General features: G+C 62.1%; 54 protein-coding genes (2 of these 54 running past the window's edge). 36 read left to right on the plus strand and 18 right to left on the minus strand.

All coding sequences use genetic code 11. The annotated features are described in order from the left end of the window. A protein-coding gene (locus FFI89_RS13065; RefSeq protein ID WP_138837114.1) for a TetR/AcrR family transcriptional regulator crosses the window boundary here: on the minus strand, positions 1-529 show its 5' portion. The gene continues 113 nt to the left of window position 1, outside the view; 529 of the gene's 642 nt are visible here — the first part of the coding sequence; its start codon is at positions 527-529; its stop codon lies beyond the left edge, outside the window. A gap of 226 nt (positions 530-755) precedes the next feature. On the opposite strand from FFI89_RS13065, the gene FFI89_RS13070 reads away from it, so the two are divergent. Genes FFI89_RS13070 through FFI89_RS13080 form a run of 3 tightly spaced genes read left to right on the plus strand, consistent with a single transcriptional unit; the run spans position 756 to position 4,420 of the window. After that, positions 756-1,943: an HlyD family secretion protein gene (locus tag FFI89_RS13070; protein ID WP_246669442.1), complete on the plus strand. Its 1,188-nt coding sequence runs from the start codon at positions 756-758 to the stop codon at positions 1,941-1,943. Further along, a complete protein-coding gene (locus FFI89_RS13075; RefSeq protein ID WP_138837116.1) occupies positions 1,940-3,436 on the plus strand; it encodes an MFS transporter in 1,497 nt (498 codons plus the stop codon). The genes FFI89_RS13070 and FFI89_RS13075 overlap by 4 nt, the downstream gene beginning before the upstream one ends. A 45-nt stretch (positions 3,437-3,481) precedes the next feature. Beyond that, entirely contained in the window at positions 3,482-4,420 is a 939-nt protein-coding gene (locus FFI89_RS13080; RefSeq protein ID WP_138837118.1) for an aldo/keto reductase, read from the plus strand. A 420-nt stretch (positions 4,421-4,840) separates the two neighbouring features. Here the strand turns inward: FFI89_RS13080 and FFI89_RS13085 are convergent, their stop codons facing one another. The 6 genes from FFI89_RS13085 to FFI89_RS13110 all read right to left on the minus strand — a co-directional run bounded on the left by FFI89_RS13085 (position 4,841) and on the right by FFI89_RS13110 (position 10,478). Continuing rightward, the gene (locus FFI89_RS13085) at positions 4,841-5,428 is read right to left on the minus strand and encodes an isochorismatase family protein (protein WP_138837120.1); all 588 of its coding nucleotides are present in this window, start codon (positions 5,426-5,428) and stop codon (positions 4,841-4,843) included. Positions 5,429-5,462: 34 nt separating this feature from the next. Continuing rightward, positions 5,463-6,527: a 2,5-dihydroxypyridine 5,6-dioxygenase gene (locus FFI89_RS13090; RefSeq protein WP_138837122.1), complete on the minus strand. Its 1,065-nt coding sequence runs from the start codon at positions 6,525-6,527 to the stop codon at positions 5,463-5,465. A 25-nt stretch (positions 6,528-6,552) separates the two neighbouring features. Further along, the gene (locus tag FFI89_RS13095) at positions 6,553-7,371 is read right to left on the minus strand and encodes an alpha/beta fold hydrolase (protein WP_371722512.1); all 819 of its coding nucleotides are present in this window, start codon (positions 7,369-7,371) and stop codon (positions 6,553-6,555) included. 37 nt (positions 7,372-7,408) lie between these two features. Then, positions 7,409-8,110 carry an Asp/Glu racemase gene (locus tag FFI89_RS13100; protein WP_210249152.1) on the minus strand — a complete coding sequence of 234 codons (702 nt, stop codon included), beginning with the start codon at positions 8,108-8,110 and terminating at the stop codon, positions 7,409-7,411. A gap of 65 nt (positions 8,111-8,175) precedes the next feature. Beyond that, complete coding sequence (locus tag FFI89_RS13105) at positions 8,176-9,108, minus strand: amidohydrolase family protein (RefSeq protein WP_138837128.1); 933 nt, start codon at positions 9,106-9,108, stop codon at positions 8,176-8,178. 167 nt (positions 9,109-9,275) lie between these two features. Beyond that, entirely contained in the window at positions 9,276-10,478 is a 1,203-nt protein-coding gene (locus FFI89_RS13110) for an ABC transporter substrate-binding protein (protein WP_138837130.1), read from the minus strand. Positions 10,479-10,598: 120 nt separating this feature from the next. On the opposite strand from FFI89_RS13110, the gene FFI89_RS13115 reads away from it, so the two are divergent. From FFI89_RS13115 to dhaK, 21 genes are all read left to right on the plus strand, one after another. Continuing rightward, positions 10,599-11,186, plus strand: coding sequence for a MarR family winged helix-turn-helix transcriptional regulator (locus tag FFI89_RS13115; RefSeq protein ID WP_210249111.1), 588 nt, complete (start codon positions 10,599-10,601; stop codon positions 11,184-11,186). Positions 11,187-11,451: 265 nt separating this feature from the next. Then, on the plus strand, positions 11,452-12,471 hold the full coding sequence (locus tag FFI89_RS13120; RefSeq protein ID WP_138837133.1) for an ABC transporter substrate-binding protein: 1,020 nt from the start codon (positions 11,452-11,454) through the stop codon (positions 12,469-12,471). Further along, complete coding sequence (locus tag FFI89_RS13125) at positions 12,458-13,285, plus strand: ABC transporter ATP-binding protein (protein WP_138837135.1); 828 nt, start codon at positions 12,458-12,460, stop codon at positions 13,283-13,285. The genes FFI89_RS13120 and FFI89_RS13125 overlap by 14 nt, the downstream gene beginning before the upstream one ends. A gap of 87 nt (positions 13,286-13,372) precedes the next feature. Next, entirely contained in the window at positions 13,373-14,152 is a 780-nt protein-coding gene (locus FFI89_RS13130; protein WP_138837137.1) for an ABC transporter permease, read from the plus strand. A gap of 45 nt (positions 14,153-14,197) precedes the next feature. Next, positions 14,198-17,110 (plus strand): FAD-dependent oxidoreductase, encoded by a 2,913-nt coding sequence (locus tag FFI89_RS13135; protein ID WP_138837139.1) that lies wholly within the window; start codon positions 14,198-14,200, stop codon positions 17,108-17,110. Between the two features lie 61 nt (positions 17,111-17,171). Further along, positions 17,172-17,705: an aromatic-ring-hydroxylating dioxygenase subunit beta gene (locus FFI89_RS13140; protein WP_210249112.1), complete on the plus strand. Its 534-nt coding sequence runs from the start codon at positions 17,172-17,174 to the stop codon at positions 17,703-17,705. 64 nt (positions 17,706-17,769) lie between these two features. Beyond that, positions 17,770-20,148, plus strand: coding sequence for a xanthine dehydrogenase family protein molybdopterin-binding subunit (locus FFI89_RS13145; protein WP_246669443.1), 2,379 nt, complete (start codon positions 17,770-17,772; stop codon positions 20,146-20,148). Continuing rightward, positions 20,145-20,984, plus strand: a complete 840-nt coding sequence (locus tag FFI89_RS13150; RefSeq protein ID WP_138837143.1) for a xanthine dehydrogenase family protein subunit M — start codon at positions 20,145-20,147, stop codon at positions 20,982-20,984. The genes FFI89_RS13145 and FFI89_RS13150 overlap by 4 nt, the downstream gene beginning before the upstream one ends. A 2-nt stretch (positions 20,985-20,986) precedes the next feature. Further along, positions 20,987-22,111, plus strand: a complete 1,125-nt coding sequence (locus FFI89_RS13155; RefSeq protein WP_138837145.1) for a 2Fe-2S iron-sulfur cluster-binding protein — start codon at positions 20,987-20,989, stop codon at positions 22,109-22,111. Positions 22,112-22,663: 552 nt separating this feature from the next. Next, positions 22,664-24,001 (plus strand): ABC transporter substrate-binding protein, encoded by a 1,338-nt coding sequence (locus FFI89_RS13160; RefSeq protein WP_138837147.1) that lies wholly within the window; start codon positions 22,664-22,666, stop codon positions 23,999-24,001. A gap of 94 nt (positions 24,002-24,095) precedes the next feature. After that, positions 24,096-25,055, plus strand: coding sequence for a carbohydrate ABC transporter permease (locus FFI89_RS13165; protein WP_168212880.1), 960 nt, complete (start codon positions 24,096-24,098; stop codon positions 25,053-25,055). Continuing rightward, a complete protein-coding gene (locus FFI89_RS13170; RefSeq protein ID WP_138837150.1) occupies positions 25,052-26,005 on the plus strand; it encodes a carbohydrate ABC transporter permease in 954 nt (317 codons plus the stop codon). The genes FFI89_RS13165 and FFI89_RS13170 overlap by 4 nt, the downstream gene beginning before the upstream one ends. Next, complete coding sequence (locus FFI89_RS13175; RefSeq protein ID WP_138837152.1) at positions 26,002-26,217, plus strand: hypothetical protein; 216 nt, start codon at positions 26,002-26,004, stop codon at positions 26,215-26,217. Before FFI89_RS13170 ends, FFI89_RS13175 begins: the two co-directional genes overlap by 4 nt. 5 nt (positions 26,218-26,222) lie before the next feature. Then, positions 26,223-27,320, plus strand: a complete 1,098-nt coding sequence (locus FFI89_RS13180; RefSeq protein ID WP_138837154.1) for an ABC transporter ATP-binding protein — start codon at positions 26,223-26,225, stop codon at positions 27,318-27,320. After that, the gene (locus tag FFI89_RS13185; protein WP_138837156.1) at positions 27,313-28,320 is read left to right on the plus strand and encodes an ABC transporter ATP-binding protein; all 1,008 of its coding nucleotides are present in this window, start codon (positions 27,313-27,315) and stop codon (positions 28,318-28,320) included. The genes FFI89_RS13180 and FFI89_RS13185 overlap by 8 nt, the downstream gene beginning before the upstream one ends. After that, entirely contained in the window at positions 28,317-28,931 is a 615-nt protein-coding gene (gene dhaL / locus FFI89_RS13190) for a dihydroxyacetone kinase subunit DhaL (RefSeq protein ID WP_138837158.1), read from the plus strand. The genes FFI89_RS13185 and dhaL overlap by 4 nt, the downstream gene beginning before the upstream one ends. Further along, positions 28,928-29,329: a dihydroxyacetone kinase phosphoryl donor subunit DhaM gene (gene dhaM, locus FFI89_RS13195; RefSeq protein ID WP_138837160.1), complete on the plus strand. Its 402-nt coding sequence runs from the start codon at positions 28,928-28,930 to the stop codon at positions 29,327-29,329. Before dhaL ends, dhaM begins: the two co-directional genes overlap by 4 nt. Continuing rightward, positions 29,322-29,636: an HPr family phosphocarrier protein gene (locus tag FFI89_RS13200; RefSeq protein WP_138837162.1), complete on the plus strand. Its 315-nt coding sequence runs from the start codon at positions 29,322-29,324 to the stop codon at positions 29,634-29,636. The genes dhaM and FFI89_RS13200 overlap by 8 nt, the downstream gene beginning before the upstream one ends. Before the next feature lie 4 nt (positions 29,637-29,640). Further along, complete coding sequence (gene ptsP / locus FFI89_RS13205) at positions 29,641-31,236, plus strand: phosphoenolpyruvate--protein phosphotransferase (RefSeq protein WP_138837165.1); 1,596 nt, start codon at positions 29,641-29,643, stop codon at positions 31,234-31,236. Continuing rightward, entirely contained in the window at positions 31,233-31,664 is a 432-nt protein-coding gene (locus tag FFI89_RS13210; RefSeq protein WP_138837167.1) for a hypothetical protein, read from the plus strand. The genes ptsP and FFI89_RS13210 overlap by 4 nt, the downstream gene beginning before the upstream one ends. 41 nt (positions 31,665-31,705) lie before the next feature. Continuing rightward, positions 31,706-32,695: a dihydroxyacetone kinase subunit DhaK gene (gene dhaK, locus FFI89_RS13215; RefSeq protein WP_138837169.1), complete on the plus strand. Its 990-nt coding sequence runs from the start codon at positions 31,706-31,708 to the stop codon at positions 32,693-32,695. 601 nt (positions 32,696-33,296) lie between these two features. On the opposite strand, the gene FFI89_RS13220 is transcribed toward dhaK, so the two are convergent. Continuing rightward, positions 33,297-34,199 (minus strand): GlxA family transcriptional regulator, encoded by a 903-nt coding sequence (locus tag FFI89_RS13220; RefSeq protein ID WP_138837171.1) that lies wholly within the window; start codon positions 34,197-34,199, stop codon positions 33,297-33,299. A 367-nt stretch (positions 34,200-34,566) separates the two neighbouring features. Between FFI89_RS13220 and FFI89_RS13225 the strand changes: the two genes are divergently transcribed. Next, positions 34,567-35,580, plus strand: coding sequence for an NADP-dependent oxidoreductase (locus tag FFI89_RS13225; protein WP_138837173.1), 1,014 nt, complete (start codon positions 34,567-34,569; stop codon positions 35,578-35,580). Between the two features lie 6 nt (positions 35,581-35,586). Here the strand turns inward: FFI89_RS13225 and FFI89_RS13230 are convergent, their stop codons facing one another. Then, entirely contained in the window at positions 35,587-36,192 is a 606-nt protein-coding gene (locus tag FFI89_RS13230; protein WP_246669444.1) for an alpha/beta hydrolase, read from the minus strand. Between the two features lie 417 nt (positions 36,193-36,609). On the opposite strand from FFI89_RS13230, the gene FFI89_RS13235 reads away from it, so the two are divergent. Together FFI89_RS13235 and FFI89_RS13240 are read left to right on the plus strand one after the other, a co-directional pair. Then, the gene (locus FFI89_RS13235; RefSeq protein ID WP_138837177.1) at positions 36,610-37,443 is read left to right on the plus strand and encodes an enoyl-CoA hydratase/isomerase family protein; all 834 of its coding nucleotides are present in this window, start codon (positions 36,610-36,612) and stop codon (positions 37,441-37,443) included. A 70-nt stretch (positions 37,444-37,513) separates the two neighbouring features. After that, a complete protein-coding gene (locus FFI89_RS13240) occupies positions 37,514-38,656 on the plus strand; it encodes a zinc-binding dehydrogenase (protein ID WP_138837179.1) in 1,143 nt (380 codons plus the stop codon). Between the two features lie 224 nt (positions 38,657-38,880). Here FFI89_RS13240 and FFI89_RS13245 read toward each other — a convergent pair whose 3' ends face one another. Both FFI89_RS13245 and FFI89_RS13250 read right to left on the minus strand, forming a co-directional pair. Continuing rightward, on the minus strand, positions 38,881-40,026 hold the full coding sequence (locus tag FFI89_RS13245; RefSeq protein ID WP_138837181.1) for an epoxide hydrolase family protein: 1,146 nt from the start codon (positions 40,024-40,026) through the stop codon (positions 38,881-38,883). Positions 40,027-40,050: 24 nt separating this feature from the next. Next, the gene (locus FFI89_RS13250; protein WP_138837184.1) at positions 40,051-40,659 is read right to left on the minus strand and encodes an NADPH-dependent F420 reductase; all 609 of its coding nucleotides are present in this window, start codon (positions 40,657-40,659) and stop codon (positions 40,051-40,053) included. A gap of 205 nt (positions 40,660-40,864) precedes the next feature. Here FFI89_RS13250 and FFI89_RS13255 point away from each other — a divergent pair, with 205 nt between their 5' ends. From FFI89_RS13255 to dusA, 5 genes are all read left to right on the plus strand, one after another. Then, the gene (locus FFI89_RS13255; RefSeq protein WP_138837186.1) at positions 40,865-41,584 is read left to right on the plus strand and encodes a hypothetical protein; all 720 of its coding nucleotides are present in this window, start codon (positions 40,865-40,867) and stop codon (positions 41,582-41,584) included. Positions 41,585-41,773: 189 nt separating this feature from the next. Beyond that, positions 41,774-42,703: an enoyl-CoA hydratase/isomerase family protein gene (locus tag FFI89_RS13260; protein WP_168212882.1), complete on the plus strand. Its 930-nt coding sequence runs from the start codon at positions 41,774-41,776 to the stop codon at positions 42,701-42,703. A 9-nt stretch (positions 42,704-42,712) separates the two neighbouring features. Next, on the plus strand, positions 42,713-43,621 hold the full coding sequence (locus FFI89_RS13265) for an SDR family NAD(P)-dependent oxidoreductase (protein WP_246669445.1): 909 nt from the start codon (positions 42,713-42,715) through the stop codon (positions 43,619-43,621). A gap of 65 nt (positions 43,622-43,686) precedes the next feature. Then, complete coding sequence (locus FFI89_RS13270; RefSeq protein ID WP_138837190.1) at positions 43,687-44,388, plus strand: NAD(P)-dependent oxidoreductase; 702 nt, start codon at positions 43,687-43,689, stop codon at positions 44,386-44,388. 714 nt (positions 44,389-45,102) lie between these two features. Then, positions 45,103-46,062 (plus strand): tRNA dihydrouridine(20/20a) synthase DusA, encoded by a 960-nt coding sequence (dusA, locus tag FFI89_RS13275; protein ID WP_246669446.1) that lies wholly within the window; start codon positions 45,103-45,105, stop codon positions 46,060-46,062. Here the strand turns inward: dusA and FFI89_RS13280 are convergent. The 4 genes from FFI89_RS13280 to FFI89_RS13295 all read right to left on the minus strand — a co-directional run bounded on the left by FFI89_RS13280 (position 46,024) and on the right by FFI89_RS13295 (position 49,626). Next, a complete protein-coding gene (locus FFI89_RS13280) occupies positions 46,024-46,596 on the minus strand; it encodes a TIGR02281 family clan AA aspartic protease (RefSeq protein ID WP_138837194.1) in 573 nt (190 codons plus the stop codon). The two genes, dusA and FFI89_RS13280, sit on opposite strands and share 39 nt — an antisense overlap. A 28-nt stretch (positions 46,597-46,624) precedes the next feature. Then, positions 46,625-46,828 carry a DUF1289 domain-containing protein gene (locus tag FFI89_RS13285; RefSeq protein ID WP_138837196.1) on the minus strand — a complete coding sequence of 68 codons (204 nt, stop codon included), beginning with the start codon at positions 46,826-46,828 and terminating at the stop codon, positions 46,625-46,627. A 44-nt stretch (positions 46,829-46,872) separates the two neighbouring features. Next, complete coding sequence (locus FFI89_RS13290) at positions 46,873-48,474, minus strand: HAMP domain-containing sensor histidine kinase (RefSeq protein WP_138837198.1); 1,602 nt, start codon at positions 48,472-48,474, stop codon at positions 46,873-46,875. 282 nt (positions 48,475-48,756) lie between these two features. After that, complete coding sequence (locus FFI89_RS13295; protein WP_138837200.1) at positions 48,757-49,626, minus strand: NAD(P)-dependent oxidoreductase; 870 nt, start codon at positions 49,624-49,626, stop codon at positions 48,757-48,759. A gap of 231 nt (positions 49,627-49,857) precedes the next feature. On the opposite strand from FFI89_RS13295, the gene FFI89_RS13300 reads away from it, so the two are divergent. The 4 genes from FFI89_RS13300 to FFI89_RS13315 all read left to right on the plus strand — a co-directional run bounded on the left by FFI89_RS13300 (position 49,858) and on the right by FFI89_RS13315 (position 54,306). Beyond that, on the plus strand, positions 49,858-50,295 hold the full coding sequence (locus tag FFI89_RS13300; protein WP_138837203.1) for a VOC family protein: 438 nt from the start codon (positions 49,858-49,860) through the stop codon (positions 50,293-50,295). Between the two features lie 216 nt (positions 50,296-50,511). After that, a complete protein-coding gene (locus tag FFI89_RS13305) occupies positions 50,512-51,663 on the plus strand; it encodes an Mrp/NBP35 family ATP-binding protein (RefSeq protein ID WP_138837205.1) in 1,152 nt (383 codons plus the stop codon). Between the two features lie 207 nt (positions 51,664-51,870). Then, complete coding sequence (locus FFI89_RS13310; RefSeq protein ID WP_074827997.1) at positions 51,871-52,959, plus strand: TRAP transporter substrate-binding protein; 1,089 nt, start codon at positions 51,871-51,873, stop codon at positions 52,957-52,959. 258 nt (positions 52,960-53,217) lie between these two features. Beyond that, positions 53,218-54,306 carry a TRAP transporter substrate-binding protein gene (locus FFI89_RS13315; RefSeq protein WP_138837207.1) on the plus strand — a complete coding sequence of 363 codons (1,089 nt, stop codon included), beginning with the start codon at positions 53,218-53,220 and terminating at the stop codon, positions 54,304-54,306. A 135-nt stretch (positions 54,307-54,441) separates the two neighbouring features. Here the strand turns inward: FFI89_RS13315 and FFI89_RS13320 are convergent, their stop codons facing one another. The 3 genes from FFI89_RS13320 to moaA all read right to left on the minus strand — a co-directional run. Further along, on the minus strand, positions 54,442-56,043 hold the full coding sequence (locus FFI89_RS13320; RefSeq protein ID WP_138837209.1) for a TRAP transporter large permease subunit: 1,602 nt from the start codon (positions 56,041-56,043) through the stop codon (positions 54,442-54,444). Beyond that, a complete protein-coding gene (locus tag FFI89_RS13325) occupies positions 56,040-56,579 on the minus strand; it encodes a TRAP transporter small permease subunit (RefSeq protein ID WP_138837211.1) in 540 nt (179 codons plus the stop codon). Before FFI89_RS13325 ends, FFI89_RS13320 begins: the two co-directional genes overlap by 4 nt. Positions 56,580-56,943: 364 nt before the next feature. Further along, positions 56,944-57,396: the final stretch of a GTP 3',8-cyclase MoaA gene (gene moaA / locus FFI89_RS13330; RefSeq protein WP_210249113.1), read on the minus strand. The gene runs 582 nt beyond the window's last position; 453 of the gene's 1,035 nt are visible here — the last part of the coding sequence; its start codon lies beyond the right edge, outside the window — the gene reads right to left on this strand; the stop codon is at positions 56,944-56,946.

Consider the following 57,396-nt stretch of genomic DNA (forward strand, 5'->3'; position numbering starts at 1 on the left):
TGGCTGACGCGAGGACCGCTAGTGCCGCGGGATCGGCATCGTGCTTTATCTCGCCTCTCTCGTGTGCCGTGCGGAAGCGGACTTCAAAATCCGCGTCAATCATCCGCAGCCCCGCCGCAACACTGTTCCGGATCGCGGCATCGTCGACGGCTTCTGCTACGGCGGTCCCGATCACGAAGCAGCCGCGCGGGCTTCCTTTACCTGAAAAATAGATGGACAACGCCGCTTCGTAGGCAAGCATCAGACTTTCGCCCAAGGGACGGTCCTCTGCAAGTGCCTCACGTGTGGCGGCCAGGCTGATCTCCCAATAGCGTGCGAGTGCCTCCAGATACAGCGCGTGCTTGTTGCCGAACGCCGCATAGAGGCTCGGCGGATTCATGCCGGTCGCAGCAGCAATGCTGTCGAGGGAAGTGCCGGAGTAGCCGGTCTTCCAGAAGGTCTCCGTTGCCTGCTTGAGGGCCGCCTGTGTGTCGTAGGCGCGGGGCCGCCCCCTGCGCGCTGGTGCCGCTTCGCTCTTTTTGCGTGCCATATCGGAAAATACCTCTGGTCGCTACGTGTTCGCATCTTATTTGTATGAAACGTTACAAAATACAAGAGGGAACATCTTGACGGCTTCGTGCTCGCGTCATATTTGTAGTGATCGTTATAAAATAAAACCGAGGTGAGTGCTTTCGATGCGGTGCAGTCTTTCGCCAGTCGCCGGTTGGATAGGCGACAGCAGGGAGTTCCGCGAGAGCGGAACGGCGGTGCAATTGGTGACCGCCAAGGCATCGGCTGGCGATGATTCGCCTGGAATCGGGCCGCTCGGTGCCGAAGCCGCTGGCGGAGTTGCGGAAATCGTCCACCCCCGCCTTGGCACCGCTCCCGCGGTAGCGATGTCCGGAAGGAGCATCAGGGAGCGGCTGCGGCGGCCGCTGATGCTCGTCGTTCCGATCGTAGTGGCCGCAATCGGAGCCGCGCTGTACCTCGCTACCGAGCCTTATGTCTCAACCGACAACGCGTTCGTTCGCGCGGCGAAGGTGACCGTCAACGCCCGGGTTGCCGGACAGGCGGTTGAAATCGCCGTTGAGGACAATCAGCGGGTCCAGCAGGGCGAAGTCCTGTTCCGGATCGATCCGGAGCCATACCAGATTGCGGTGGATCAGGCGGACGCGCGTCTCGGCAGCGCGCGCCTCCAAGTCGAAGCGCTAAAGGCGACCTATCGCCAGCAACAGGCTGAACTACAGTCGGCCAGGGATTCGGCGGTTTTTGACGAACGCGAATATGACCGCAAGAAAGCGCTGGTCGCCTCCGATTTCACCCCGCGCGCTGTCTATGAGCGAGCAGAGACAAATCTCAAGGTCGCCCGTCAGCATATCACATCCATCGAACAGCAGATCGCCAGCACCGTCGTTGCGTTGAACGGCGATTCCGACATCGATATTGATCGCCACCCCACGGTTCGCGCAGCCAAGGCCCAGCTCGATCGCGCCCGGCTCGATCTGTCCTACGCGACGGTGAGGGCGCCCGACGACGGCGTCGTGACGAAGGTCGACGAGTTGCAGGTCGGCGGCTTCGTCAATGCGGGCGCACCCGTGTTCTCGCTGCTGTCAAGCCGGCGCATCTGGATCGAGGCGAATTTCCGCGAAACCGGCCTCACTCACATGCGTCCGGGTCAGGAGGCGACGATCGACGTCGACGCTTATCCGGATCGCACGTTCAAGGCGCATATCGTCAGCATGAGTCCGGGCACTGGATCGGATTTCGCGGTCTTGCCGCCCGAGAATGCGACCGGCAATTGGGTCAAGGTCGTCCAGCGCCTGCCGGTGCGCCTCGAACTTGATGAGGTCGATCCTGGCCGGCCCCTGTTCTCCGGCATCAGCGTGACTGCGCGGGTCGACACTGGCCATCGCCGCACCTGGCGCCATCCGTTCCAGCTTGTGCTCGCGTCGGAGGACAAATGAGTATCGCCCAACCATCGAACACCGCGGCCGGCGGCCATCGCGCAATCACCGTGGCGGCCCTGATGGCGACCTACATGGAGGCGGTGAACATCTCGCTGCCGAATGCGGCGCTGCCGCATATCCAGGGCACGCTGTCGATGGGCAACGACGAGGTCGGCTGGGTGTTTACCGCCTATATCGCGGCGGGCGCCGCTGTCATGCCGATGGCGCGGTGGCTCGCGGGGCGCTACGGCCGGAAGACGATCTATCAGGCGTCTCTCGCTGTCTTCTCGCTCGGCTTGATGCTCGACACGCTTGCAACGACTTCCCTTCACTTGGTATTCGCCCGGATCGTCCAGGGCGCCGCGAGCGGCGCGCTCGCTCTTCTGTCGCTGGCGGTCCTGCTTGATATGCTGCCGCCGGCGCGCCACGGCCGGATCAGTTTGGCGTGGTCGGTGTGCCTCGTGCTCGGTATCAGCAGCGGCGCAAGCATCGGCGGCTGGCTCAGCGAATATCACGGCTGGCGCTCGATCTTCTATTTCAGCCTGCCGATGACGGGCTTCATCTTCCTGACCATGGCGCTGTCACTCCCCGAGAAGAGGGCGGAACAGAACCCGCCCTTCGACTTCTTCGGCCTGGCGACCTTCTCGCTCGGCATGATCGGCCTGCAGATGGTGCTCGATCGCGGTGAGCGCCTGGAATGGTTCGCCTCGGCGGAAATCTGGACTGAGGCGATTGCCTCGGTCCTGGGATTCTATCTTTTCATCGTGCACGTCATGACGACGGATGTGCATTTTTTCAACAAGGCGCTGTTCAAGGACCGCAATTTTGTTCTTTCGGCGATCATGTTCTTCGCCGTCGGCTTCGTGCTGCTGCCGACCCTGGCGTTGACCTCGCCGATGCTGGAGGAATTGCTCGATTATCCGGTTGATACCACCGGCTACATGACCCTCGCACGCGGTGTCACGCTCGTGGGGGCCGTGGTGTTGATGAGCTTCGCTCCGGCACGGATCGATAACCGGCTGTTCATATTCGGCGGCATGGCGGCGGTGGTTTACGCCAATTCGCTGATGCTTGGCTATTCACCGGCGATGGATTGGCGGTTGGTGGTCGCGGCGACCTTGCTCCAGGGGGCGGGTCTCGGCACGTTGCTTCCGTCGCTCTCCAAGGCGGCGTTCGGCACGCTCGATCCAAAATTCCGTCCGGAAGGCACCGCGCTCTTCAACCTGTCACGCGTCTATGGAAGCACGATCGGCATCGCGGTCGTCCAGATCTTCTTCTACAACAACACCCAGGCCATGCACCTGGCGCTCGCCAAGAACCTCACGCCGTACCGCGCGGCCGCGCATGTCGCTGGTTCAATCGCCAAACCGGGTCTCGCCGCGCTCAACGGCATGATCACCCAGCAGGCGGCCGTTATAGCAGTCATCGACCAATTCAAGATCTTGATGTTCGCCATGCTGATCGTGAGCCCGCTTGTGTTTTTTCTACGTAAGCCACGGCCGGCCAATTGATGCCGTCGAGCCCAGCGACTGGGCTTAATACAAGGGAGTAAGAGCATGACAACATCCGATATGCTTCGTTATACGAGGATTCCCACCCACGGATCTGGGCCGATTCCCGCTGTCGGGTTTGGTACGCTCATTCCGGATCCTCTCGTAACCAAACAGGCGACCAAGGCTGCACTGGAAGAAGGATTTCGACACCTCGATTGTGCGGAACGCTACCGCAATGAAGCGGCGGTTGGTGAGGCGATTCAGGAAGCGTTCAAGGCGGGGACGCTTCAGCGCGAGGACCTGTTCGTTACCACGAAGCTATGGAACACCAATCATCGTCCAGAGCGGGTCAAGCCTGCCTTCGACGCGTGTCGCCGGCGACTGCAACTCGACCGTATCGATTGCTATATCATCCATACGCCCTTTGCCTTTCGACCCGGCGACGAACAGGACCCGAGAGATGAGCGCGGTCGGGTGATCTACGATTCAGGGGTTACGTTGGTGGAGACATGGCGGGCGCTGGAGCGCCTCGTCGACGATGGCCACTGCGGCTCGATCGGTCTATCGGACATCACATTGGAGAAGCTGAGAGAGATCGTCGCGGTCGCGCGGATCCGGCCTGCCATGGTGCAGGTCGAATCGCATCCGTATCTTCCCGAATGGGACCTGCTCGAGTTCTGCCGCGAGCATGGGATTGTACTGCAGGCGTTTGCCGCGTTGGGACACGCCATGGAGCCAAACGTACTCGCCGACCCAGTGATTACATCCATCGCACAGCGTGTGAACAAGACACCAGCTCAGGTGGCCCTGGCCTGGGCCGTGCAGCGCGGCACCGCTTTCCTGACCACCTCGACCAAGCCTCGGCGCATCCAGGAAAGCTTTGACCTTTCGAGCCTCCCTGAAGAGGCCATGCGGGAGATTCGAGACCGTATCACCACGAGCGTCAGGTTCAACGCAGTGGTGCAGACCGGCGTGCCCGGATTTATTCCCGGGACCCGATGACTTTAGCGGCGCGGGGCCGAGCCGCGCCGGGGAAAGTTGTGACCTCCCACCGCAGTAGGCGACTTTCCGGCCGAAGTGGATGGAACGGATCGATACCGCAGGGGTTTGAGGGCGTCTGGAGTGTCTCCGGGCATCCAAGTCCCTAATCTTCCTGTAAAATTTCCTGTTTTCAGGGAATGCGCGGAGACCGGTGCGAGAAGCACTGCCTCGCCAGTGTGAGAGTCTTGTTCAAACTGCGACAGTTCCATTCACTAGGACACTCCTTCGTTAGAAGGCGGCGTGTGCACGACGTGTGCACCGAGAGATCAAAGAAAATCCAAAATGCTCCGGAACTGAACTGCCTCGATCTGAGTCACGCGTTTTCTTGATCTTGCTGATCGTGTCATCGAGCTGATGGGATTTGAATTCCGACAGAGGCCATTATCGCGGGCTTTGTCTTGTCGCACTGAGTGTTTCGCGTAACGTCGCAACCGTCGCATATTTTTGTTCCATATCGAACAGGTTGGCGTTGTGTGGGCCAATCGCGCGATCTCCGACGCAATCGGACACGACAAGTGGGCGAAACCCGAGCGACATGGCGTCGACAACGCTGGCGCGCACGCAGCCGCTGGTGACGGCCCCCGCCACAACCAGCGTCTGCACGCCGCGCTGCGTCAGCCAGGATCCAAGGCCAGTGCCGAAGAAGGCCGACGGCACCTGCTTGCGCACCACCAGTTCGCCGGGCACGGGTGCAAGGTCGGGTACGATGGCGCTGGCCGGCGCATTCTCCTTCAGCGTCAGCATGCCCGGGACCTTGAGCGAAAAGATATTATGATCCGCACCATCGTCGGCGAAAACGATGCGTGTATGGGCAATCGTCCATTGTTGCTGCCGCGCATGCGCCAGCAATCCCTTCGTGGTCTCAATCGCCGCGGCAATATTGCCGCCGCCGAAGATGGCGGGATCGGCAAACCCGTTGACAAAATCGACGATCAGCAGTCCGTATGGCGGGCACACATCGAGCGCCATGCCAAACCCCTGCCGCTGATAAGTCTCGGCCTCCTTATGCACGGCGCACGACCGGCTTGGGGCCGTAGCCGTCGAGCACCTTGCCGCGTCGGACCATTTCGACGCCGTCGAGCGCGACCGTGCAATTGCGCATCGGAATGTCGATGTGACAGGCTGTGGTCCGGCTGCCGCCGGCTTCGTTGTTGGGCCCGAACGAGAACAGAAAGTTGCCTTCGAACGCACGCGGGTCCATGCCGATGGTGGCCTCGCGATCATACATCGCCATGGTCGACCAGTGGGCGCGCGGCTGCAGACCCCAGCCGATATGCGACATGGCGTAGGCGTCCGGATCGTTGTAGGTGGCCATGTATTCCGAAAGGATTTCCGCATCGAGACCGCCTTCAATGCTGGTGCAGAAGCCCTTTTCGATTTTGAAATGCACGCGGTCCTGAACGTAGGATTTCATCGGCAGCAGGATATCGCCGCGCTCGAGAACGATCTTGCCTTCCGCTTCGCCTTCATTGGCCCAGGTCAGCGCAAAGCCGCTCGGCCAATGGTCCCAGCGGCCAGGCTCGTCGACAAATCCATATTCGCTGATCGCCGGAAACTGTCCGAGCGAGAAGCGCACGTCGGTGCCGGCCTCGGACGTGACATGCATTTCCTTCGCCTTGCCGATCTTCTCGGCCGCAGCCATGACGCGCGTCTTGTCGTCCATGGTGGGAACCATGCGTGCCAGCACTTCCGGCGGCTCGACCGCGAGCAGGATTTTGGTGCCGGACGACAGAATCTCATGCTGCTCGGGCGAGAACAGCAGCGTCATCAGATCGAGCACGAGATCGCTGGCCTTGAGCGCGGCAATGGCGGCGTGATTTCCGGTGAGCGGCGTGGTGCCGAGATAGGCGAGGGCGTCGCGGCTGATCGCCTTTTCGCCATTGACCGGAGGAAGGTCGAGACGGTTGACGATCGCGCCCATGTCGGTGGCGGCCAGAATGGCGCACGACAGGGTTTGCGGATGCGTCGACGCGCTGGTCAGCACGGTGACGAACTGGCCGCGCTGCAGTTTCGACAGGGAGAGAACCTGTTTCCAGGCTTGGATGAGATCGTAATCGCTGACAGCCATTGTCGTCTCCTTTTGAAAAACTGCGTTAATCGACCCGCGCGCCGAGGAACGCCTCGAACGCACGATAGAAGCCAGGCTCATTGTCCCAGGGGATCATGTGGCCGGCGTCCGGAACGCGCTCGACCTCGATGCCGGGGCGCAGCGTTGTGATCTCGACGACATCGGCGTCAGTGACCACATCGCCGCGCGCGGCCAGAATCAGGCGCGCCGGGATGGCCACATGCGGTAGGTCGCCGTGAATATCGTCGGTGTGAAACCCTTCGAAGCTTTCCAGCACCGCGCGCTCATCGCAAGTGTGCAGCCATTCCGCCCGCAGGCGCAGTTGCTCGTCCGTCCAGGTCGGACAGAAGCCGCGCATGGCATCGATGCTGGCGCCGTTGCGCGCCGCGGCCATCGAGTCGACATACCATGCGAGATTTGCGGGATAGGGGCGTCGTCCCGGACCCGACACCGGCGGGTCGATCAGAACGAGGCGCGTCAGTCCGGCAGGATGGCTGCGTGCGGCGCGGATGGCGATGCGCGCGCCCATGGAATGCCCGACAATGGCATAGGTCGACAGGCTGAGCGCTTCCGCAAACGCGATGACATCCTTGGCCTGCGCATCAAGACTGTAATCGAGGTCAGTGGAGGCCTCCGACAGGCCGCGCCCACGGACATCGAGAATATACACATCGAAAGCGTGTCCGAGTTGCTCGCCGACAAAGCCCCAGGTGATCGCCGGGCTTGTGATGCCGGGCAGAAGAATGATCGGATCGCGATCCGTGCGGGCGCCGCCGTAACGCAAATAGTGCTGGCGTACTCCGTTGGCGTGGACGTTCGCGCCATGCAGAAAATTGCTCATGATGGTCTCCGTAACCAACCGACGACGCGTCTGGTGTGGCTCAATAAGCCCCGGACAACAGTGCGCCCGCACCGGGTACGACCGGCTCGAGCTTCAGCGCTTTCAGCATGGCGTAAGTGGTCGCGATCGCTGCGGTGACGACGGGCTTGCCCGTGATCGCTTCGACCTTCGGCACAGCCGCCAGCGACGGCATCTGCACACAGGCGGACAGCACGACGGCGTCCACATCGCGGGTGTTCATTTCGGCGACGATGGCCGGGAGCCGCGCGGGATCATGACGGCCGACTTCGAGGTTGTCGGGAATTTCCAGCGCGCGCCACTCCGCCACGTCGTAACCTTCGTTGCGGATGTAATCGACCACCATTTCGGTCAACGGCTTCATGTAAGGCGCAACAAGGCAGATCCGCTTGGCGCCGATCACCTTGAGCGCGTCGACCAGCGCGCCCGCGCTGGTGACGACGGGCGCCTCGGCCGCGTTGTCCCTGGTGCGCGCGCGCAGACGGGTCTCGGAGGCGCGGTGATAGCCGTGCCCCATCGACATGATGGCGACGAGGCAGGCGTAACCCAGCACATCGACCCGGGCATCGCTGAGCTCCAGCGCGCAGCGGTCGGATTCGGCGTCCATCGCCGCCAGTTCGTCCTTCTTCACGGTTTTCATGCGCATGCGGCTGGAATGGAACGTGAAGCGCTCAGGCCGAATCAACTGGCGCGCCGTCAGCATCGCCGGAATTTCCGTTTCCATCGTCGTGTTGGAGCTCGGGACGATCTGTCCGATACGATATGGCTTTTGCATCATCTCTCTCGCAATCAGTGATGGTTGATCTTCAGCAGGCGCGCGGCGTTGCCGGAACAAACCAGCTGCCGGACCGCGTCGGAAAGCGGTGCCGTTTCGATAAAGTCCGCGGCGATTGCGCTGGATTCATAGGGGTAATCGACCGAGAACATGACAGCCTGTTCACCCATCTCGGCGAGCGAGCAGGCCAGCGCCGCATGCGAGCAAACGCCCGACGTGGTGATGACGACATTGCGGCCGAAATATTCGGACGGCCGCAACTGCAAGGACACGCCTTGCGAGTAGACGGCAAAGCGGCTGTCGAACCGCCACAGCAACATCGGCAGCCCTTCGCCCATATGGCCGAGGATAATCTTGAGCCTGGGAAAGCGGTCGAACACGCCGCTGAACAACAGACGCAGCGCGTGTGAGGCGGTTTCCACGCCCCAGCCCCAGACTGCACCAGCCAATTCCGGACGGTCGGCGTAGGCGAGCGGGACCTGAAAGTGATCGATGGGGTGGAGATACAGCGGGACGTCGAGGTCCTGCATCGCCTCCCAAAAGGCGTCGTAGGCGGGGAGATCATAATAGGTGCCGTGGGTATGACCGTTCACCAGCGCGCCCTTGAAGCCGAGGGTTTTGACGGTGCGCTCGAGTTCGCGCGCCGCCACCTTCGGATCGTGCATGGCCAGCGAGGCGAACCCCGCAAGCCGCTTGGGATTGCGCGCGATCTGGCCGGCGAGATAGTCGTTGGCATTGATCGCCCGGCTAGCGGCAAGTGCCGCGTCGGTCTCACCCTGGACGCTCGGACCGGTTGGCGACAGCACGGAAATATCGATGCCGGCGCGATCCATGTCCGCGATGCGGATTTCGTGGAAGTCGTCAAGCTTCGCGGCCAGTTCTGCCTGCGCGGCATCGCCCATCAATCGCGTGAACGCTTTTGAATAACTCTGAAACCCCGGCGCCATGAAATGCTCCTCAAGCGCTATTTTTCGAATACGGTCGGCCAATGTGTGTGCTCCAAGTGCGGTTTGATCAGATGTCGGCCGGCCTCGAACAGAACAGGGACCATCTGCCTGCTGTGACCCGTTTCGGCTCCCAAACGACGTCAGGTTTGTCGGATGGAGGGTTCGCGCTATTTCTTGACGAGAGGGCAGGTGCTGTCGGCGAGTGGCCGGAAGGCGACATCGGCGGGCACGGTGGCGAGCACTTTGTAGTAGTCCCACGGCGCCTTTGATTCAGACGGCTTCTTCACCTGAACGAGATACATGTCGTGGACCATCCGTCCGTCGGCGCGAACCGTGCCTGCTTGCGTGAAGGCGTCGTGCACCGGCAGCTCACGCATTTTCGCGGCGACGGCGTCCGCGTTGTCCGTTCCCGCGGCCGCGATTGCCTTCAGGTAATGCAGCACTCCGGAATACACGCCAGCCTGCGCCATGGTCGGCATCGCCTTGCGGCGCTCGTAGAATTTCTTGGCGAAGGCCCGGGTGTCGTCGTTGAGATCCCAGTAATATCCGGTGATAAAGGTCAGTCCCTGCGCGACCGACAGACCAAGCGCATGAACGTCGGTGATGAAGGTGACCGGAGCGACGAGCGTCTGGCCGCCCTGACCGATCCCGAACTCGCCGGCCTGTTTGACGGCGTTGATGACGTCGCCACCAGCGCTCGCCAGAGCTATGACTTTGGCCTTGGAGGCCTGTGCGGTAAGAAGAAAGGAGGAAAAGTCCGCGGTATTGAGCGGGTGACGCGCAGAGCCGACCATTTTGCCACCGGCCGCGGTCAACGCTTTCGAGGCTTCGTTTTCCAGGGAGATGCCGAAAGCGTAATCGACTGTCAGAAAATACCAGGAGTCGAAGCCGTTTTTGACCATTGCCTGCGCCAGGCCGGCGGAGTTCGAATAGTTGTCGTAAGTCCATTGAAAGCCGGTCGGAGAGCAGGCCTTGCCGGTTAGATCGGTCGAGCCCGCCGTTGAAAAGATCGCGACCTTCTTCTTTTCTCGGGCCACTTCCTGCACCGCCAAGGCGACACCCGAATTTGGAAAGTCGATCACCATGTCGACATTGTCGACATCGAACCATCTCCGCGCGAGCTGGGAGCCGATATCGGGTTTGTTCTGGTGATCGCCGGACATGATCTTGATCGGCTTGCCAAGAACCTTCGGTCCGAATTCGTCAACCGCGATCTGTGCGGCCACGACGGAGCCCTGGCCGCCAAGATCGGCATAGACGCCGCTGAGGTCGTTGATGACGCCGACTGTGATCGCATCAGGACCCGCAAGGGCAGCGCTGGCCATCGGGATGGTGAGCAGAGGAAGCATCCAGGATGTGAATTTACGCATACCGACCTCGCTTTTGGAACAGATGTCATTCTCAAAATAGGATGTATACTGAGTTTATAAATTTGTTTCGGTCGTCCGTCAATCCGGGCTGTACTGATTTTTGGACGAGAGGTTGAGGGCGTGGTCAGTTCGTTTTATAAATATGCCATGAGCGAAATCGAGGAGCTGGCGCAGGCTGGGGCGGACGACGCGGGTCGCCACGGACAGTTGCCGCTGTGGTCGCGGGTGGGCTATCTGATCCGCCGCCTGCACCAGATTCACTCGGCCATTTTCGTGGAAGAATGTCGCGAGTTCGGCATCACTCCGGTCCAGTATGGCCTGCTGACGGCCCTGCATTACTTCCCCGGCAGCGATCAGGTGAGCCTCGGCCGCGAGGTCGGGATCGACCGCACCAACGTCGCGGATGTGCTTGAGCGGCTTTCGGAAAGAGGCCTGGTGCGGCGCGAGCGCAGCGCACACGATAAGCGCTCAAAAATAGCCTTTCTCACGCCCGCCGGCGAAACCATCCTCGAGCAGGGCCGGGCCAGCATGATGCGTGCGCAGGACCGCATCCTGGCCCCGCTGGCGCCGCCGTTTCGCCCGGCATTTCTAGCGGTGCTGACCCAGTTGATCGACGGAAACAGCCAGTCCGTTCCCTCGGAGTCGGGGTTCGATGTCGAGCGTCGGCGGCGAAAAAGGTCGCACGCCCCGGGCGACGCCGAAGACTGATCTCCATCCGCCGCAGCGGTCGTTTATCCTGTCGGTTCCGTCCGCTCGATCGGCCGGGCATTGGCGCGCGCCAAGTTCTCCGGGTCTTCATTTCCATAGACTGGCTTCGGGCGGGTTAGGCGGCTGGCCGCATAAACCGCAGTCACATGCCTATTGATTTTTAGAAATTTGCGCGATAATTAGTCAGTATATATCCTATTTTTCTTGAAGCCTTCAGAAATAAGAAGGTAGTCTACCCCCAATTATTCACGGACGGAGACCCCCCATGCGAGCAAGCGCCACCTTTGTTCTCAGCGCACTGACGACGGTCGCTGCGATGATTTCCACCTTCGCGAACGCAGCCGAGACGCTGCGTGTGCGCCTTGACTGGACCCCCTGGGGTGACCAGGCGCCGTTTCACCTGGCCATGAAAAAGGGCTGGTTCGCCAAACACGGCCTCGATGTCCAGATCGAAGACGGCAACGGCTCGGTCTCGACCGTGCAGATCGTCGGCAATGGCGCCTATGATCTTGGCCATGCATCGCTCGCCACCATGGCGATCGCGCGCGCCAAAGGCTTGCCGGTCAAGGCGGTCGCGGGCTTTATCCGTCAGAACGACATCGGTCTGATGGTTGGCAAGGACAGCGGCATCAATTCTCCGAAGGATTTGCGGGGCAAGAAGCTCACCTTCACGGCCGGTTCGCTCGAAACTCCGTTTCTGGATCGCTTCATCGCCGCCGGCGGTTTGACGCGCGGCGAAGTGGAATTGACCAACGTCGACGCCGCCAACAAAGGCAGCCTTTATATGTCCGGCAGCGTCGATGGCGCGTTTTCGTCGGCGCCTTTCATGCAGCCGATCTTCGATCGCCAGCGCCCGACCAAGACCATCCGGTTCGCCGATTACGGCCTGGAGTTTCCAAGCTTCGGTCTGTTCACGACCGAGGCGACGATCGCCGCGAAACCAAATCAGATTCGCAGGTTTGCAAGCGTCGTCGCGGGCGCGTGGCAATACATACTGGATGGTCACGAGGCCGAAGGCGTTCAGGCCATCATCGATGCGCGTCCCCAGGCAAAATTGAACGCCGACGTTTTGCGCGAGCAGATCGAAATTCTGCGCGGCCTGGTTTCAACGCCGGCAACCGCCGGCAAGCCCATCGGCATCATGGCGGATGCCGATTGGGCCAAGGCGCTCGACACCCTGCAGCAGGGCAAGTTGGTCGAGCGTGTCGAGGCGCCGGGCGCCTATTACACCAATAGTTTTATTGACGAAGCGCTGGTCAGGGAGATCGCACATGGCGGCGAGTGAGCAGCGTGTGTCGACACTGCCGTTCGTCCCCCATGCGGTGGCGCCGCGGGCGATGATTTCCGCACAGGGCGTGCAGAAGCGCTATGGCGGCGCCAACGGCCTGCTTGCGCTCGAAAGCGTCACGCTCGATATCGCCGAAGGCGAATTCGTCAGCCTGCTCGGCCCGAGCGGCTGCGGCAAAAGCACGTTTCTGCGGTGTCTGGCCGGACTGGAACGCCCTACCGGTGGTTCGTTGCTACTCGACGGTGCGCCGATCGATGGGCCGCCGGAAAAGCTCGGTATCGCCTTTCAGCGCGACGCACTGCTCGACTGGTTCTCGATTCTGGAGAACGCGTTGCTGCCGGCCGACTTCGGCGGCTACGACAAGAAGGTCTGCGAGCCGCGTGCGCGTGAACTGCTGGCGATGGTCGGGTTGAAGGATTTCGTCGATGTCTATCCCAGCGCCTTGTCGGGCGGAATGCGGCAGCGCGCTGCGATCTGCCGCTCGCTGCTACTGAAGCCACGTCTTTTGCTGATGGACGAGCCGTTCGGCGCGCTCGACGCCCTGACGCGCGACCAGTTGAATGTGGATCTGCACCACCTCTGGCAACAGCAGCGCATGACCGTCGGCTTCGTGACGCATTCGATTTCGGAAGCCGTATTTCTGTCGACGCGTATCGTGGTTTTCAGTGGCCGCCCCGGCAAGATCGCCGAAGACATTCGCGTCGACCTTCCCGACGATCGCAAGCTCGCGGTGCGCGATACGCCGGATTTCATTCGCTACACCCATCACATTCGCGGCCTGTTCGAAAAAATGGGCCTGATTCATGACTGAGGCGGGCGCAAGGCCGTTTCGAACGGTGATCCTGGATTCCTGCGTTCTGCATCCACAGCAGCCGTCGTCTTGCGGCGAGGAGTTTACATGCAATCGACAAATCGCTTGGCCCGTTTTGGTGTTCCGCTGCTGGGCGCAGTCGCCTTTCTGCTGATCTGGGAAGTTGCCTCGCGGCTGGGGGCCATCAAGCCGGTTATTCTTCCGGCACCCTCGGCGATTGCCCGCGAGCTCGCCGATGCGCCGATGTGGTTCGCGGAGCAGGCTTTCTTCACGATCGGCGTCGCGTTGCTGGGATTTGCGGTGGCGATTGTTCTTGGCGTTGCGTTCGCCGTCGCGATCGTCGAATGGCCGCTGCTCGACCAGTTGCTTTTTCCGCTGTTCGTCGCGCTGAATAGTGTCCCCAAGGTCGCGATCGCGCCGTTGTTCATCATCTGGTTCGGCACCGGTGCCGAACCAAAAATCGCCATTGCATCCCTGATCGCGATTTTCGCGATCGTGATCGATACCGCGCTCGGCCTTCGCTCGGTGCCGCCGGATCAGCTCGATCTGGCGAAGGCGTTGCGGGGGTCGCGGTTGAAGGTGCTTCTGCGCATCAAGATGTATTGTGCGCTGCCGCACATGTTCGCCGGCTTCAAAGTCGCGCTGTCGTTGTCGCTGGTGGGTGCGATCGTCGGTGAATTCGTCTCGTCGCAAAAAGGCCTGGGTTTTGCGATTTTGACAGCGCAGGGCTCGTTCGATACGCCGCGCGTGTTTGCTGCGATTTTCATTCTGTCGGTGCTCGGCGTCGGACTGATCGGCGCGCTCGATTTTGTCGAGCGGCTTGCGTTGCCTTGGCACTACAAGAATCGGCAGGCGAGCGGTCATTGAGGGCAGCGTCGGTCCTCACTAAACAGGTTCACGAAGGAGAGCACAATGACATGGCGTTCCGCCATTTTGCTGGAGTCATTACGCCACGACGGTGTGACCGGCGTCGAAGTCGACGGCATTCCAGTCGCTCTTTATAAGCTTGGCGATCAGGTCTACGCGACCCATGGGATTTGCACCCATGCGCTGGCCTTCCTCTCCGATGGATTTGTCGAAGGCGGCAGGATCGAATGTCCGCTGCATCAGGGACTGTTTGATATTCGCTCCGGCAAGGCGCTTTGCGCGCCGCTGACGGAAGATGTCAAAACCTATGCAGTGAAGGTCGAGGACGGCACGGTATTTGTCGACCTGGATTCGCCGGCGATAGCAGCGCAAACGACGTTGCCCACGGATGACACAGCGCTGCCGAGCGCGACCGCTGAAAGGGCAGGCGGCATTGCTGCACACGCGCGCACTGGCGAACGGTGTCTCATTGTGGGGGCGGGGCAGGCGGCTGCCGCGGCCATCCGCGCCATGCGTGCGGCCGGTTATGAAGGGGCTGTCGATCTCGTCGGCGCCGAGCGTCATCTTCCCTACGAGCGCCCGCCTTTGTCCAAAGGCGTGTTGCTTGGGCACACCCGTCCGGATGCTTGTGCGCGTCTGCGTTCCGCGGATCTGGAAGATCTTCGCGTGACCGCGCATCTGGACAGGCGCGTGTCGGCTATCGATGCGCAGGCGCGTATTGCCACGCTCGACGATGGGCGGACGCTCGCCTACAGCGCATTGCTGATCGCGACAGGTGGCCAGCCCCGCCGCCTGACCATTCCGGGGGCGGAACTGCCGGGCGTCATGTACCTGCGCACGCTTGAGGACGCCGCCGCGATCGGCGATGTCATCCGCAAGGCAAAAGCGGTCGCCATCATTGGTGGCGGCTTTATCGGCATGGAATTGGCCTCGGTGGCGGCCGAACTGGGTCTGTCCGCAATCGTGCTGGAGCGCGAAGCCGAACTGATGGCCCGGGTGATGCCGGCGCCGCTGGGCCGCGCGTTCCGGCGGCTGGCGGAAACACATGGCGTCACCGTTCGCACCTCGACGTCGGTTGAGGCGATTGAACGGATCGATGGGCGGCTTGTCGTCAAAACTTCCGGTGAATCGGTTGCTGCCGACATCGCGCTCGTCGGCATCGGACTGGAACCGGACACCGCGCTGGCGGCCGCCGCCGGTTGCGATGTGCAGGGCGGCATTGTCGTCGATGCGCAAGGCCGCACCGGCGTGCCCGGCATCTGGGCGGCGGGCGATTGCGCGCTCCACCACGCTGAGATCAACGGCCGGCGCGGGCGTCTGGAAAGCTGGCACAATGCCGAGCAGCAGGGCGCCGCCGCCGGACGCGCCATAGCTGGCGCATCGACCGATACGGAAGCTCCGGCGCAGCCCTGGTTCTGGACGGATCAGTTCGGCCTCAACGTTCAAATCCTGGGTGTCGCTGCCCCGCATCATTCCGTTGCCCGCAGCGGCGAGGATGGCGTGGCGGGCACGGTCTACCGAACGTTCGATCCGGCATCGGGCCGACTGACATCGGTCGTCGCCTTTTCGTCGCCGCAGGCCATCCGCTCGGCGCGAATCGAACTGGAATGTTTGACGCCGTTTGATCCGGCCGCTGCGGCTGCCGTCGTTCTCGATCAGCCGCATGACAACAAGGGAGATATCATGAACGCGCAGGCCAAGCTCTCGGCGCATGCTTCACCCGAAGACAAGGCCAAGACGTATGTCTGGCCTCCGGAGGGGCTGACGCGGATCCCCGACTGGGTCTACACCGACGAGTTCATTTATCAACGCGAAGTCGAGCGGATCTTTCACGGCCGTTCATGGAATTTTGTCGCGCTGGAAGACGAAGTGCGCAATCCCGGCGACTTCATTCGCTCGCATGTCGGGCCGACGCCGGTCGTTGTATCGCGCGCCGAAGACGGCACCATCCACGTCTTTGAAAACCGTTGCCTGCATCGCGCCGCCGAATTCTGCCGCGAACTGCATGGCAACGCCAAGGAGTTCGTCTGCCCCTATCACCAGTGGTCCTACGATCTGAAGGGCAATCTGGCCGGAGTGCCGTTCCGGCGCGGCGTCAACGGCGCGGGCGGCATGCCGGCGGATTTCAAGACCTCGGAACATGGCTTGAAGCGGCTGACGGTCACCACCCATCGTGGCGTGGTGTTCGCATCATACTGCGCCGATATGGAGCCGCTCGCCGACTATCTCGGGCCCGAGATTCTCGCAGAATTCGAGGCGACCTTCGACGGCCGCATTCCGCGCGTGCTCGGTCATTATCGCCACAGCCTGCCGGGCAACTGGAAACTGTATCACGAGAATCTCAAGGACCCCTATCACGCCACCCTGTTGCATACCTTTCTGGTGACGTTCGGCCTTCTCGTCGCCGGCAACAAATCCCTGATGCTGGCGGACGCGACCGGGCGTCATGGCGTGATGGCATCGGCAAAATCCGACGCCAGCAAGATTGCCGCCGACACCAAAAAGGAAATGCGCGCCTACAAGGAAGGGATGTCGCTGTCCGATCCGCGCTTCATGGATTTCGTCGACGAGTTCAAGAGCCCGTGGTCGGTGACCATGATGACGCTGTGGCCGAACATGATCATCCAGCGCGAGATGAACACGCTCGGCATTCGCCAGATCGTGCCGACCGGCCCGAACGAATTCATCATGAAATGGACGATGTTCGGCTTCGAGGGCGACGACGAGGAGATGACGCGTCATCGGCTGCGGCAGGGCAATCTGATGGGGCCTGCCGGCTTCCTTGGTCTGGAAGACAACGAAGCCATCAAGTTCGTGCAGGACGGCATGATTTCCGTGCCGAACGGCGAGCATATGGTCGAGCTCGATCCCGGCAACATGGGAACCGCCGATACGCTGATTTCGGAGGCCGCCATCCGCGGCATGTATCGATATTGGCGCGAGGTGATGGCGCTGTGATATTTTCGCTCTCGCAAGAGAGTGAGGCCGCGTCAGCAGTCAACTCGAGGAAACGAAAACAATGTCGCTTGCAATTGACATGAAATCACGACAACCGGACACCAGAGACGCGCGTATCGAGCGCATCTTGCTCCGTGCAGAGATCGAGCAATTCAACGCGGTCTACGGGATGGCGCTGGACGATCAGCGGCTGTCCGATTGGAGCGAGATGTTCACCGAGGACGCCAGCTATGTCGTTCTCTCGCGCGAAAATCACGATCGCGGCATGCCGGTCGGGCTGATTTACTGCGAAAACCGGGCGATGATCCGCGATCGCGCCTTCGCGCTGGAAAAAACCGCGATGTTCGCGCCGCGTTACCTGCGACATTTCGTCAGCAATACGCAGGTGATCGGTATCGACCCGGACGGGTCGATTCGTGCGAGCGCGAATTATCTGCTGTTGCAGGTGTTGTTCGACCGCCCGGACGCGACGCTGCATCAGGTCGGGGTCTATCACGATATTTTTCGTAGCGGTTCGGACGGATTGAAGCTGGCCAAACGCCATTGCGTCTACGACAATCTGCTGGTCCCGAACGCGCTGTGCCTGCCGGTTTGAACCGGGCCGGACAGAGCACCCTCAGATAGTGCGGCGCGCAGCGTCGGTGGTCATGGAGCAAGAAGTGAGCGAAACCACATCTTCCGCGGAAGGCATCGGCGCCCGCGTTCTGCGCAAGGAAGATGCGCGGCATTTGCGCGGCCGCGGCCAGTTTGTCGGTGATCTGTTCATGGCGGGATTGCAGGAGGTGGCGTTTCTTCGCAGTCCGCTCGCGCATGCGCGTATTGTGTCGCGGACGCGCCCCCCCGACCATGACCATGCGATCTTCTTTCTTGACGATCTGAAGGGCGTTGCTCCCATTGTCACCCGCTCGTCCATTCCCGGTTATAAGGTTTCGGAATATCCGGTTTTAGCCCGGGAAAAGGTAAGATTCGTCGGCGAGCCCGTCGCCATGTGCGTGAGCAAAAATCGCGCGGCGGCTGAGGATCTGACGGAACTCGTCGAGGTCGACTATGACGAACTGCCGACTATCGTCTCCTGCGACAGCGGGCGCAAGGCCGACGCGGTGCAATTGCACGACAGTTGGGGCGACAATCTCTTTCTCGAAACGTCTTTCGACAGTGGCATCGATGCGATCGCAGCAACGGCACCGGTCGTCGTCGACCTCGACGTCTCTTGCGCACGCCAGACCATGCATCCGCTGGAAGGCAAGGGTGTCCTTGCGTTCTGGGACTATCGGGCCGGGCAACTCGTCGTTCACACCTCGACCCAGGTGCCGCATCTCATTCGCGCCGGCCTTTCGGAATGTCTGGGGCTGCCACAGGCCGTGATTCGCGTGATCGCGCCCGATGTCGGCGGCGGTTTCGGATACAAATGCCTGTTGCAGCCGGAAGAAATCGCGGTGGCGTGGCTGGCCGTGACCTACAAGACGCCGTTTCGCTGGACCGAGGATCGCCGCGAGCATCTGGTCGCCGGCGCCAATGCGCGCCAGCATCACTACAAGATCAAGGCCTACGCCGATAAGCGCGGCAAATTGCTGGGGCTCGATGCTGAAATTTCGGTCGACACCGGCGCCTATTCGGTCTGGCCGTTCACCGCCTGTCTCGAGGCGGCGCAGGCCGGCGGCAATTTGCCGGGGCCATACCATCTGGCCGCCTATCGGGCCAAAGTGTTCTCCGTCGCCACCAACAAGCCGCCATTTGCGCCGTATCGCGGCGTTGCACGGCCGGGCGTTTGCTTCGCCATGGAGCAAACGATCGATGCCATCGCCAAAGCCGTCGGCCGCGAGGCGTGGGAAGTGCGCGCCGAAAACCTGGTGGCCGCCAGCGCCATGCCCTACACCAACATCACCAACAAGCATTACGATTCCGGCGACTATCCGGGCGCGCTGCTTGAAGCAAAGGAGATGATCGGCCTGGATGCATTTCGCGCCGGTGCGCGCCGCGACGCGCTCGGTCGATATCTTGGCGTCGGCTTCGCCAGCTACACCGAGCAGTCCGCGCACGGCACGAAAGTGTTCGCCGCGTGGGGGCTTCCCCTGGTGCCGGGCTTTGATCAGGCCTTCGTCAAGCTGACGCCCGATGGCGCGCTCGAAGTGCGCTCGGGCATTCACACTATCGGTCAGGGGCTGGAGACGACGCTGGCGCAGATCGCGGGCGAAGTGACCGGCGTACCCTACAAGGACATTCGCGTGACGCTGGGCGATACTGCGACGACGCCGTTTTCAACCGGGGCCTATGCGTCGCGCGGCATCGTGATGACGGGTGGCGCAGTTGGCCGCGCGGCCGAAGTTGTCGCCCTGCGCATCAAGGCCATCGCCGCGCATTTGCTGCAGGTCGAGCCGGCCGCCGTGGCATTCAAGGACGGACGCATCTCTGCCGGCCAGGCCAGCGTGTCCTACGAAGACGTCGGCCGCGCCTGGTATATCCGCCCGGATCAGTTGCCGGATAATGTCGATCGCGGTGGGCTGGAGGCAACCGAGGGCTATAAGCCGCTGGTGGATGGCGGGGTGTTTTCCTACGCCAGTCACGCGGCCCGTGTTGCCGTCGATCCGGAAACCGGTCTCGTGGAGATCCTCGACTACGCCATCGTCGAAGATTGCGGAAAGATGGTTAATCCAATGATCGTCGAGGGCCAGACCTATGGCGGCGCGGCGCAGGGGGTCGGCACCGCCCTGTTCGAAGAAAGCCCCTACGACGATAACGGTCAGCCGCTGGCATCCACACTGCTTGACTACATTTTACCCGGTCCGGTGGAGTTGCCGAAATTCCGCATCGCGCATCGGGAGACGCTGTCGCCTTATTCCAAGTTCGGCATCAAGGGGGTCGGCGAGGGCGGTGCCATCGCGCCGCCGGCCGCGATCATCAACGCCATCAACGATGCGCTGGCGCCGCTGAATGCGATCTTGCGCGATGCGCCGGCATCGCCGACGCGGATTCTCGCGGCGATCGCAGCCGCCAAGGCCGCAGCCGCGCCACAGGTTGGCGGCAGGGTCGGCGCATGAAGTCCGCAGCATTCGACTACAAGCGTGCCCGCACGTTGCTGGAGGCTGCGGAATTTCTCGCAGCTGGCAACGGCGACGCGAAAATTCTTGCAGGGGGCCAGTCCCTGGCACCGATGCTTAATCTGCGGCTTGCGCGCCCGCGCATCCTGATCGATATCAAGCGCGCCGAAGGTTTGCGCGAACTCACCGGCGACGATAAGGTCATGTCTATCGGCGCGGGCTGGACCCATGCCGAGATCGAGGACGGGGTATTTGAAGACCCGACGCGTGGATTGATGTCGTATGTCGCGCGCGGCATCGCCTACCGCGCTGTGCGCAATCGGGGTACGATCGGCGGCAGCCTCGCTCATGCCGATCCCGCGGCCGACTGGATTTCGACTATGGCGGCGCTGGGGGCGACCATGGTGTCGCGGGGCGCCGACGGCGGCAGACGCCGCTTCTCTGCCGATACGTTTCTGGCGGGCGCTTTCCAAACCAGGCTGGGCGCAAACGATGTGCTGATTGCCATTGAGGCGCCGCGGCTCTCGGAAAAGGCCGGATGGGGTTATTACAAGATCTGTCGCAAGAGCGGCGAGTTCGCCAACGCGATCGGCGTTGCCATTTTTGATCCGAAAAGTGGATTGAGCCGCGTTCTCGCAGGTGCGACGGACGGTCCGCCGGTGCTGCTCCCGAAGACGGCGAAAGTGCTGGCGGACAAAGGCGCATCCGCCGCCGTCGACATCGTTGACGCTGAGATCGCAACGGTGCTGTTCGGCCACGATGCCGCCGGCCGGCAGTTGCATGCCACCGCGGTGCGCCGCGCTCTCGGTGCGCTCGCCGTCAAATCGGATCATTGAACATGGCGACAGTCACGCTTTCCATCAACGGCGCCACGGTCACAGCCGATGTCGAGCCACGATTGCATCTGGCCGATTTCTTGCGCGGAGACCGGCATCTCACCGGCACGCATCTCGGTTGCGAGCAGGGCGTTTGCGGCGCTTGCACAGTGCTGATCGATGGGAAGCCGCAGCGCTCGTGTCTGGCCTTTGCCGTCGACTGCGACGGTGCGGATGTCCGAAGCATTGAAGATTTCGACGACGACCCGTTGATGGGCGAGTTGCGCGACGCGTTCAGCGCCTCGCACGCGTTGCAATGTGGATTTTGTACGCCCGGCATGCTGGCCACCGCGCGCGATATCGTTAGCCGGTTGGGCGAGGTGTCAGAGCATAGAATCCGCGAGGAGTTGTCCGGCAACATCTGTCGTTGCACCGGTTATGTCGGGATTGTCGAGGCGATCCGCACGGTCTCGCTCGGCAAGCAACCCGTGATCGTTGGCGCCGTTGCCGTGCAAGCGCCGAAGATAACCGAACGAGGTGGCCCGACCGAAGTGCCGGTCGTTATCCCGGTTGCTCGCCCGGCGGCGTTGGCATTACCCACAAACGTTGGCGCCGGGACATCAATCGAAGAGCGCATCACGATCAAGGCGGCGCCGGACAAGGTTTGGGAAGCGCTGTCGGATTTGCGGCGTGTGGCGTCGTGTCTGCCGGGCGCTGAAATCACCGAGATCGATGGCGACACAGTCAAGGGAAGGGTTCGTATTGCTCTCGGACCGATCAAACCGGCGTTCAGCGGCGAAGCGCATGTGACCATGGACGCAGCAAGGCGCGAGGGCAAAATGGCCGGACGCGGCCGCGATTCCGGCATGGGCTCGTCCGCCGAAGGCGAGGCTCGCTGGCAAGTAATCGAGGGCGCTACGAATGGTTCCGTTATCCTCGTGAATCTGACGTGGCGACTGACCGGCCCACTCGCGCAATTCAATCGCTCGGGCTTGGTTCAGGATATTGTGCGCCGCCTCGCCGCGACATTTGCCACCAATCTCGAAGCTTCGATCGACAACAGAGCGGCGCCTCTGGCCGCTTCCCAGGCCATCAGCGCTTTTGGGTTGTTCTGGTCGGTTATCAAGGCCCGATTGTTTGGGAGGTGATGAAACCGATGCGATACGGCCACCGAACCTACGATCGAAGCATGGCGGGCCTAGGCAAGGCGCAGCGCTACTTTGCACCGAGAGATCAAAGAAAGTCCGAAGACAGCCGGCGCGAGCAGCCCTTGAACTGAAGCGCGCGGCGTGTCGGTACGGGGCCGACCGCTTCGAGAGCGCTCACACGATCTGATCCGGCGAGTTTGGCGGTTATCGAAAAGCTCAACGGCAAAGATTGGCTTTGTCGGAGATGCACAGGGCTGTTTCCAAGGCCGATCATCCACGACAGCATCGATGATGCTGCGTGCGGCATCACAGTATCTGCGGCAGAAGCGCGGGACTTTTTCCATTCCTGCCGACAGTCCACTTGCAATGTTTAGTAAGTCGTGATTTACTAAACAAATCGAGCTCAACGGATCCCAAGAATCCGCGAGCGCGAGGGAACGTCGATTCAAGTCATTCAACTCGTCAAGGACTGTGTCGCACTGCTCGAAGCTTTCGAGCGGGCAGGAACGCCGCGCCATGTCGATGGCCGGCTCAACAGGGAGGGAAATGCGCATGAAGAATACATTGAAGGCGCTTCTGGCTGCGGGCGGGGTCGCCGCGCTCAGCATCGGAACCGCGACAACGCCTGCGCACGCGCAGGGCAAGACGATCACTCTGTGCTGGGCGGCTTGGGATCCCGCCAACGCGCTGGTCGAACTGTCGAAGGACTTCACCGCCAAGACGGGTATTGGTATGAAGTTCGAATTCGTGCCGTGGCCCAACTATGCCGATCGCTTCCTGAACGAACTCAATTCGCGGGGGTCGCTGTGCGATCTCATCATCGGCGATTCACAATGGATCGGCGGCGCCGCGGAGAACGGCCAGTACGTCAAGCTCAACGATTTCTTCAAGAAGGAAGGGATCAGCATGGACGACTATATGCCGGCGACCGTCGTCGGCTATTCACAGTGGCCGAAGAACACGCCGAACTATTGGGCGCTGCCCGCCATGGGCGACGCAGTGGGCTGGACCTATCGCAAGGACTGGTTTGCGCGCCCGGAGGTGCAGAAGGATTTCAAGGCCAAATATGGCCGCGATCTCGCTGCGCCGAAGACGCTCGATGAACTTCGCGACATCGCGCAGTTCTTCCAGGGCCGCGACATCGACGGCAAGAAGGTCTATGGCGCTTCGATCTATACCGAGCGCGGCTCGGAAGGTATCACCATGGGCGTTTCGAACTATCTCTACGACTACGGCTTCAAATACCAGGATCCCAACAAGCCCTATGCGATGGACGGGTTCGTCAACTCGCCCGGCGCCGTCAAGGGGCTCGAGGCCTACAAGGAACTCTACAAGTGCTGCACGCCTCCCGGCGCTTCCAACTCCTACATGTCGGAAGGTCTCGATGCGTTCAAGTCCGGTCAGGTCGCGCTGCAGATGAACTTCTTCGCCTTCTTCCCGGGCCTCTACAAGGACCCGAATGTCGGCGGCGACAAAATCGGTTTCTTTTCCAATCCTGCCGCCACGACGCAGGCGACGCAACTCGGCGGACAGGGAATCTCGGTTGTTTCCTATTCCAAAAACCAGGGCGAAGCGCTGCAATACATCAAATGGTTCTCCGGCGGGGATGTGCAGAAGAAGTGGTGGGCGCTCGGCGGCTATTCCTGCGCCAAGTCCGTGCTGAATGACCCGAGCTTCCCGGACAGCGCGCCTTTCGCCAAGGAGTTCCTGAAGTCCATGGGAATGGTCGTCGACTTCTGGGCCGAGCCCTCCTATGCCCAGCTTCTGCAGGCCGAACAGAAGCGCGTGCATGACTATGTGGTGGCCGACAAGGGCACCGCACAGGAAGCGCTCGACAGTCTGGTGAAGGACTGGAAAGCCATCTTCAAGGAAGAGGGCAAGAAGTTCTAGGATAACCGTCTGGAGCGCGTTCGACGGCGCTCCGGACGATTCCCTTCGGAAGTACTTCTAGTTCTGCAACCGCCGGCCTCGTTGGGCGAACGCCATGAATGATTTGAGTGTCTCATCGCAAATCGCATACCAGGCCGCGCGGATGCAGCCGCGTGTGGTGCGTCGGATTCGGGGTCTGTCGGACAAGGCGCTGGCCTGGCTCTTCATCACACCGACCATTGTCCTGCTTCTCGCGATCAATATCTTCCCGCTGATCTGGACGATCTATCTGTCGTTCACCAACTACCGCGCCAACCGGCCGAATGTGCCGATGCGGTGGATGGGGATCGATTGGTACCAGTCGATCCTGACCGATCCGGACATCTGGTCAGCGATGCAGGTGACGGCACACTTCGTTCTTTGGACCGTCGTCATTGAGACCGTGCTCGGGTTCGGCCTTGCCTTCCTGATCGACAAGAAGTTCCGCGGCCACGGCGCGTGGACCACAATCATCCTGCTGCCGATGATGCTGTCGCCCGCCGTCGTCGGCAATTTCTGGACCTTCCTGTACCAGCCGCAGATCGGGCTCTTCAATTACGTCGTCGCATTCTGCACCGGCAGCGCCGCCTCCTCGTTCCAGATGCTCGGTGACGTCAGGCTCAGTCCCTGGGCCATCGTCATCGTCGATGCCTGGATGTGGACGCCCTATGTGATGCTGATCTGCCTTGCCGGCCTGCGCTCGATCCCGGATTACATTTACGAAGCGGCGGAGGTCGACCGCGCATCGAAATGGCGGCAGTTCTGGTCGATTACGCTGCCGATGGCCTTGCCGTTCATCATGCTCGCCGTGCTCTTCCGTGGCATCGAGAACTTCAAGATGTTCGACATGGTCAACCTCCTCACCGGGGGCGGGCCGGGCTCTACCACGGAGGTCGCTTCGATCACGCTCAAGCGCGCGGCCTTCGAGAGCTGGCGGACCGGTTATTCTTCGGCCTTCGCGATCATCCTGTTCGTGACGGTATTCGGCCTCGCCAACATCTATGTGAAAGCACTGAACCGGGTGAAAAGCCGATGAGCATTGCCAACGCCGCCCATTCCGTCGTTGAACCGACCGCTGGCACGCGGCGTTTTGCAGGCTCGCTCGTGATACTTTATGCTGTCGTCACCATGATCCCCTTGGTCTGGATCGTGCTCACCTCGTTCAAATCACCGGACGACGCAATTTCCTATCCACCCAAGGTCATCTTCCAGCCGTCGCTGGAGGGATATTGCAACCTTGTTACCACTCGCTCGCGCCAGACGCCGGAATTCATCCAGACGCTCGGACCGGCGCAGGGTCTTTGCGACGGCATCGCACGCGACCGCAACATGGTGGTCGCCGGACCATCGAACTACGTGCCGCGGTTCGTCAATTCGCTGATCGTCGCCTTCGGCTCGACCGTGCTGGCCGTCGCGCTCGGCACGCTGTCGGCCTACGGCTTTTCACGATTCCGCGTGCCGCTGAAGGACGATCTGCTTTTCTTCATCCTCTCGACCAGGATGATGCCACCGATCGCGGTCGCGATCCCGATCTATCTGATGTACCGCACCATCGGGCTGTCGGACACACGGCTCGGAATGATTCTGCTCTACACCTCTGTCAACGTCTCACTTGCCGTCTGGCTCCTGAAAGGGTTCATCGACGAGATTCCGCGCGAATACGAGGAGGCGGCAATGATTGACGGCTATACGCGCTTCCAGGCCTTCGTGAAGGTGGTGCTGCCGCAGGCGACGACCGGAATCGCCGCAACGGCGATCTTCTGCCTGATCTTTGCCTGGAACGAATACGCCTTCGCCGTGCTGCTGACCTCCGGCAACGCCCAGACGGCACCGCCCTTCATCCCGATCATCATCGGCGAGGGCGGGCAGGACTGGCCTGCGGTCGCCGCCGGCACCACGCTTTTCCTGGTGCCGATCGTCGTATTCACCGTGCTTCTGCGCAAGCATCTGCTGCGCGGCATCACCTTCGGAGCGGTTCGCAAATGAGTGCCGATTCGACCAATTTCAAGTCGCCGCGGCGCGGGTTCGCGGAAAGAATTCTGCGGCGCGGGCCGCTGGAAGCTGTTGCGACGACGGTCATCGCCGTGGGCGTCGTCATGCTGATGCAGCCGTTTTTCCTGGCGTTGTATTCCTGGTCGTTTGCGACCACGCTATCCGGCACGGTGATGTTCATCATCGTCTCGAAGGTCAGGGAGTAGGGCGGATGGCACAGATCAGGGTCGAAGCGCTCGACAAATCCTTCGGCGCGTTTCACGCGGTCAAGGCTGCGAGCTTCACGGTGGAGGACGGCCAATTCCTCTGCCTTCTTGGCCCCTCCGGTTGCGGTAAAACGACAACGCTGCGAATGATCGCAGGGCTGGAGCTGCCGACGGCCGGCACGATTTCTCTCGACGGCGAGGAGGTGACGATGAACCGCGCCTCGGCACGCGACATCGCCTTCGTGTTCCAACTGTTCGCGCTCTATCCGCACATGAATGTCCGGCGAAACATCGGCTTTCCTTTGAAGTGCGAAGGCATCGGTGCGGCGGAAACCGACCGGCGGGTCGTTGAGGCCGCGCGCATCCTGCGCATCTCCCATCTGCTCGACCGGCCGGTGTCGGGCCTTGCCGGCGGTGACCGGCAGCGTGTCGCACTCGGGCGGGCGATCGTGCGCAAGCCGAAATGTTTTCTGATGGACGAGCCCTTGGGTGCGCTCGACACCGAAATGCGCGAGGCGATGATCCGCGAATTGCGGGCGCTGCACGACCGGCTCGGGGCGACGACGGTCTACGTTACGCATGACCAGCTCGAGGCGATGGCAATGGCCGACACCATCGCCGTGATGAACAATGGCGTCGTCGAACAGGTCGCGAGCCCGCGCGACATCTATGACCGGCCGGCTTCGCTTTTTGTCGCCGACTTCATCGGTTCGCCGCCGATGAACTTCCTGCCTTTCCGCGACAGCGTGGCAACGGGCGCACAGGCAATCCGGCTCGGCGAGGGCGAAATTGCCGTTCCCGCCGCACGCGAGACGCTGGCGGAGCGCGATCTCGTCCTCGGCGTCAGGCCCGAGCACGTCCGTTTCACCGATCGTGGCATGGTGCGGGGCGAGGTCTATGGTGCGGAGTATCTCGGCACCACGCAGATCGTCACTGTGACGACCCGCTACGGCGCGCTCAAGGCCCGGACCCCCGCCAGTGTGGGCTTCCGGACCGGAGAGAGCGTCGGGCTCGACTTCCGGCCCGACACACTGTCGATCTTCGACAAGGCATCCGGCCGGGCGATCCGCACCGCGTTGCATGAGGGAGGCGCACATGGCTGAAGTCGAGATCAGGGCCGTCTCCAAGGCGTTCAAGGGAACACAGGCGATCAGCGATCTCTCGCTGAAGGTCGGGGACGGCGAATTCGTTGCGCTGCTCGGTCCGACCGGCGCAGGCAAGACGACGACGCTGCGTCTGGTCGCGGGCCTGGAGATGCCCGACAGCGGGTCGATCCGGATCGACGGGCGCGACGTCACCGGCGATGCGCCGGCCGACCGCGACGTTGCCTTCGTCTTCCAGCAATATTCGCTGTACCCGCATCTCACCGTATTCGAGAACATGGCCTTTGCGTTGCGTGCGCCGATTCGCCGGGTGTCGGAGGCCGATATCCGCAGCAAGGTCGAGGAAGTTGCCCGTCTCCTCCATATCGAAACCAAGCTCCAGAACAAGGCGACGCAGTTGTCGGGCGGCCAGATGCAGCGCGTCGCGATCGGCCGGGCTCTGGTGCGCTCACCATCGATCTATCTCATGGACGAGCCGCTCTCTTCGCTGGACGCCAAGCTGCGTGGTGAAATGCGCCTGGAACTCAAGCGCATCCAGACCGATCTTGGCGCGACGATCCTCTACGTGACCCACGATCAGACGGAGGCGATGACCATGGCATCTCGCATCGGCGTGATCGAGGCCGGACGATTGATGCAGATCGGCACGCCGCGCGAAATCTATGAGAACCCCGTCAACGCGCATGTTGCCGCACGACTTGGCCAGCCGGCGATCAACCTGCTGCCGGCGGACATCTTTGCGGGCACGCCGCGAGGCGCGACGACCGTTGGCGCACGGACCGAGCACCTGACGATCGCGCAAGGCCGCGGAGACGCGTCGGCAACGGTCACGCGGATCGAACATCTCGGCGACCAGAGCCATCTCCACCTCGACCTTGGCGGCCATCCTGTCGTGACGCTCTCGGACCCGGAGGCGAAACTCGGCGCCGGCGATGTTGTGTCGCTCTGTCTCAACAATCCGCTGTTCTTCGATGCGGACGGCCGGAGGATCGCGGCATGAGCCTCAATCGGAGCGCGAAGGAGAAGCTGGTGCGGGCGCTGGCCGTGGCGGTGATCGAGCACGCCGACGAATTGACCAGCCTCGATCAGGCGATCGGCGACGGCGACCACGGGCTGAACATGAAGCGTGGTTTCGAGGCGGTGCTCGCGACCCTGCCGGCACTGGCAGATAAATCGACGCCGGAGATGCTGAAGGCGATCGGCATGACGCTGGTGATGAAGGTCGGTGGTGCCTCCGGGCCGCTCGTCGGCACTTTCTTCATGGAACTCGGCAAGGCGCTTCCGGAGGAGGCTGCCCGTGCCGATCTCGTCGCAGCAACGGGTAAGGCGATCAACGCTGTAAAGGCGCGCGGACGCTCGGAAGCCGGGCAGAAGACCCTGCTTGATGTCCTCGTGCCGGTGCAGGCGATACTTGCGGCTGGCGGCGACGCCGCGGCGATCGCCGCGGAAGCGACCGAGGCCGCCGAGCGTACGACGCCGATGCTGGCGACGCGCGGCCGAGCGTCTTTTCTCGGCGAGCGTTCTATCGGTCATATGGATCCGGGTTCACGCTCGGCGTCCCTCCTGATCGGCGCAGCAGTCGTAACACTGGAATTCGAGGCAGATTTATGAGCAATTCAAGTTCTGGCAACGTCGGAATCGTCATCGTTTCGCATTCCGCCAAAATCGCGGAGGGTGCCGCCGATATGGTGCGTCAAATGGTCGGCAATGCCGTGCCGCTTGCCTGGACGGGTGGCGACCTCGAGGGCGGGCTCGGCACCAATGTTGCCGGCATCCTCGAGGCGATCGAGGTCGCCTGGTCGCCGGCCGGTGTGGCAATCCTCGTCGATCTCGGGGGAGCAGAGACGAATTCGGAGATGGCGGTGGAGATGTTGCCCGAAGACCGGCGTGCACGCGTCGTGGTCTGCAATGCTCCGGTAGTCGAGGGGGCCGTGATCGCGGCGACCGAGTCCTCCGGCGGCTCGCCGCTAACCGCGGTCCAGCGCAGCGCGGAGGAGTTCTATGCATGATGTCAACGCCGGCCGGGCGTCCAAAACGTTTGCACCGCTAACGGCCTCGGCGGTTCTCGTTAATCCGGTCGGCCTTCATGCGCGGCCATCGGTCAAGCTTACGCAATGCGCCAAGGGTTTTGTCGCGTCGATCGAGATCGCCCTCGCACCGGACGGGCCATGGACGGATGCCAAGAGTCCCGTGAAGGTGATGCGGGTGAAGGCCCCGCAGGGGGCGATGCTCTATTTCCGTGTGGCCGGCCCCGACGGCGATGCGGCACTGGCCGCCGTGCTCGCGCTGGTGCATGACGGCTTCGGCGAGGCCTGAAGCCGTGCCCGAAATCCATCGCACCGGTCGTGCCGCGTCGCCGGGTCTCGCCATCGGACCAGTCACCGTTCTGACGGTCGCTTTGGAGCGCCGTAGGACACCGGGCGATCCCGCACAGGAATCCGCCGCGCTGAAGGCAGCGATCGAAGGCGCGACGGCCGAGCTGGCCGAATTGATCGAGGCGGAGCAGGGCGAGGCGGCGGACATTCTGGAATTCCAGGTCGCGATGCTGGAAGACGACGCGCTGGCGGAGGGCGCATTTCGCGCCATCTCGACCGGTACTCCTGCCGACCAGGCCTGGCGCTCGGTGCTCGATGCAGAGATCGCGGGCTATCGCTCGGCGGAAGACGAATATTTCCGCGCCCGCGTCGCGGATCTCGTCGACATCCGCGACCGCGTGCTGGTGTGCCTGAATGGCGCGGAAAAGTCCGCGATCACCGGCGGCTCTATCGTCGCAGGCGACGACATCTCGCCCTCCGCTTTCCTCGCGGCGGACTGGAGGCATGGTGGTGCGATTGTGCTTGCCGCGGGCTCATCATCCTCCCATGTTGCGATGCTGGCGCGCGCGCGTGGCACTCCCATGGTCGTGGGACTTGGCTCCCTGTCATGGGAAGAGCGGCCGCCGGCCGTGGCACTCGTCGATGGTGATGCCGGCACCGTCATTTTCGACCCCGAGCCGGAGACGCGTCGCCTCTTCGAGCACCGCATGAGCGCCGCCAATGCTGCACGCGACATCGCTGACGCCGGTCGCGCCAAGCCTGCCATCACGGCAGATGGCCGGCGCATCACGGTGCTTCTCAACATTGCCTCACCCGAGGATCTTGCCGACCTGGATTCGGCGATCTGCGACGGCATTGGCCTTGTGCGAACGGAATTCCTGTTCGAAGCCTCCCAAGGCCTGCCGGACGAGGAAACCCAATACGCGGTCTATCGGCGCATTCTCGATTGGGCGGAAGGAAGGCCCGTTACAATCCGCACGCTCGATGCCGGCGGCGACAAACCCATCTCAGGGTTGACGATCGATGGTGAGAGCAATCCGTTCCTCGGGCTTCGCGGCATCCGCCTATCGCTTTCGCGGCCGGAGGTATTCCGCCTACAACTCAGGGCGCTGGCGCGTGCGGCTGTGCATGGGACGCTGAAGGTGATGCTGCCGATGGTCGCCGTTCCCTCGGAACTCGACCGCGCGCGCAGGCTTCTTGACGACGAGATCGAGGCGCTGAGAGCGCAAGGGATCGCCTGCGCCCGGCCGCTGCTCGGTATCATGGTCGAGATACCGGCGGCAGCGCTCTGCGCCGGGGATTTCGAGGCCGGATTCTATTCAATCGGCTCGAACGACCTGACGCAATACACGATGGCCGCGGCGCGCGACATCGGCGCGGTCGCCGACCTCAACGATACCGGTAATCCAGCCGTGCTGGCACTCATCGCCCTTACGGTTGAGGCTGCACGCGCGCGCGGAGTCGAGGTCTCGCTCTGCGGCGACGCGGCTGCCGATACCCGCCTGACGAAGGCGCTACTCGCGACTGGGCTCACAACGCTCTCGGTATCGCCAGTTGCCGTTGCCCGGCTCAAGGCCACGATTGCTACGGTGAATCCATGACTAACGATGAAAGCGAACAAGCCCACCGGCCGGGCGATAGCAATGTCGCGGACTACAAGGCCATCCTGCGGCGGGTGCTCGACAACCGGCCGTCCGGGACACGCCTGAAGCTCGCGGCGGCGTTGGGCAAGAATCGTTCGTTCGTAACCCAGATCACCAATCCGGCCTATCTGGTGCCGATACCGGCAAAGCACGTCGCAATCATCTTCGAGGTCTGCCACCTTTCCGGAGCCGAGCGCGCGGCATTCATCGAGGCCTATGGACGGGCGCATCCCGGGCGCCTGCGCGCGCCCCATCGCGAAGCGCGCACCCGCAACATCACCGTGACCGTGCCCGACCTCGGCGACGAAAAGAAAAACCGTTCGCTCGAACAACTCGTCGTCGATTTCGCGGCGCAACTTGCGCGTTACGCCGAGAGCGTCGGCTGACGGGTTCATCCGAACCGCAAGTAACAATCGGGAGGACGTTCATGAAAAAGCTGATCAACGACGCCGATGCGGTACTCGAAGAGAGTCTTGATGGCTTCGCGGCCGCCCATGCCGATATCCTGCTTCTTGGTGCGGAGCGCAAATTTGTCCGTCGCCGCACCCTGAAGCAGGGCAAGGTCGCGCTGATTTCGGGAGGCGGCTCGGGACACGAGCCGCTCCATGCGGGCTATGTCGGCCTTGGCATGCTCGACGCAGCTTGCCCGGGTCAAGTCTTCACCTCGCCGACACCGGACCAGATGATCGAGGCCGCGGAGGCCGTCGACACCGGCGCAGGTGTGCTTTTCATCGTCAAGAATTACGAAGGCGATGTGATGAATTTCACCATGGCTGCAGAGATGGTCGGGCGAGAAGTTGCGAGCGTGGTGACGAACGACGACGTGGCGGTCGAGAGCTCGACCTACACGACCGGTCGTCGCGGGGTCGCGGGTACGCTGATCGTGGAAAAGATGGTCGGTGCCGCGGCCGAGACCGGAAAGCCGCTTGCCGCGCTCAAATCGCTCGGCGACGAGGTCAACCGGCGCACGCGCTCGATGGGGGTCGCGCTATTACCATGCACCGTACCGGCGGCGGGGCGGCCGAATTTCACATTGGCCGACAATGAAATGGAAATGGGCGTCGGAATTCACGGCGAGCCTGGCCGGCGCAGGGTACCGCTGGCGTCTGCCGATGCGATTGCCGAGGAACTCGTTGGCGCGATCCTCAAGGACCTTGCGCCGAAGCAGGGGAGCGAAGTGCTGCTTCTCGTCAACGGGTTTGGCGCAACGCCACTGATCGAACTCTATTTAATGGTCAACAGCGCAAAACGAATTCTAGACGGTGCGGGGATCACGACGACGCGTTTCCTGACTGGTTCCTATGTTACAGCCCTCGATATGGCCGGCGCCTCGGTCACCGTATCGGTGCTCGATGCCCAGTCGAAGTCTCTGTGGGATGCGCCCGTGCACACGGCGGCGCTGCGCTGGGGCACTTGATCTCGGCGTTCTCGCGCTCACCCTGGCCCTTGGAGTGGGAGTTCTCGTACGAGGCTAACGCACTCAAGGCCAGCACATGCGTGTGCAGTCGGGTCTCCGTGTGCACTATGTGTGCACTGAGAACGCATTCGGGTGATTTTCGCTTCCAATCTGGTCATGTATGATCCTAGAAAACCAAATCTGCGGAAGTTTAGTCGCGCTTAAGTTCTCAGTCGGTCCAATCACTTGCAGGATCGAGTGGAAACAAAATAGATAAATGAAATGAACGGCTTACGCTGGAAATTCTCCGTCGCACCCATGATGGACTGGACCGGGACATCTCGAAAAGCGAACTACAATCAGCTCTTAAGCGCGGTCTCGATCGTCTGTGCAGTACCAAATGCAGTACCGATCTGGTTTTGAGGTGCGCGCAGGCGATTGATGTCGCAATTTGGTGCGCATTGGGTCACTCGCGCGTAGCGCAGCGTACTACGCCAATCTGCGCGATTGTGCTCCCGGACCAAGGCGGCGTTTGGTCTCGCTTATCGTTCTGGTGGAGCTGCGAATATCGCGCCCGTCGTTGTCACCGCTCGCTGCTTGGGCTCGGCAGAATTTGAAAAGCTCAGATGGTCGCCAACGGGTGCGCCGCGTTGCGAAGGGCTTGGGGCGTGGCACTGAAGGTACGAAGGAAACTGCGCCGCATTCGCTCGCGATCGCCGAATCCCGTCTCGCGAGCAATTTCCTCGATTGGCAGCCGGCCTTGCTCGAGCATGAACCTGGCGGCCTCGAGGCGCAGGTTTTCAATTGCCTTTGCCGGCGAAAGGCCGGTCTCTGTCCGGAACACTCGACTAAATTGTCGAGGGCTTAGTCGGGCAGCGTCGGCCAACAGCTCAACCGTCAGCGGTTCGCGAAGGTTCTGCTTTGCGAAGGCCAGCGCTATTTGAACGCGATCGGATTTGGCATCGAGCTGCAGCATTGCGGAATGCTGCGATTGACCGCCAGCGCGGCGATGATGGACGACAAGCACCCTCGCGGTGCGTTGCGCTGCCTGCTGGCCCAAGTCGCGTTCGATGAGACCGAGCGCGAGATCAATCCCGGCCGTCATCCCAGCCGACGTCCACACGGGTCCGTCGGCAATGAAGATCCGATCCATTTCGACGGTGACCTTGGGGAATCGCCTGCCAAGTTCCTCGGCACGCAACCAGTGCGTGGTCGCGCGCCGGCCGTCCAGAATTCCCGCTTCCGCCAGCGTGAACGCTGCAATGCAGACTGAGGTGATACGCCTTGTCGTTGATACGGCTTCGCGCAAATAGGCAACCGTGCGTGGCGATGGCGGCACCAAATCCGGCGCCGAGCCCACCATGAGCGTGTCAAAACTGCTTTCGCCCAGCGGTTCGGTATTCATCGTCCAGCCGAGCGAGTTTGTAAGTGGTCCACCTGTCTCCGACAGAATTCGGAGATCATAGAAGCGCTCGCCGGCCACGAGATTGGCTGCTTCAAATGCCGAGATCGGCGCGAAGCTCATTACGCTGAAGCCTGTCGGCAAGAGGAGCCCGAGTCGCAAAATAGTGGCCTCCCAATCGGCGGACGAGGTAGCTGCCGGCGATCCGTTAGGACATGGGGTCAAACGCCCCGACGTTCAACCCAAACGAGGAACCCTAGTCAAATCTGGGCGCCGCCGCAGGACATATTTGCCTCCATTCGGGACATTTCGCCGCTGGGCGGTTCGAACGTTTCGCGCACGAGGGCCGCCACGTCTGAACGCCATGTCTTGAATCGCGGCATCTCCGACCTTCGTGGAACCGATGGTGCCATATAGAAGTCACTTGGGAAATTGCCGTGGAGTGTTTGAACCTTCCCGTTGTCCAGGGGGCGTGCTCCGGGAGCTTACGATGGATCCCTACAGACAGGTGGTTTTGGCGGCGCGGCCGAGGGGCTTGCCCCGGGCGGCTGATTTTTGTCTGCAAACCGGTCCAATGCCCGATCCGCTTGAGGGACAGGTCCTCGTGGCGACGAAGTTTCTTTCGCTGGATCCCTACATGCGCGGACGCATGAACGACGCCGAGTCCAATGCCCCGCCAGTCAACGTCGGCGGTGTTATGGAGGGGGAGGTCGTCGCCGAGGTCGTCCGTTCGCGGCATCCATCCTTTAGCCGAGGAGAGCTTGTCCAGGGGCGGATCGGCTGGCGCACACACGCGGCGGTCGCAGCGCGAGACCTCCAAAGGGTGGACACCGGGCTTAGCCCCCCTGAGACCTCACTGGGCGTCCTGGGAATGCCCGGGTTCACTGCCTACGCAGGCCTTCGAGCCATCGGGCAACCCAAACCGGGAGAAACAGTCGTCGTCTCGTCCGCGGCAGGCGCAGTCGGATCCGTGGTCGGCCAACTGGCCCAATTGGCGGGCGCTCGCGCCGTCGGCATCGCCGGAGGCGCGGCAAAGTGCGCGTACGTGCGCGACGAGCTTCGATTCGACGCCGTCGTTGACCACAAGGCCCGCGGCCTCTCGAAGGCGCTCGCGGCTGCATGCCCCGACGGGATCGATGTCTACTTCGAGAACGTTGGCGGGCCGATCTGGAAGGCGGTCTTGCCGCTCCTAAACCGCTACGCCCGCGTTCCCGTCTGTGGCTTGATCGCACATTACAACGGGGACGCACCCGCCGAGCCGAATTCTGTCGCTGAGACGATGTTGGCGATCCTTCGGCGAAGCCTACTGATCAGGGGCTTCATCAACACGGAGTTCGCACCAGAACTCTACCGAGCCTTCCGCTCGGAGATTACGCCGTTGGTCCACTCCGGACGCATTCGCTATCGGGAGCATGTTGTCGAGGGCTTGGAAGCGGCCCCACAGGCATTCATCGGCATGCTCGAGGGACACAACTTTGGGAAAACGCTTGTGCGGGTTTCCTGACGGGTCTTATCCAGCTATCAGCGACGCCACTTCTTGCGGATGTGACAGCATCGCAACATGGCTGGCGGCAACCTCAACAACCGCCGCGCTCAGGCGCTTGGCCATGCTCCGCTGCAGGGCGGGCCGGATGGCACGGTCGTTCGTTGCGACAAGATAACGACACGTCTTGCCGCGCCATGCCGGCGCGGACACTGTTCCACCCAACGCAGCACCTGCTGTTGGCGACTGGGCGGAGTAGAGGACCAGCTTTTCCGTGTCGGTCAGATCCTGCGCAAAGGACTCGCTCACGCCCGATTGAGTGAGCTTAAGATACCCCTCTGCGTCAGGGCGGATTTCCGCACCCAGCGGTGCGGGCTCGACGCTCGCACCGAGAGACCCTGCCGACTCACCCGCGTCCGGGGCGAAGGCCGCGATGTACACGAGCGCCTCGACCTTCGGGTCGTTTCCCGCCGCGGAGATGACGGCGCCGCCGTAGGAGTGGCCGGCAAGGATGATTGGACCCGCCGCAAGCGCGATAGCCCGCTTAACCGTCGCCACGTCGTCACCGAGTGACGTCAGGGGAAGCTGCACGGCGGTGATTGAGTGACCTCTGGCGGCAAGCAGCGGGATCACCTTCGCCCAGCTCGACCCGTCTGCCCAAGCCCCGTGCACTAGAATTACATCTGATGGCTTCGCCATACCGTTCTCATCCCAGTGGGTTCGATTGCCTCGCCTCGGGGCTGCTCTGCCGCCAAGGTTACTGGCTTTCAGCACCCGGACATATGTCGGAATTGCCGCTTATTCGGCCATCCGAGGCACGCGACGGAGCTCGATAAGGCTGCCACGTGGCGTGGAGGATTCACTCGTAGCCCGAAGCGCCTCCTCACGGTGATGCAAGCAGTGGCCGAAAAGGAGGCATCAACGACATGGCGCGATGAACCAGCGTCCGCCTAGGTTCCCCCGGCGCGGTCGCATCGATGCGGTCCTACGAGGCAGCGAACGTCACATCGGCGGCCCGCTTTATTGAGGTCGACGAGAGGGAGGTGAACCGTGGCTGAGGACGCTGGACCGCTGCGGGTTATTGAGGAGTCGCCCGCATATTGGCGCATTGTGTTCGACTATCCGCCTTTCAACATCGTCGACGCCACATTGTACCATGCCTTGCAGGGCTTGCTGGCGCGCATGGACGCGAGCCCGTGCCTACGCGTCGTCGTCTTCGAAAGCGCGAATCCTGAGTTCTTCCTCGCCCACTTCGACCTGACCGGAAAGACCGGCAATATCACGACCGCGGTCGGACTTTCCGGCCTGCCGATCCTAATAGACACGTTCGTGCGCATCACCAGATCTCCGGTGGCGAGCATCGCGAAGATTCGAGGTTGCGTCCGTGGAGTCAGCAGCGAATTCGTGCTCGCCTGCGATATGCGCTTTGCGTCGCGCGAGAACACGTTGCTGGGCCAACCGGAAGTCGGAGTCGGGGTGCATCCCGGCGGCGGCGGCACCGAGCGCCTCCCGCCGCTGGTCGGCCGCGGCCGCGCGCTCGAAATCGTTCTTGGTGCCAACGACTTCGACGGCGATACCGCGGCACAATACGGGTACGTCAACCGCGCGCTTCCAGACGAGGAGCTGGACGGCTTTGTTGATGCACTTGCCCGACGGATCGCCACCTTCGATGGGCGCGCGATCGCGGCGGCAAAGCGTCTCATCAACCAGGTGTCGTTGCCGTCCGCCGACAATCTTCTCAGCGCCCTCAACTCGTTTCAAACGGCATTACGCTGGCCTGAGACGCTGCAGAGAGTCGAAGCTTTGCTTGAGCAGGGTCTCCAGCAGGACAGAAGCTTCGAACGCCAATGGCCTGCCATGCTCGGCTCGCTCGGCGAGAAATAGTTTCAACCGAGTTGCCGGTGGAAAAGAGACGCGTGACACGCGTCGATCGTAACAATCAGGGAGTACGGGAATGACCGATCAAACAAGTCTGGGGCTGCGTTCGCTAGTGAAGCAGGACGGAGCACTCGAACTATCGCTCGCTCAGGTGGCCGTGTCGCCGCCAAAGGACGACGAGGTGATCGTTCGCGTCGAGGCCACGCCGATCAATCCCTCCGACCTTGGGCTCTTGCTCGCTGCGGCCGACATAAGCTCCGCGAAGACCTCGGGCAAAGGTGCGGAAACGGTGGTGACGGCGTCGATTGCGCCTGTGGTGATGCGCGCGCTGGCCGGGCGAATCGGCAAGTCGATGCCTGTCGGTCTCGAAGGAGCGGGCGTGGTGACAAGCGCCGGCGCGTCGCCGGAAGCCCAAGCGCTGATCGGGAAGACCGTGTCGACCTTCGTCGGAGGGATGTACGGGCAACTTCGGAAAGTCAGGGCCGCCGACTGCCTGGTTTTGCCCGCCGGAATCAAGCCGGAAGAGGCAGCGTCGGCCTTCGTCAATCCGCTAACCGCTCTTGGTATGGTCGAGACCGCCAGACGGGAGGGACACAAGGGCCTGGTGCATACGGCCGCGGCGTCGAACCTTGGCCAAATGCTAAACCGGCTCTGCCAGGCGGATGGGATTCCCCTGGTGAACATCGTCCGCAATGAAGAGCAGGTCCAAATTCTGAAGGGCCTGGGGGCGAAGCATATCGTCAACTCGGCTCAGGCAAGTTTCAGAGATGATTTGATCTCGGCTCTCAAGGCGACGGGCGCAACACTCGCCTTTGACGCCATCGGCGGAGGCAAGCTCGCTGGCCAGATCCTCAACGCCATGGAGGCGGTCGCTGCCGGGGCGTCCGCAGAGACGTACAACATGTACGGTTCTTCCGTTCACAAGCAGGTCTACGTCTATGGTACCCTCGATCCCTCACCGATTGAGCTGACGCGTGGCTCCGGCATGACGTGGGGTATCGGCGGCTGGCTGCTCTTTCACTTCTTGACCAAGGTCGGTCCAGAGGTCGAGGCCCGGTTGAAAGCACGGGTTGCCAGTGAAATCAGGACGACCTTCGCGAGCCGCTACGCCCGCACCATCTCCCTGCTTGAGGCACTCGATCCCGACGTCATCGCGGCCTACGGCCGCCGAGCGACGGGTGAGAAATTCCTGATCAACCCGAACCTGGCTGTCGAGTAGGCGGTCGATCCCCGCGCTCATGATGGGCAGGCGCGCGGCGTAGCTGTCTTGGCGCGTGCGCGCCCGTCCCGCCGAACCGTCGATAGGCGTGGCGCGCACCGCCGGCTTCAGCGCACTCGGTTGTCACGTCTCATGGGTGATTATGGTGCGCGCACTTGACGCGATCCTCGCGCATTTTCGTTGCGACTAGGCTTCGGCCTGGCAACCACCGCAACAGTTCGTGCTCACGACTGGCGAAGTGGCCGGAAGAACGTCCGTACGTCCTCGACCAGAAGTTCGGGCTGCTCGAACGCGGCAAAGTGACCGCCCTTGGGCATGTCGCTCCAGTGCCGGATGTCAGTGAAGCGGCTTTCCATCCATTTACGCACCGGCATGATGATCTCCTTCGGGAAAACGGCGACTCCGGTCGGTACAGCGACCGGGGGCGCCGTGATACGCTTCCAGCCGAAACTCTCCCAATAGAGCCGCGCCGATGACGCGGCGGTCGCCGTCACCCAGTAAAGCATCACGTTGTCGAGCAGTTCGTCGCGGCTCAGGATGTTCTCGGGATGGCCGTTGCAATCGGTCCAGGCCCAGAACTTCTCCAGAATCCACGCCGCCTGGCCCGCGGGTGAATCGGTGAGGCCGTAAGCCAATGTCTGCGGCCGTGTCGACTGCTGCGTGGCATAGCCGGAATCCCACTCGCGGTAGAACTCGATGCCGGCGAGGGCCCGCGCCTCCTCGGGCGTGGGTTGTCCGGTGACGTTGGGCCGCGAATTCATTGCCAGCGTGACGTGGATACCCGCGCAATGCTGCGGATCGAGCGAACCGAGCGAGGCGGTAATCGTCGAGCCCCAGTCGCCACCCTGCGCACCGTATCGCGTGTAGCCAAGGCGGGCCATCAAAGTCGCCCACGCCGACGCGATCCGATCGACACCCCAACCCGTGGTCGGCGGCTTCGCGGAGAAGCCGAATCCGGGGATGGACGGACAGACCACGTGAAACGCATCCGCGGCCTCACCGCCGTGCGCGGTGGGATCGGCCAGCGGTTCGATCACCTTATGAAACTCGACCACCGAGCCTGGCCAGCCATGCGTGATGACCAGCGGCATCGCCCCTGGATGGCGAGAGCGCATGTGAATGAAGTGAGTGTTCAGTCCGTCAAGCTCGGTTGTGAACTGGGGAAAGCGGTTGAGCCTCGCCTCGCGGCGTCGCCAATCGTACTCCTCGGCCCAGTATTGGCAGATCTCCTGGATCCATTTGAGCGGCGCGCCCTGGCTCAAATCGTTGACGAGTTCGGCGTCCGGCCAACGGGTGTTGCGAAGTCTCGCCTTAAGGTCGGCGAGCACGGCGTCGGTGACGGAGATGCGATAGGGCGTGATCGTGGTCATGGGATTGCGGCTTCCTTCTTCAGATCAGTGGTATCCGAAGTCGACAAGGTCGCGCCCGGCGAGCGGACCGCCCGCTTGCTGCATGCGGCCGCCGACCGCGAGGCTGCCAAGATGAATGGGCGCGAAGCCGAAGCTCGCGATCAGCTCCTTCACGAATTCGACGGGCTCCGCGTGATCTCCGGATACGAAGATGACGCGGCGGCCGCCGTTCTTTGCAGGCCCTTCGTTGAAGCGTTCAACGATAATCGAATTGAACGCCTTTACGACTCGGGCGCCGGATGCCAGCGCAGCCACAACTTCGCTCGCGCCCTTGTCACCGAGATCCGCCAATACGAGTTCGGGGCTGTACGCACTGAACGGGTTCGTCGCGTCGATGAGGACCCTTCCGCTCCACGACGGCAGGCCCCGAAGTGCGCCTTCGACATTCGGCCAGGGGACGGCGAACAGGACATACTCGAGGCTCGCCGCTTCCGCGATCGTGGCGGCAGATGCACCGTTCCCGAGTCCGGCGACCACGCCGGCAAGGGAGGCCGGGCCGTGTCTGTTGCTCAATACTACTTGATGGCCAGCCCGCAGGGCCTCTCGTGCGAATCCAAGCGCTACCGCGCCGGCACCGATCGTTCCGAACCTCACGATGCCGCTCCATGCACGCTAGTGGAGCCAACAGATAACTTTCGTCCGGCAACGCCTTCCATGTCATTGTTGCCTCCATTCCGGCCATGCGGCTGGTCGCGGAAACTCCTCCGCAGATCTGTCTCGAAAGGAGGCATCTATGTCATCACCCGAGCCTGGACATCGCGGGTAGGGTTGGCTCGGTCGCTACAGGGGGCCAGACAAGATGTCATCCCTTCTCGATAAGGTATTGGAGGCCCATGGCGGCTTCGACAGATGGCAACGCTTTTCACGAGTTGAAGCGGACGCTGTCACCGGCGGCGGCCTCTTCCCGTTGAAAGGGCTCATGCCCGATCCCAGCACACGCCGGATGACCGTCTGGTTGAAGGAGGAGCGCGCTTCAGTGACGCCCTTCGGAGCGGCCGACCAGCGCACGTCGTTTACGCCGGAACATCTGTCGATCGAGAAGTTGGACGGGGCGGTCGTTGCGGAATGGGCCTTTCCACGCAACGCCTTTATAGGACACGGCTTGAGTACCGCTTGGCGGGCTGAGCATCGCGCATACTTCAACGGCTACGCCATGTGGACCTATCTCAACACTCCATTTCTCCTAAAATGGGATGGCGTCGTGGTCGAGGAAGAAGAACCGTGGCATGAAGGCAATGAAGTTTGGCGGGTCCTGCGCGCGTATCTGCCAGGTCGACTGGCCAGCCATGGTCCGCTTCAGCGTTTCTATTTTGGACCTGATCGTCTGCTTCGGCGACACGACTACAACGTTGAAGTCGCCGGAAACTTTGCCGCAGCGCAGCTGACAACCGAATATATCGAAGCAAACGGAGTAAAGCTCCCTTCACGTCGAAGAGCATTTGCCATGGGGCCTGATCGCCGACCGATCCCTGAATTACTGATGGTGGCGATCGACTTCAGCAACGTTGTTTTTAGTTGAATCGAAAGGGGGCAGGCCGACTGGCCCGCTCTCACTGTTCCGACCGCGCAAGAGCGGAGCGGTGTGAACAAATAGGTCGCGTGCGTGGCCTCGGCCATGGCCCGTAGAGAGGCAATTACGACCTTTGGGCACCGGCAGAACCGCCATACGGTCCTCGCGCCCGGCAAAAATCCAGGCAGAGAGTCGCCAATGACCGAGATTGATCGACGGACCTTCATTGCCGTTACCGGGGCTGTGGCCGCCACTCTGGCGTCCCCCGGATCTGCAAAAGCCTGGCAGGCCAATGCAGCAACGGACAACGCGAAAGGAAACAAAATGAGCAACGTGACGACCAGGATCACCACCGACAAGCAGGTGCCGGGCCATTGGCGGGTGACGCTCAATCATCCACCGATCAACACAATCGACGATCAGATGTACGACGAGATCTTCGACCTGGTCGAAGCAATCGAGGCCGAGCCGTCCCTCAAGGTCGTGACCTTCGAGAGCGCCAATCCGGATTTCTTCCTCGCCCATTATGGCGTGGGGGAATCGACCAGCCGCTTCGGCAAGCCGCGTTGGATCGAGGCGGCGAGCCGGCTCGCCCACAGCAACGTTGTCAGCATCGCAATCGTACGCGGCCGGGCTCGTGCGGGTGGCGCCGAGTTCGCCTTGGCCTGCGATCTTCGCTTCGCCAGTCGAGAGAAAGCTATCTTTGGTCAACCAGAGGTCGGATTCGGCCTGATTGCGGGCGGGGGCGCGCTCGACCGGCTGCCCCTCATGGTCGGGCGCTCGCGGGCAATCGAGATCGCGCTCGGCGGAGATGATTTCGATGCCGAGACGGCAGAGAGATATGGCTGGATCACTCGCGCCATCCCGGACGCGAAGCTCGATGGCTTCGTCGCCAATTTCGTGCGCCGCATTCTGTCGTTCGATAGCCAGGCGCTGAATGCCACCAAGGCGATCCTCAATCGAAGCGGCATTCCCCGCCAGGCTGAGCTTCAATCGACGCAAGTGATCTTCGGCGGGACCCTGAGGTCTCAGGTAGCACTCCAAAAGATGACCAAATCCCGTGAACGCGGCCTTGGGACCCCCGGCGAGTTCGAACTCGACCTCGGTCGCAAGATCGCGGACCTGTAGGCAAGTAGATTGGGTGAAGTCGAGCGCATCGCCGCCGACTCGCGAGACAACTCGTGGACCTGTTGGCGCGTCGAGCCGGCGGCAGATCGTCTATTGGCCAGAGTGAACACGATCAGGGAGGGGTCGACGATGCAGGCAAACAAGCTGTTTGATCTCAGCGGAAAGGTTGCGCTGGTGACGGGCGGTTCGCGCGGCATCGGATTCCAGATGGCCGAGGCGCTCGGTGAGATGGGCTGCAGGCTTGCGATCAGCGCGCGAAAGCAGAGCGAACTTGATGCCGCGTCGGCCGCTCTCCGGAAAGCGAATTTCGAGGTCCTGACCATCGCGAACGACCTCGGCGCTGCGGCCGCCGCCGCCGCGAGCCTCGTCGGCGCGGTGCTCGACCACTATGGAAGGATCGACATCCTCGTCAACAACGCGGGGACGGTGTGGGGCGCCCCGGCCGTCGAGCACAGCCCGGAAGCCTGGCGCAAGGTGATGGGGCTGAACGTCGATGCGTGTTTTCACGTTGCGTGCGAGGTCGCGCGCCGCTCGATGATCCCCAATAAGTCCGGCAAGATCATCAACATCGCGTCGATCGCGGGGTTCGGCGGTCCTCGCCCCGACGGCGGGGGCTTCTCGGTCGCCTACAATACAAGCAAAGGCGCGCTGATCACGCTTACCCAAGCGCTCGCGACCGAGTGGGGCAAGCACAACATCAACGTCAACGCCATCTGTCCGGGCTATTTCCCGACCAAGCTGTCGGCCGGGCTGGCAGAACGGGCCGATGAGATCGCGAAGGTCACTCCGCTGGGCCGCGTCGGCGGCGACGACGATATCAAGGGGCCGGTCGTGTTCTTCGCCTCTGAAGCGTCGCGCCACGTAAGCGGTCAGGCGCTTGCGATCGACGGTGGCGGCTCCGCCGTAATCCTGAATTGACGGGCACGAAAAGAGCTTCGAGGAACATCTCCTCATAATCGAAACGTAAGAAGGAAGCGGTTGGAATGGATATCGGGATAATCGGGGCCACGGGCAACATTGGGCAGCGCGTGGTTCGAGAGGCGGTTGGCCGTGGTCATCGGGTCACCGGATTCACGCGAGACCTAGCGAAACCAGGGGAAGCTGACCCCAACATCGGCTGGAAGGCGGTCGATGTGCTCGACGCCGACTCGGTGCGTCGCCACATCGGGGGGCTCGATGTACTTATCAGTCTCTACCAACCCGGCAACGCATCGAAGGACTTCGGTGACTCGGTTACACGCGCGATCGCGGATCCCTCCGTCTATGTGACCGCCGCAAAGGCGCTTTTGTCCGGTCTCGAGGATCATCCGCGGACGCGGCTGATTGTGGTCGGAGGCGCTGGCAGCTTGGAAATTCGTCCGGGCGTGACGAGTGCCGATTCTCCAGAAGAGCTGCGGCGGGGCCTCGAGCTTTTGGGACTTCCAGGCGACTATGAGGCCGCGGTGCGCGGTCATCGCGACGCTCTGAATGTCTATCGAATGTCGAACCGGCTCTGGACCTATTTCAGCCCGGCGGGCTCAATTTACGCCGGCGAGCGCACCGGCCGATTCAGACTGGGCGGCGATCAACTGCTCGTCGACGCGAACGGGCGGAGCCGGATTTCATTCGAGGACGCTGCCGTGGCCCTGATCGATGAGGCAGAGCTTCCACGGCACATCCAGCGCCGCTTCACCATCGGCTATTGAGACGAAAACGCATCCATTCTGCCGCTCAGGTCAACCGGATGTCCTGCAGCTTAGCGGAGGGTCATCCCCGCTCATGCGCTGATCCTTGGCCCGACTGATCGCTTGCGCCCGACGCAATTCGAACGTGTGACCCTTGCCTTCAGCGTCGAAATTTTCTTCGGGTTGCTGACTCGCTCGAATGCGCTGGCGCTGGAGTCTTTATCGGATCGCGCATATCGCGCTGTAAAATAAGAAAAAACTGACGCACCCGACACGATTCGAACGTGTGACCTTTGCCTTCGGAGGGCAACACCCGTTCTTCGAGCCCAATGTGGGCTGAAGCTTTTGCAACGCTGATAGCGCAACCGCCAACCCCGGGATCGCCGACCGCAGGTTTCCTTGCTCTATCGCCGCCGAAACTGCGATGGCACTTGTTCTATCCTAGGCGTGGCCAGTGCGGCGCGTTACTTTGCGGCCGAAGGCAAACGGGATTGGTAAAGAGGGTCGGAACTAGCGCGGTACTGCATGAGCTCGTTCGGTACTGCAATGCTGTACCGGAGAAGGTACGGTGCCATCGAGGGACAACAGGGTGATCGACTTAAGAACTTGAAATGAAAGGAAAATGCCCCAATAGTCAGCTTTGAACTTCTGTCGGCCCAAAACTCAGCTATTCCGGATCAGACGATAAAGCGAAATAACATCAACATGTTAGCGCATCGATTTTGCATTGCGCCCATGATGGACTGGACCGACCGGCATTGCCGTGTCTTCCACCGTCTGATGACGCGGCGAGGCCGGCTCTACACGGAGATGTTGACGACCGGTGCCATCATCCATGGCGACCGCCAGCGGCTGCTGGGCTTTGATGCCAGCGAGCATCCGGTGGCGCTGCAGCTTGGCGGTTCCGACGCGCGCGATCTCGCCACGGCCGCCAGGATCGGCGAGGATTTCGGCTATGACGAAATCAATCTCAATGTCGGCTGTCCGTCCGACCGGGTGAAGGACGGCCGGTTCGGCGCCTGCCTGATGGCGGAGCCTGAACTGGTCGCCGAGGGCGTTGCCGCGATGAAGCGCGCGGTCAAGATTCCCGTCACCGTCAAATGCCGGATCGGCATCGACGACCAGGATCCGGAAATCGCGCTCGACGTGCTGGCGCGCGGTGTGATCGCGGCGGGCAGCGACGCCCTGATCGTGCATGCCCGCAAGGCCTGGCTCAACGGACTGTCGCCGAAGGAAAATCGTGACATCCCGCCGCTCGATTACGACAGGGTCTACCGTCTGAAGGCGGCGTTGCCGGATGTGCCCGTCATCATCAACGGCGGCATCAGCAGCATCGCGGAGGCAAGGCTTCACCTCGATCACGTCGACGGCGTGATGCTGGGGCGGGCGGCCTATCAGGAGCCGTGGCGGTTGCTTGACGTCGATCCGGAATTGTTCGGCGAGGCGGCGCCGTTTGCCACCATGAAGGACGTGTTCGCGGCAATGCTTCCCTATATCGAGCAGCAACTCGCGCAAGGCACGCGGCTGCATTCGATGACGCGGCATTTCGTCGGCGCGTTCCACGGCGTCAAGGGCGCACGTGCGTTCCGCCGTCATTTGGCCGAAAACGGCGTCAGGGCAGGGGCCGGCGTCAACGTTCTGGTCGATGCGATGGCGCTAGTTGACGGCGGTGCGCCTGCGTCGATGGCTGCCTGAACCATTGATGCTGCCGGTAACGTCGGGATAGCCGTGCAGCTTCAACCTGTCGGCCTGCACGCCCCAGCTCTCCAGCCGATCGAGAAAACTCATGCCGAGCAGGTTGGTTTTCATCTGTCCGCGCTGCACCACCAACGCCGGAATTGACTTCTCAACGAGATGGCCGACCGCGAGACGGTCGATGGTCAGCCGCGCCGCCTTGGTGTGACCGCCGGCGGTTTCGACGTCGACGTTATATTCCAGCATATCGAGCGGCAGTCCGATCGCCTTTGCGGTTTCCCAGGTCAACACCACCGAGGTAGCACCCGTGTCGATCACCATCGGCGCCTTGACGCCGTTGATCTTGACGTTGAGTGCGAATTCGCCGGCCTGGCCCCGCGCAATCTCGACCGCGGGCGCCGGTTTTACGGCGCTCCGCCCCAGCATATGGGAGACCTGTTCGCTGGCGCGCGCGATCTGATCGGGATCGCCATAGGCGATCACGGCGCCGGCGGTGGCGGCGAGCATCACGAGAACGAGCAGGATGCGGCTCATGGCACGCCTCCGTCGATTCCTCGGCCGATCAGCCGCGGTTGGGCTGCGGCGCCATCGGCGCGAGGCCCGCATCGGCCATACGCTCCGCCAGCCGCTCCATCACGGCCAACCGCTCCGCGCTGTCCATCTTGTGCCAGCGCGCGATCTCCGGAAGCGTTCGTCCGCAGCCGAAGCAGAGTTTGGTCCTGGGATCGATCATGCAGACTGCGATACACGGCGTTTCTTTGCTCATTGTGGAAGTGTGAAATGGTTTGCCCGCTTGCGCAAGCGCCCCCGTTACAGTCCGGTCCCGGCACTCATGATCGGTTTGTTGCGCGCCCGACGCTTGGCTTCGGTGGGAGCGGTCGCGGTTTCCGGCTGCAGGGGCGGGGCTTCCTCGGCCATCGGCGCCAGAGCCGACATCACGCGCTCCGGCGGGAAGGTGACAATGACTTCGGTGCCGATCCGCAGCTTCGATTTCAGCGTGAAGGTGCCGCCGTGCATGTCGATCAGGCTTTTCGCGATCGGTAGACCAAGGCCGGCGCCTTGCTCGGCCGACTTGATCGAGTTGGAGCCCTGGCCGAACGACGCCAGCACGATCGGGATCTCGTCCTCGGCAATGCCGGAGCCGGTGTCCTTGACGCTCAGATACTGACCACCGGACGCGGTCCAGCCGACCTTCAGCCAGATCTCGCCGCCCTGCGGCGTGAACTTGATCGAGTTCGACAAGAGGTTGAGCACGATCTGGCGCGTGGCGCGTTCGTCGCCCCAGATCCGCGGCATGCCCTGTTCGAACACTTCGTGGATGGTGATGCCGCGGCTGGTCGCGCGCAGCTTCAGGAGGTGATGGCAGTCGGCGACGACATGCACCAGCGACACCGCTTCCTCGTTGAGTTCGTAGCGGCCGGCTTCGATCCGCGACAGGTCGAGAATCTCGTTGATCAGGTTGAGCAGATGGACGCCCGAATTGTGGATGTCGGCGGAATATTCCTTGTAGACCGGCACGGTATGCGGGCCGAAGATTTCACTCTTCATCACCTCGGAGAAGCCGAGGATCGCATTCAGCGGCGTGCGCAATTCGTGGCTCATCTGCGCCAGGAACCGCGACTTGGCGACGTTGGCGGATTCGGCGCGGTGCCGCGCCTCGTCGGAAATCGCCTTGGCCTGTTCGAGTTCGCCGATCAGCGCGTCCTTTTCGGCGCGCGCTTCCAGCGTCGCCAGCGTGGTCGAGTGCAGGCGATGCGCAAGCAACGCGAAATAGCCTTCGGCGGCGATCGCCAGCAGCGCCAGCACGTAATTGTCGAACGTCCCGGCCAGCACGAAATTGAGCGCGATCGCGGCCGTCACCGGCGCGGTCGCCGCCAGTGCCGCGATCGGCAGGCTTGCCGCCAGCATGCTCGATACCGCAATCACCAGCAGCATCAGGAACATCATCATCGTGTTGGAGACGACGTCGAGCCCCGCCGGATGGATCAGGATCGCGGTCCAGCACAATCCGTAGAGCAGGTCGAGCAGCACGAAGCGGATGCGCCATTTGCGCGTCGCGGCGAGCGACGGCTTCTCGGCGAGGAATTTGGCGCAGTTGCGGATGATCGCGGCGTGGATGCAGAGCATGCCGACGGTCCAGGCCGCGGACCACAGCGGTTGCATCCACAGGCCGAACAGCACGCCGGTGGCAACCACCAGCAACATCACGACATAGGAGGCCGACATCCGGGTCTGGGCGTATTGCCGGAGCAACTCGGTGTCGAAAGCCGGACGGGTTCCCGAGGTCGACGTTAACCGGTCGCGGGCCTCGCGCACCCGCTGCGCCGCGGCGCGCCGGCTGTTGACCGGCGCTGCTGCAGGCGTTTCGGCCGGAAGCTGGACGACTTCGGGCTTTTCTGCGGGATTACTCATCAAACAACACAAATCCTGCCCGCGAACGGCGCGAGCTTTTGCATTGTCTATCTGTGGCGCGAAATCATTAACCCTTACCTTAAAGGGCTAAAGAAAACCGTTAACGGGTAGTTAAATTAACGTTTGGCGGCAGTGGCTTCATCCTTCGAGACGCATCGCTTTGCGATGCTCCTCAGGATGAGGTCTCAGGATCCTCACGAGGTCTGAGACCCTCATGGTGAGGAGCGCGTTTTCGCGCGTCTCGAACCATGAGGCCACAAGACCAGCCGTTACGAAACCAGTTCAGCGCTGCAACCTCGCCAAGAGACTCGACGTATCCCAGCGCTTGCCGCCCATTTTCTCGACCTCGGCGTAGAACTGATCGACCAGCGCGGTCACCGGCAGGCTGGCGCCGTTGCGGCGGGCCTCGGCGATGCAGATCGAAAGGTCCTTGCGCATCCATTCGACCGCGAAGCCGAAATCGAACTTGTCTTCGTTCATGGTCTTGTAGCGGTTTTCCATCTGCCAGGACTGCGCTGCGCCCTTCGAGATGGTTTCGATCACGGCTGGAACGTCGAGGCCGGATTTCTTGGCGAAATGAATGCCTTCGGACAGGCCCTGGACCAGGCCGGCGATGCAGATCTGGTTGACCATCTTGGTCAGTTGGCCGCTTCCCGCGGGTCCCAGCAGCTTGCACATCCGCGCATAGGCCGCGATCACAGGCTCGGCGCCGGCATAGGCGTCTTCCGTGCCGCCGCACATCACGGTCAGCACGCCATTCTCGGCGCCGGCCTGTCCGCCGGACACCGGTGCGTCGATGAACTTGAAGCCGGCCTTGGTGGCCGCGGCATCCAGCTCGCGGGCGACCTCGGCCGATGCGGTGGTGTGGTCGACGAATACAGCGCCCTTCTTCATGCCGGCGAAGGCGCCGTCGGCGCCAACCGTGACGGCGCGCAGATCATTGTCGTTGCCGACGCAGCACATCACAAAATCCTGGCCTTCGGCGGCGGCCTTCGGCGTGGCGGCGGCGCGGCCGCCGAACTTGTCGGTCCAATCCTTCGCCTTGGCCGCGGTGCGGTTGTACACGGTCACGTCGTGGCCGCCTTTTTTCACCAGATGTCCTGCCATCGGGAAACCCATGACGCCGAGACCGAGAAAAGCGACTTTAGCCATGTGTGCTACCTTGTCTTACCTTGGGGTTTTCTTGGGGGTTTTGACCGGACATTGAACTGGCCGGACGGTGTTCTCTGCGTTTTCGAGAGCCGGAGAGGGGGCCCCGGAGGCGGGAACCGCACCATAAACCCTGCGTCATGAAGGGCAACGGCTTCGTTTGGTGGGCGAGCCCGGTTTTGTGCTAGGATCGGCCGCGCGTTTAAGACTTCACAAAAAAGGGAGTGACATCGCATGGGCGTCAGCGTGGGCGTGCTTGACCATTTCAATATCCGGACCCGGAATCTTGCCGACACGGTCCGGTTCTATGAGGACGTGATGGGGCTGGAGAAGGGCCCCCGGCCCAACTTCGCCTTTCCCGGCGCCTGGATGTACAGCGAGGGCAAGGCGGTGGTGCACCTGGTCGATATTTCAAAGACCGACGAGCCGCAGAAGCCGGATTCCGGCGTCGTCCATCACGTCGCGTTTGCCAGTTCCGGGTTCGACGGCATGAAGAAGCGGCTCGAGTCCAAGGGTATGGCCTATGACTCGCGACAGGTTCCGGGCGGCGATCTCTGGCAGATCTTCGTCGACGATCCCAACGGGGTCATGATCGAACTGAACTACGAGGCCGCCAAGGAAGGCGGCGTGGTGGCGCCGGCCGAGCGGCGGGATGACGTCGGGGCGAGGTAGCCTTTTGGGCGGTTAGGCTCTATCTGTCGCATCCGAATGCCATAGCGTTTTCGAGCGAAGCATGCCCTCGGACTTGATCCGTGGGTGGAATCCGGTTCGTATAGCAATCAAGTTTACGCAGATTGCGTAGACTTATCTGCGGTAGAAAACGCGTCAAAACAAAAGTAAAGCCCGGTTCTGATGTAATCAGAACCGAAGGCTATTAGGAGATGCGCGGTGAGCGTTACGCAGCAACAGGTTCTCGATGCCCTCGCCAAGGTGGCGTCGCCGCGCGGCGTTCCCCTGACCAACGCCAATGTGCTGTCGGAGATCGCGGTCACTGACGGCAAGGTGTTCTTTTCGATCAATGTCGACGCGGCGGAAGCCCGCGCCTGGGAAAGCGTGCGCGTGCAGGCCGAAGCCGCCGTGCGCGCGATCCCCGGCGTGACGGTCGCCATGATCGCGCTGACGGCCGAGCGCAAGGCGGGGTCGCCGGCGGCCGCGCCGCAAGCCGCGCCGCATCGCCATTCGCATGCTCATGCTCCCGGTGTGCAGCCGGTCGCCGCCCACAAGCCGCCGCAAAGCCCGGCGTCGCCGATGTCCAAGCAATCGGAAATTCCAGGCGTCGCCGCTGTGATCGCGGTGGCCTCGGGCAAGGGTGGCGTCGGAAAATCGACCACCGCGCTCAACCTGGCGCTGGGCTTGCGCGACCTGGGCTTACGCGTCGGTCTGCTCGATGCCGACATTTACGGCCCTTCGGTGCCGCGGCTGACCGGCATTCACGAGAAGCCGCAACTCGACGATAACCGAAAGATGATTCCGATCCAGCGCTTCGGGCTTTCGATCATGTCGATCGGCTTCCTGGTCGAGGAAGATACCGCGATGATCTGGCGCGGCCCGATGGTGATGTCGGCGATCACCCAGATGCTGCGCGATGTGGCGTGGGGCACGCTCGATATTCTCGTTGTCGACATGCCGCCCGGCACCGGCGACGCGCAACTGACGCTGGCGCAGAACGTGCCGTTGAAAGGGGCGGTCATCATCTCGACCCCGCAGGACCTTTCCCTGATCGACGCGCGGCGGGGACTGGCGATGTTTCGGAAGGTCAACGTGCCCGTGCTCGGCATCGTCGAGAACATGAGCTACTTTCAGTGCCCGGAGTGCGGCACGCGATCGGATATTTTCGGCCACGGTGGCGCGCGGCACGAGGCGGAGCGGCTGGGCGTGCCGTTCCTCGGCGAAATCCCGCTGCATATGTCGATCAGGACCTCTTCGGATGCCGGTAATCCGGTGGTCGCCAGCGAGCCCGACGGGCCGCACGCGGCGATCTATCGCGCCATCGGCACCCAGGTTCGCGATCAACTCAAAGCCGCCATCGCCGCGGCCTGAGGCCGCGAAATGGTGCCTGAAATCGCACCGCGCCATGCGGTATGCGACTTTCGTTTAATCAGTGCAGTCATGCCTTCGTCGCGTTTTCGAACGGCCAACTTCCGTGCTAAGCCGCCCCGGCCAGAGCGCCCCGGATGACGTGGAATTCGCCCGCCGGAGGACCGCTCGAGGAAATATGGGAAACGCCCCGTCTCAAGGAGAGATTGAATGAAGCGTCGTGATTTTTTGAAAGTTTCAGCGGCCGGTGCTGCCGCGACGGCCGTCGCCTCGCCGGCCATCGCGCAATCGTCGCCTGAGATCAAGTGGCGTATGACGTCGAGCTTCCCGAAATCGCTCGACACCATCTATGGCGGCGCCGAGCAGGTCTCGAAATACGTCGCCGAAATGACCGACAACAAGTTCCAGATCCAGGTGTTCGCGGCCGGCGAAATCGTTCCCGGCCTGCAGGCGCTCGACGCGACCTCCAACGGCACCGTCGAGATGTGCCACACCGTTTCCTACTACTATGTCGGCAAGGATCCGACTTTCGCGATCTACGCCTCGGTGCCGTTCGGCCTCAACGCGCGCCAGCAGAACTCCTGGTGGTACCAGGGCGGCGGCATGGAGCTCGGCAACGAGTTCTTCAAGAAGTTCGGCGTGATCGGCTTCCCCTGCGGCAACACCGGCACGCAGATGGGCGGCTGGTTCCGCAAGGAGATCAAGACGGTTGCCGATCTCTCCGGCCTCAAATTCCGCATCGGCGGCATTGCCGGACAGGTTCTGCAGAAGGTCGGCGTCGTGCCGCAGCAGCTCGCCGGCGGTGACATTTATCCGGCGCTCGAAAAGGGCACCATCGACGCCGCCGAGTGGGTCGGACCGTATGACGACGAGAAGCTCGGCTTCGCCAAGGTCGCGAAGTACTACTACTATCCGGGCTTCTGGGAAGGCGGCCCGATGGTGCACGCCTTCACCAACCTGGAAAAGTGGAATTCGCTGCCGAAGAACTACCAGGCGATTCTCACCAATGCGATGGCGAACGCCAATAGCTGGATGGCCGCGCGCTACGACATGCAGAACCCGACGGCGTTGAAGCGTCTGGTTGCCGGCGGCACGCAGCTGCGTCCGTTCACCAACGAAGTGCTGGAAGCCTGCCTGAAGGCGACCAACGAATTGTGGGGCGAACTCTCGGCCAAGAACGCCGACTTCAAGAAGTCGATCGACGCGATGCAGGCCTACCGTTCCGACCAGTATCTGTGGTGGCAGGTTGCCGAATACACCTTCGACACCTTTATGATCCGCTCGCGCACGCGCGGCTGATCTGATCCTGACTAGAGCGTTTTCCAGCGAAGTGGAAACCGGCTCGCGTTAAGAAAACGCGTCAAATCAAAAATCTAGAGCCCCGTTCCGATTCCATCGGAACGGGGCTCTAGCGAAATGAAGCCCGGTCCCGGCAAGGGGGCCGGGCTTTTTGCGTTTTCGGACCTGTTCGGGATGGATATCCGGAACCGGATGCTCCATGCTGGCCGCAGGCCTCGACACGAAGGCTGAATGACACAACCAACAGGGACGGATGCAATGAAGCGAAGAGACTTTATCAAGGTCACCGGCCTCGGTGCCGCGGGTGCGGCGACGCTGGCTGCGCCGGCCATCGCGCAGTCGATGCCGGAGATCAAGTGGCGGATGACGACGAGCTGGCCGAAATCGCTCGATACGCTGCACGGCGGCGCCGAGATGATGGCCAAGTTGGTCGGCGAAGCCACCGACAACAAATTCCAGATCCAGACCTTTGCGGCAGGCGAGATCGTTCCGGGTCTGCAGGTGCTCGACGCGGTGCAGAACGCGACCGTCGAAATGGGCCACACCGCCTCCTACTATTACTTCGGCAAGGACCCGACCTTTACGTTCGGCTCGTCGGTGCCGTTTGGACCGAACTCGCGCATCAACCAGGCCTGGTACATGCTGGGCGGCGGCAAGGAGCTCCTGAACGAGTTCTACAAGAGCTACAACGTCACCTCGCTGCTGGCCGGCAACACCGGCTGCCAGATGGGCGGCTGGTTCCGCAAGGAGATCAACACCGTCGACGATCTCAAGGGACTGAAATTCCGCATCGGCGGCTTTGCCGGCCGCGTCATGCAGAAGCTCGGTTGCGTCCCGCAGCAGCTTGCGGGCGGCGACATCTATCCGGCGCTCGAGAAAGGCACGATCGACGGCGCCGAATGGGTCGGTCCCTATGACGACGAGAAGCTCGGCTTCTTCAAGGTCGCGCCGCACTACTACTATCCCGGCTGGTGGGAAGGCGGCCCGATGCTGCTGGCGATCGTCAACCTCGACAAGTGGAACGCGCTGCCGAAATATTATCAAAGCGTTCTCGAGCAGGCCGGCCACTTCTCCAACAACTGGATGATGGCGCGATACGACCAGGCCAACCCGACGGCGTTGAAAAAACTGCTCGCCGCCGGCACCAAGCTGCACGCATTCCCGCCCGCTGTGATGGAAGCCTCGCTCAAGGCGGCAAAGGAACTGCACAGCGAAGTCGCCGCGACCAACCCCAACTTCAAGAAGCTGTTGGAATCGTTGACCAGCTTCTCCAGCAACGGCTACCAGTGGTTCCAGGTCGCCGAAGTCGGCTACGACAATTTCATGGCGCGCCACTCGCAGAGCTGATCCATAGCGTTTTCGAGCGAAGTGGGTACCGGTTCGCGTGAAGAAAACGCGTCAAGAAAACCATTCGAAGCCGACGCAAACAAAAAACCCCGGAGCGAAAGCTCCGGGGTTTTTCACGTCGGCAGGTGATCTCAGCTATTTCGAAGGCTGGCCGAAATCGAGCGGTGGCAATTCGATCTGCGGCACCTCGATCCTGACCTTGGAGAGGTCGACGTCGAGTGGCTTGTCGAGCAGGCCGGTGACCACGACCGGGAAGGCGATCACGATCGCCACCATGATCAGCTGCAGGCCGATCCAGGGCAGCGCGCCCCAGTAGATGTCGGAGCTCTTGACTTCCTTCGGCGCGACGCCGCGCAGGTAGAACAGCGCGAAGCCGAACGGCGGATGCAGGAACGAGGTCTGCATGTTGACGCACAGCATGACGCCGAACCAGATCAGCGCGGCATCGGGGCCGACCACCGGCGCCAGCACCTTCTGCGCGATCGGCGCGATCATCGGCAGGATGATGAAGGCGATCTCGAAGAAGTCGAGGAAGAACGCCAGGAAGAAGATGAACAGGTTGATGAAGATCAGGAAGCCCCAGACGCCGCCCGGGATCGAGGTCAGCATGTGCTCGAGCCAGACGCCGCCGGAGACGCCGAGGAACACCACCGAGAAGCAGGTCGAGCCGATCAGGATGAACACCACCATGGTGGAGATGCGCATGGTGGTCTCGTAGCCCTGCTTGATCAGGTCGCGCAGGTCCGGAATGCGGACGGCCTCGAGGCAGATCCAGACCACGGCGATGTAGACCACCGCAAACGTCAGCTTGAACAGCTTGCCGTCGCCGAGCAACATGCCGATGATCGTGCCGATGCCGGTGGCGATGATGCCGACGAGGACCATCTTGTGCCCGGTTGAGCTGAGCTCCTTGTGATGGATCGCGGCGAGCACGATGGCGCCGATGGCGCCCATTGCGCCGGCTTCCGTCGGCGTCGCCAGGCCCAGCATCATGGTGCCCAGCACCACGAAGATCAGCACGGCAGAGGGAATGATGCCGAGCAGGCACTTCTTCCACAGCGGCCAGCCGGTCAGCGTCAGCGCTGTCTTGGGCACTGCCGGGACGTGGCTCGGCTTGATGATGCTGAGCAGGAAGGTGTAGCCGGCGAACAGGAAGATCTGGAACACCGAGGGTCCCCAGGCGCCGAGATACATGTCGCCGACCGACTTGCCGAGCTGGTCGGCGAGCACGATCAGCACCAGCGAGGGCGGCACCAGTTGCGTGATGGTGCCCGAGGCCGCCAGCACGCCGGTGATGTAGCGCATGTTGTAGCCGTAGCGGATCATCACCGGCATCGAGATCAGCGCCATGGCAATGACCTGCGCCGCCACCGTGCCGGTGATGGCGCCGAGGATGAAGCCGACGATGATGACGGAATAGCCGAGGCCGCCGCGGATCGGGCCGAACAGCTGGCCCATCGAATCCAGCATGTCTTCGGCAAGCCCGCAGCGCTCGAGGATCGCGCCCATGAAGGTGAAGAACGGGATCGCCAGCAGCAACTCGTTGGAAAGCACGCTGCCGAAGATGCGGCCGGGGATCGCCTGCAGGAAGTTCAGGTCGAAGAAGCCGAGGTGGATCGAAAGAAAGCCGAAGGCGAGGCCGAGCGCGGCGAGCGTAAACGCTACCGGGAAGCCGATCAGCATGGCCAGAACCAGGCCGCCGAACATCATCGGCGGCATCATCTCCAGCGTGATCATTGCGTAGGCCTCTCGTATTTCGCATCGATCACGACATAACCCTTCAGTGCGGCGATGCGCTTGATCACCTCGGAGACACCTTGCAGCGCCAGCAGCACGAAGCCGACCGGAACCACGATCTTGATCGGCCAGCGCACCAGGCCGCCGGCATTGCTGGAAATTTCGCCGACATTGTAAGCCTGCATAAAGAACGGCCAGGACAGATAGCTGAGCAGCAGGCAGGACGGGATCAGGAAGCACAGCGTGCCGATCAGGTCGAGCCAGAGCTGGCCGCGCTCGGACAGCATCAGATAGAGGATCTCGACGCGGACATGCTCGTTGCGCTTGAAGGTGTAGGAGGCGCCGAACATCACGAAGATCGCGAACATGTACCACTGCAATTCGAGCCAGCTATTGGAGCTGTAGCCGAACGCGTAGCGGATCATTGCATTGCCGGCGCTGACCACGCAGGCCGCCAGCACGAGGAAGTTGCAGACGTCGCCCAGTTTCTGATTGAGCCAGTCGATACTTTCACTGATTGCCAGCATTGGGCGCATCACGTTCTCCTCGGACACGTCATTGCAGCGCGCCGGATGTTTCAACCGATGTCGCAACGCCCCCGCGCGCGGCGCTATGACCTGGCGCTGGACGCGCAACACCGCGTCCGCGCGTCAAACGCACGGCGTCATGGCTCATTCGCAGGAGCGATTGCAACGAGTGTCCTCCCCCAATCCTGTGCTTCCGCCGTCTTGGCTGCACCCGCTTTAACTAAGGTAACGGGTACAGCGGCCTGTTCCGGCCGCGCTGGCATGAAAGCCGGGGCACCATTTCAGCGCCGTGTGGCGCCGTCAATTGGAAAATGGGCAAATTGACGCGGCCTCAACTAGTTGCGCGGGGAGGCCGTCATTCATACCGAAAATTTCAGCCGCCGGTCACGCTCATGTGGCGGCTGACGCTCGGGCGGTTATGCCGGCGGTCGATGATGAAGTCGTGGCCCTTCGGCTTCAGGCCGATGGCGCGATCGATCGCGGCGGAGAGCAGGTCGTTGTCAACGGAGGCCCGCAACGGCTTGCGCAAATCGGAGGCATCCTCGTGCCCGAGGCAGGTGTGCAGGGTTCCGGTGCAGGTGATCCGTACCCGGTTACAGGATTCGCAGAAATTATGGGTCATCGGCGTGATGAAGCCGAGCTTGCCGCCGGTCTCGGCGACCCGGACATAGCGGGCGGGGCCGCCGGTGTCGTCGTCGAGGTCGGTCAGCGTGTAGTGCTTCTCGAGCCGTGCGCGGACGAGCGACAGCGGCACGTACTGGTCGATGCGGCCTTCGCCGATATCGCCCATCGGCATCACTTCGATCAGGGTCAGCGCCATGCCCTT

This window comes from Bradyrhizobium sp. KBS0727 (genome assembly GCF_005937885.2).
Lineage (GTDB): Bacteria > Pseudomonadota > Alphaproteobacteria > Rhizobiales > Xanthobacteraceae > Bradyrhizobium.

Excerpts from the sequence above, each read along its gene's own strand:
- FFI89_RS13075 (WP_138837116.1), top strand. The coding sequence starts at position 1,940 with ATGAGTATCGCCCAACCATCGAACACCGCGGCCGGCGGCCATCGCGCA.
- FFI89_RS13080 (WP_138837118.1), top strand. The coding sequence starts at position 3,482 with ATGACAACATCCGATATGCTTCGTTATACGAGGATTCCCACCCACGGA.
- FFI89_RS13085 (WP_138837120.1), bottom strand. The coding sequence starts at position 5,428 with ATGGCGCTCGATGTGTGCCCGCCATACGGACTGCTGATCGTCGATTTT.
- FFI89_RS13090 (WP_138837122.1), bottom strand. The coding sequence starts at position 6,527 with ATGGCTGTCAGCGATTACGATCTCATCCAAGCCTGGAAACAGGTTCTC.
- FFI89_RS13100 (WP_210249152.1), bottom strand. The coding sequence starts at position 8,110 with ATGGAAACGGAAATTCCGGCGATGCTGACGGCGCGCCAGTTGATTCGG.
- FFI89_RS13105 (WP_138837128.1), bottom strand. The coding sequence starts at position 9,108 with ATGGCGCCGGGGTTTCAGAGTTATTCAAAAGCGTTCACGCGATTGATG.
- FFI89_RS13110 (WP_138837130.1), bottom strand. The coding sequence starts at position 10,478 with ATGCGTAAATTCACATCCTGGATGCTTCCTCTGCTCACCATCCCGATG.
- FFI89_RS13120 (WP_138837133.1), top strand. The coding sequence starts at position 11,452 with ATGCGAGCAAGCGCCACCTTTGTTCTCAGCGCACTGACGACGGTCGCT.
- FFI89_RS13125 (WP_138837135.1), top strand. The coding sequence starts at position 12,458 with ATGGCGGCGAGTGAGCAGCGTGTGTCGACACTGCCGTTCGTCCCCCAT.
- FFI89_RS13130 (WP_138837137.1), top strand. The coding sequence starts at position 13,373 with ATGCAATCGACAAATCGCTTGGCCCGTTTTGGTGTTCCGCTGCTGGGC.
- FFI89_RS13135 (WP_138837139.1), top strand. The coding sequence starts at position 14,198 with ATGACATGGCGTTCCGCCATTTTGCTGGAGTCATTACGCCACGACGGT.
- FFI89_RS13140 (WP_210249112.1), top strand. The coding sequence starts at position 17,172 with ATGTCGCTTGCAATTGACATGAAATCACGACAACCGGACACCAGAGAC.
- FFI89_RS13150 (WP_138837143.1), top strand. The coding sequence starts at position 20,145 with ATGAAGTCCGCAGCATTCGACTACAAGCGTGCCCGCACGTTGCTGGAG.
- FFI89_RS13155 (WP_138837145.1), top strand. The coding sequence starts at position 20,987 with ATGGCGACAGTCACGCTTTCCATCAACGGCGCCACGGTCACAGCCGAT.
- FFI89_RS13160 (WP_138837147.1), top strand. The coding sequence starts at position 22,664 with ATGAAGAATACATTGAAGGCGCTTCTGGCTGCGGGCGGGGTCGCCGCG.
- FFI89_RS13165 (WP_168212880.1), top strand. The coding sequence starts at position 24,096 with ATGAATGATTTGAGTGTCTCATCGCAAATCGCATACCAGGCCGCGCGG.
- FFI89_RS13170 (WP_138837150.1), top strand. The coding sequence starts at position 25,052 with ATGAGCATTGCCAACGCCGCCCATTCCGTCGTTGAACCGACCGCTGGC.
- FFI89_RS13175 (WP_138837152.1), top strand. The coding sequence starts at position 26,002 with ATGAGTGCCGATTCGACCAATTTCAAGTCGCCGCGGCGCGGGTTCGCG.
- FFI89_RS13180 (WP_138837154.1), top strand. The coding sequence starts at position 26,223 with ATGGCACAGATCAGGGTCGAAGCGCTCGACAAATCCTTCGGCGCGTTT.
- FFI89_RS13185 (WP_138837156.1), top strand. The coding sequence starts at position 27,313 with ATGGCTGAAGTCGAGATCAGGGCCGTCTCCAAGGCGTTCAAGGGAACA.
- dhaL (WP_138837158.1), top strand. The coding sequence starts at position 28,317 with ATGAGCCTCAATCGGAGCGCGAAGGAGAAGCTGGTGCGGGCGCTGGCC.
- dhaM (WP_138837160.1), top strand. The coding sequence starts at position 28,928 with ATGAGCAATTCAAGTTCTGGCAACGTCGGAATCGTCATCGTTTCGCAT.
- FFI89_RS13200 (WP_138837162.1), top strand. The coding sequence starts at position 29,322 with ATGCATGATGTCAACGCCGGCCGGGCGTCCAAAACGTTTGCACCGCTA.
- FFI89_RS13210 (WP_138837167.1), top strand. The coding sequence starts at position 31,233 with ATGACTAACGATGAAAGCGAACAAGCCCACCGGCCGGGCGATAGCAAT.
- dhaK (WP_138837169.1), top strand. The coding sequence starts at position 31,706 with ATGAAAAAGCTGATCAACGACGCCGATGCGGTACTCGAAGAGAGTCTT.
- FFI89_RS13220 (WP_138837171.1), bottom strand. The coding sequence starts at position 34,199 with ATGAGCTTCGCGCCGATCTCGGCATTTGAAGCAGCCAATCTCGTGGCC.
- FFI89_RS13225 (WP_138837173.1), top strand. The coding sequence starts at position 34,567 with ATGGATCCCTACAGACAGGTGGTTTTGGCGGCGCGGCCGAGGGGCTTG.
- FFI89_RS13240 (WP_138837179.1), top strand. The coding sequence starts at position 37,514 with ATGACCGATCAAACAAGTCTGGGGCTGCGTTCGCTAGTGAAGCAGGAC.
- FFI89_RS13245 (WP_138837181.1), bottom strand. The coding sequence starts at position 40,026 with ATGACCACGATCACGCCCTATCGCATCTCCGTCACCGACGCCGTGCTC.
- FFI89_RS13255 (WP_138837186.1), top strand. The coding sequence starts at position 40,865 with ATGTCATCCCTTCTCGATAAGGTATTGGAGGCCCATGGCGGCTTCGAC.
- FFI89_RS13260 (WP_168212882.1), top strand. The coding sequence starts at position 41,774 with ATGACCGAGATTGATCGACGGACCTTCATTGCCGTTACCGGGGCTGTG.
- FFI89_RS13270 (WP_138837190.1), top strand. The coding sequence starts at position 43,687 with ATGGATATCGGGATAATCGGGGCCACGGGCAACATTGGGCAGCGCGTG.
- dusA (WP_246669446.1), top strand. The coding sequence starts at position 45,103 with ATGATGGACTGGACCGACCGGCATTGCCGTGTCTTCCACCGTCTGATG.
- FFI89_RS13280 (WP_138837194.1), bottom strand. The coding sequence starts at position 46,596 with ATGAGCCGCATCCTGCTCGTTCTCGTGATGCTCGCCGCCACCGCCGGC.
- FFI89_RS13285 (WP_138837196.1), bottom strand. The coding sequence starts at position 46,828 with ATGAGCAAAGAAACGCCGTGTATCGCAGTCTGCATGATCGATCCCAGG.
- FFI89_RS13290 (WP_138837198.1), bottom strand. The coding sequence starts at position 48,474 with ATGAGTAATCCCGCAGAAAAGCCCGAAGTCGTCCAGCTTCCGGCCGAA.
- FFI89_RS13295 (WP_138837200.1), bottom strand. The coding sequence starts at position 49,626 with ATGGCTAAAGTCGCTTTTCTCGGTCTCGGCGTCATGGGTTTCCCGATG.
- FFI89_RS13300 (WP_138837203.1), top strand. The coding sequence starts at position 49,858 with ATGGGCGTCAGCGTGGGCGTGCTTGACCATTTCAATATCCGGACCCGG.
- FFI89_RS13310 (WP_074827997.1), top strand. The coding sequence starts at position 51,871 with ATGAAGCGTCGTGATTTTTTGAAAGTTTCAGCGGCCGGTGCTGCCGCG.
- FFI89_RS13315 (WP_138837207.1), top strand. The coding sequence starts at position 53,218 with ATGAAGCGAAGAGACTTTATCAAGGTCACCGGCCTCGGTGCCGCGGGT.
- FFI89_RS13320 (WP_138837209.1), bottom strand. The coding sequence starts at position 56,043 with ATGATCACGCTGGAGATGATGCCGCCGATGATGTTCGGCGGCCTGGTT.
- FFI89_RS13325 (WP_138837211.1), bottom strand. The coding sequence starts at position 56,579 with ATGCGCCCAATGCTGGCAATCAGTGAAAGTATCGACTGGCTCAATCAG.